Annotated in this window: 54 protein-coding genes, 6 tRNA genes and 1 pseudogene (2 of these 61 running past the window's edge); 29 read left to right on the forward strand and 32 right to left on the reverse strand. The window is 62.3% G+C overall.

The features are described 5' to 3' along the window. From folE to LOY26_RS06795, 4 genes are all read right to left on the reverse strand, one after another. On the reverse strand, window positions 1–360 hold the 5' portion of the coding sequence (gene folE, locus LOY26_RS06780) for a GTP cyclohydrolase I FolE (protein ID WP_033700657.1). 186 nt of this gene lie to the left of the window's left edge; 360 of the gene's 546 nt are visible here — the first part of the coding sequence; the start codon lies at window positions 358–360; its stop codon lies beyond the left edge, outside the window. 69 nt (window positions 361–429) lie between these two features. Then, complete coding sequence (locus LOY26_RS06785) at window positions 430–990, reverse strand: Smr/MutS family protein (RefSeq protein ID WP_033700655.1); 561 nt, start codon at window positions 988–990, stop codon at window positions 430–432. 96 nt (window positions 991–1,086) lie between these two features. Then, window positions 1,087–1,407, reverse strand: a complete 321-nt coding sequence (locus LOY26_RS06790; protein WP_186659350.1) for a hypothetical protein — start codon at window positions 1,405–1,407, stop codon at window positions 1,087–1,089. Window positions 1,408–1,497: 90 nt separating this feature from the next. Then, entirely contained in the window at window positions 1,498–2,088 is a 591-nt protein-coding gene (locus tag LOY26_RS06795; protein WP_186659352.1) for a cysteine hydrolase family protein, read from the reverse strand. A 179-nt stretch (window positions 2,089–2,267) separates the two neighbouring features. On the opposite strand from LOY26_RS06795, the gene prmB reads away from it, so the two are divergent. Further along, on the forward strand, window positions 2,268–3,176 hold the full coding sequence (gene prmB, locus LOY26_RS06800) for a 50S ribosomal protein L3 N(5)-glutamine methyltransferase (RefSeq protein ID WP_033700652.1): 909 nt from the start codon (window positions 2,268–2,270) through the stop codon (window positions 3,174–3,176). Window positions 3,177–3,197: 21 nt separating this feature from the next. Here prmB and LOY26_RS06805 read toward each other — a convergent pair whose 3' ends face one another. Both LOY26_RS06805 and LOY26_RS06810 read right to left on the reverse strand, forming a co-directional pair. Then, on the reverse strand, window positions 3,198–3,986 hold the full coding sequence (locus LOY26_RS06805; protein ID WP_258714510.1) for a hypothetical protein: 789 nt from the start codon (window positions 3,984–3,986) through the stop codon (window positions 3,198–3,200). 191 nt (window positions 3,987–4,177) lie between these two features. Continuing rightward, window positions 4,178–5,140 carry an alpha/beta hydrolase gene (locus tag LOY26_RS06810; protein ID WP_033700650.1) on the reverse strand — a complete coding sequence of 321 codons (963 nt, stop codon included), beginning with the start codon at window positions 5,138–5,140 and terminating at the stop codon, window positions 4,178–4,180. Window positions 5,141–5,280: 140 nt separating this feature from the next. Here LOY26_RS06810 and aroC point away from each other — a divergent pair, with 140 nt between their 5' ends. From aroC to LOY26_RS06825, 3 genes are all read left to right on the forward strand, one after another. Beyond that, window positions 5,281–6,372 (forward strand): chorismate synthase, encoded by a 1,092-nt coding sequence (aroC, locus tag LOY26_RS06815; protein ID WP_033700649.1) that lies wholly within the window; start codon window positions 5,281–5,283, stop codon window positions 6,370–6,372. 77 nt (window positions 6,373–6,449) lie between these two features. Beyond that, window positions 6,450–7,604 (forward strand): MFS transporter, encoded by a 1,155-nt coding sequence (locus LOY26_RS06820; RefSeq protein WP_186663032.1) that lies wholly within the window; start codon window positions 6,450–6,452, stop codon window positions 7,602–7,604. Then, on the forward strand, window positions 7,604–8,140 hold the full coding sequence (locus LOY26_RS06825; protein WP_258714511.1) for an oxidase: 537 nt from the start codon (window positions 7,604–7,606) through the stop codon (window positions 8,138–8,140). The genes LOY26_RS06820 and LOY26_RS06825 overlap by 1 nt, the downstream gene beginning before the upstream one ends. Before the next feature lie 59 nt (window positions 8,141–8,199). Here the strand turns inward: LOY26_RS06825 and LOY26_RS06830 are convergent, their stop codons facing one another. After that, entirely contained in the window at window positions 8,200–8,472 is a 273-nt protein-coding gene (locus tag LOY26_RS06830; protein WP_033700646.1) for a DUF3509 domain-containing protein, read from the reverse strand. A 266-nt stretch (window positions 8,473–8,738) separates the two neighbouring features. Here LOY26_RS06830 and LOY26_RS06835 point away from each other — a divergent pair, with 266 nt between their 5' ends. Beyond that, window positions 8,739–9,263, forward strand: a complete 525-nt coding sequence (locus LOY26_RS06835) for an ankyrin repeat domain-containing protein (protein WP_258714512.1) — start codon at window positions 8,739–8,741, stop codon at window positions 9,261–9,263. A 59-nt stretch (window positions 9,264–9,322) separates the two neighbouring features. Further along, window positions 9,323–9,853, forward strand: coding sequence for a hypothetical protein (locus LOY26_RS06840; RefSeq protein WP_186659362.1), 531 nt, complete (start codon window positions 9,323–9,325; stop codon window positions 9,851–9,853). A 26-nt stretch (window positions 9,854–9,879) separates the two neighbouring features. Here LOY26_RS06840 and LOY26_RS06845 read toward each other — a convergent pair whose 3' ends face one another. Then, on the reverse strand, window positions 9,880–10,818 hold the full coding sequence (locus tag LOY26_RS06845) for a ZIP family metal transporter (protein WP_033700643.1): 939 nt from the start codon (window positions 10,816–10,818) through the stop codon (window positions 9,880–9,882). A gap of 127 nt (window positions 10,819–10,945) precedes the next feature. Between LOY26_RS06845 and LOY26_RS06850 the strand changes: the two genes are divergently transcribed. From LOY26_RS06850 to LOY26_RS06865, 4 genes are all read left to right on the forward strand, one after another. Continuing rightward, complete coding sequence (locus LOY26_RS06850) at window positions 10,946–11,137, forward strand: PLDc N-terminal domain-containing protein (protein WP_033700642.1); 192 nt, start codon at window positions 10,946–10,948, stop codon at window positions 11,135–11,137. Window positions 11,138–11,409: 272 nt separating this feature from the next. Continuing rightward, a complete protein-coding gene (locus LOY26_RS06855) occupies window positions 11,410–13,482 on the forward strand; it encodes an LTA synthase family protein (protein ID WP_186659364.1) in 2,073 nt (690 codons plus the stop codon). Window positions 13,483–13,640: 158 nt separating this feature from the next. Beyond that, a complete protein-coding gene (locus LOY26_RS06860) occupies window positions 13,641–13,877 on the forward strand; it encodes a hypothetical protein (protein ID WP_186659366.1) in 237 nt (78 codons plus the stop codon). 182 nt (window positions 13,878–14,059) lie between these two features. After that, the gene (locus tag LOY26_RS06865) at window positions 14,060–14,392 is read left to right on the forward strand and encodes a ribonuclease E inhibitor RraB (protein WP_186659368.1); all 333 of its coding nucleotides are present in this window, start codon (window positions 14,060–14,062) and stop codon (window positions 14,390–14,392) included. A 38-nt stretch (window positions 14,393–14,430) separates the two neighbouring features. Here LOY26_RS06865 and LOY26_RS06870 read toward each other — a convergent pair whose 3' ends face one another. Continuing rightward, entirely contained in the window at window positions 14,431–15,231 is an 801-nt protein-coding gene (locus tag LOY26_RS06870; protein WP_258714513.1) for a c-type cytochrome, read from the reverse strand. Window positions 15,232–15,759: 528 nt separating this feature from the next. Between LOY26_RS06870 and LOY26_RS06875 the strand changes: the two genes are divergently transcribed. Then, window positions 15,760–16,491: an amidotransferase gene (locus tag LOY26_RS06875; RefSeq protein ID WP_186659372.1), complete on the forward strand. Its 732-nt coding sequence runs from the start codon at window positions 15,760–15,762 to the stop codon at window positions 16,489–16,491. A 32-nt stretch (window positions 16,492–16,523) separates the two neighbouring features. On the opposite strand, the gene LOY26_RS06880 is transcribed toward LOY26_RS06875, so the two are convergent. The 3 genes from LOY26_RS06880 to LOY26_RS06890 all read right to left on the reverse strand — a co-directional run bounded on the left by LOY26_RS06880 (window position 16,524) and on the right by LOY26_RS06890 (window position 19,048). Further along, window positions 16,524–17,495 (reverse strand): magnesium and cobalt transport protein CorA, encoded by a 972-nt coding sequence (locus LOY26_RS06880; RefSeq protein WP_033700634.1) that lies wholly within the window; start codon window positions 17,493–17,495, stop codon window positions 16,524–16,526. Window positions 17,496–17,558: 63 nt separating this feature from the next. Then, window positions 17,559–18,278, reverse strand: a complete 720-nt coding sequence (locus tag LOY26_RS06885; protein ID WP_033700632.1) for a 1-acyl-sn-glycerol-3-phosphate acyltransferase — start codon at window positions 18,276–18,278, stop codon at window positions 17,559–17,561. Between the two features lie 80 nt (window positions 18,279–18,358). After that, entirely contained in the window at window positions 18,359–19,048 is a 690-nt protein-coding gene (locus tag LOY26_RS06890) for a crotonase/enoyl-CoA hydratase family protein (RefSeq protein ID WP_186659374.1), read from the reverse strand. A gap of 289 nt (window positions 19,049–19,337) precedes the next feature. Between LOY26_RS06890 and LOY26_RS06895 the strand changes: the two genes are divergently transcribed. After that, window positions 19,338–19,427: transfer RNA gene (locus LOY26_RS06895), tRNA-Ser, on the forward strand. Between the two features lie 126 nt (window positions 19,428–19,553). On the opposite strand, the gene LOY26_RS06900 is transcribed toward LOY26_RS06895, so the two are convergent. The 4 genes from LOY26_RS06900 to LOY26_RS06915 all read right to left on the reverse strand — a co-directional run bounded on the left by LOY26_RS06900 (window position 19,554) and on the right by LOY26_RS06915 (window position 24,279). Next, window positions 19,554–21,695, reverse strand: coding sequence for a TonB-dependent siderophore receptor (locus LOY26_RS06900; RefSeq protein ID WP_258714514.1), 2,142 nt, complete (start codon window positions 21,693–21,695; stop codon window positions 19,554–19,556). An 89-nt stretch (window positions 21,696–21,784) separates the two neighbouring features. Continuing rightward, a complete protein-coding gene (locus LOY26_RS06905) occupies window positions 21,785–22,165 on the reverse strand; it encodes a hypothetical protein (protein ID WP_033700629.1) in 381 nt (126 codons plus the stop codon). Window positions 22,166–22,226: 61 nt separating this feature from the next. Then, the gene (locus LOY26_RS06910) at window positions 22,227–23,438 is read right to left on the reverse strand and encodes an MFS transporter (protein WP_186659378.1); all 1,212 of its coding nucleotides are present in this window, start codon (window positions 23,436–23,438) and stop codon (window positions 22,227–22,229) included. Window positions 23,439–23,529: 91 nt separating this feature from the next. Continuing rightward, entirely contained in the window at window positions 23,530–24,279 is a 750-nt protein-coding gene (locus LOY26_RS06915; protein ID WP_033700627.1) for a 3-oxoacyl-ACP reductase family protein, read from the reverse strand. Between the two features lie 118 nt (window positions 24,280–24,397). Here LOY26_RS06915 and LOY26_RS06920 point away from each other — a divergent pair, with 118 nt between their 5' ends. Beyond that, on the forward strand, window positions 24,398–25,336 hold the full coding sequence (locus LOY26_RS06920; protein WP_258714515.1) for a LysR family transcriptional regulator: 939 nt from the start codon (window positions 24,398–24,400) through the stop codon (window positions 25,334–25,336). A gap of 120 nt (window positions 25,337–25,456) precedes the next feature. Here LOY26_RS06920 and LOY26_RS06925 read toward each other — a convergent pair whose 3' ends face one another. Continuing rightward, the gene (locus LOY26_RS06925; protein ID WP_258714516.1) at window positions 25,457–25,927 is read right to left on the reverse strand and encodes a GreA/GreB family elongation factor; all 471 of its coding nucleotides are present in this window, start codon (window positions 25,925–25,927) and stop codon (window positions 25,457–25,459) included. Between the two features lie 2 nt (window positions 25,928–25,929). Continuing rightward, window positions 25,930–26,313, reverse strand: coding sequence for a hypothetical protein (locus LOY26_RS06930; RefSeq protein ID WP_033700624.1), 384 nt, complete (start codon window positions 26,311–26,313; stop codon window positions 25,930–25,932). A 131-nt stretch (window positions 26,314–26,444) separates the two neighbouring features. On the opposite strand from LOY26_RS06930, the gene earP reads away from it, so the two are divergent. Together earP and LOY26_RS06940 are read left to right on the forward strand one after the other, a co-directional pair. Then, window positions 26,445–27,578, forward strand: coding sequence for an elongation factor P maturation arginine rhamnosyltransferase EarP (gene earP / locus LOY26_RS06935; RefSeq protein ID WP_258714517.1), 1,134 nt, complete (start codon window positions 26,445–26,447; stop codon window positions 27,576–27,578). Window positions 27,579–27,626: 48 nt separating this feature from the next. Beyond that, window positions 27,627–28,199 (forward strand): elongation factor P, encoded by a 573-nt coding sequence (locus LOY26_RS06940; protein ID WP_033700622.1) that lies wholly within the window; start codon window positions 27,627–27,629, stop codon window positions 28,197–28,199. Window positions 28,200–28,256: 57 nt separating this feature from the next. On the opposite strand, the gene LOY26_RS06945 is transcribed toward LOY26_RS06940, so the two are convergent. From LOY26_RS06945 to LOY26_RS06955, 3 genes are all read right to left on the reverse strand, one after another. Then, window positions 28,257–28,685 carry an organic hydroperoxide resistance protein gene (locus tag LOY26_RS06945; RefSeq protein ID WP_033700621.1) on the reverse strand — a complete coding sequence of 143 codons (429 nt, stop codon included), beginning with the start codon at window positions 28,683–28,685 and terminating at the stop codon, window positions 28,257–28,259. Between the two features lie 141 nt (window positions 28,686–28,826). Then, on the reverse strand, window positions 28,827–29,282 hold the full coding sequence (locus LOY26_RS06950; RefSeq protein WP_033700620.1) for a MarR family winged helix-turn-helix transcriptional regulator: 456 nt from the start codon (window positions 29,280–29,282) through the stop codon (window positions 28,827–28,829). Window positions 29,283–29,336: 54 nt separating this feature from the next. Further along, complete coding sequence (locus LOY26_RS06955) at window positions 29,337–30,293, reverse strand: LysR family transcriptional regulator (RefSeq protein ID WP_033700619.1); 957 nt, start codon at window positions 30,291–30,293, stop codon at window positions 29,337–29,339. Between the two features lie 113 nt (window positions 30,294–30,406). Here LOY26_RS06955 and LOY26_RS06960 point away from each other — a divergent pair, with 113 nt between their 5' ends. Beyond that, complete coding sequence (locus LOY26_RS06960; protein WP_258714518.1) at window positions 30,407–31,156, forward strand: sulfite exporter TauE/SafE family protein; 750 nt, start codon at window positions 30,407–30,409, stop codon at window positions 31,154–31,156. An 87-nt stretch (window positions 31,157–31,243) separates the two neighbouring features. Here LOY26_RS06960 and LOY26_RS06965 read toward each other — a convergent pair whose 3' ends face one another. After that, window positions 31,244–32,095: a LysR substrate-binding domain-containing protein gene (locus tag LOY26_RS06965; RefSeq protein ID WP_186659394.1), complete on the reverse strand. Its 852-nt coding sequence runs from the start codon at window positions 32,093–32,095 to the stop codon at window positions 31,244–31,246. Window positions 32,096–32,191: 96 nt separating this feature from the next. Here LOY26_RS06965 and LOY26_RS06970 point away from each other — a divergent pair, with 96 nt between their 5' ends. Further along, on the forward strand, window positions 32,192–32,410 hold the full coding sequence (locus tag LOY26_RS06970; protein WP_033700617.1) for a DUF1127 domain-containing protein: 219 nt from the start codon (window positions 32,192–32,194) through the stop codon (window positions 32,408–32,410). A gap of 13 nt (window positions 32,411–32,423) precedes the next feature. On the opposite strand, the gene LOY26_RS06975 is transcribed toward LOY26_RS06970, so the two are convergent. Beyond that, complete coding sequence (locus tag LOY26_RS06975; protein ID WP_033700615.1) at window positions 32,424–33,770, reverse strand: class II 3-deoxy-7-phosphoheptulonate synthase; 1,347 nt, start codon at window positions 33,768–33,770, stop codon at window positions 32,424–32,426. A gap of 116 nt (window positions 33,771–33,886) precedes the next feature. Here LOY26_RS06975 and LOY26_RS06980 point away from each other — a divergent pair, with 116 nt between their 5' ends. After that, window positions 33,887–34,642 carry a spermidine synthase gene (locus LOY26_RS06980; protein ID WP_186659396.1) on the forward strand — a complete coding sequence of 252 codons (756 nt, stop codon included), beginning with the start codon at window positions 33,887–33,889 and terminating at the stop codon, window positions 34,640–34,642. A 298-nt stretch (window positions 34,643–34,940) separates the two neighbouring features. Further along, window positions 34,941–36,657: pseudogene (locus LOY26_RS06985) on the forward strand (DEAD/DEAH box helicase). Window positions 36,658–36,810: 153 nt separating this feature from the next. Here LOY26_RS06985 and LOY26_RS06990 read toward each other — a convergent pair. Then, window positions 36,811–37,578, reverse strand: a complete 768-nt coding sequence (locus LOY26_RS06990) for a class III extradiol ring-cleavage dioxygenase (RefSeq protein ID WP_186663041.1) — start codon at window positions 37,576–37,578, stop codon at window positions 36,811–36,813. 111 nt (window positions 37,579–37,689) lie between these two features. Between LOY26_RS06990 and LOY26_RS06995 the strand changes: the two genes are divergently transcribed. Further along, window positions 37,690–38,340 (forward strand): thiopurine S-methyltransferase, encoded by a 651-nt coding sequence (locus LOY26_RS06995; protein WP_186663042.1) that lies wholly within the window; start codon window positions 37,690–37,692, stop codon window positions 38,338–38,340. Between the two features lie 59 nt (window positions 38,341–38,399). Here the strand turns inward: LOY26_RS06995 and htpX are convergent, their stop codons facing one another. Beyond that, the gene (gene htpX, locus LOY26_RS07000) at window positions 38,400–39,287 is read right to left on the reverse strand and encodes a protease HtpX (RefSeq protein ID WP_016715101.1); all 888 of its coding nucleotides are present in this window, start codon (window positions 39,285–39,287) and stop codon (window positions 38,400–38,402) included. A 308-nt stretch (window positions 39,288–39,595) separates the two neighbouring features. Next, window positions 39,596–40,807, reverse strand: coding sequence for a pyridoxal phosphate-dependent aminotransferase (locus LOY26_RS07005; RefSeq protein WP_033700608.1), 1,212 nt, complete (start codon window positions 40,805–40,807; stop codon window positions 39,596–39,598). Between the two features lie 167 nt (window positions 40,808–40,974). Here LOY26_RS07005 and msrB point away from each other — a divergent pair, with 167 nt between their 5' ends. Both msrB and LOY26_RS07015 read left to right on the forward strand, forming a co-directional pair. Then, a complete protein-coding gene (msrB, locus tag LOY26_RS07010; RefSeq protein WP_033700607.1) occupies window positions 40,975–41,370 on the forward strand; it encodes a peptide-methionine (R)-S-oxide reductase MsrB in 396 nt (131 codons plus the stop codon). A gap of 13 nt (window positions 41,371–41,383) precedes the next feature. Then, window positions 41,384–41,872 (forward strand): glutathione peroxidase, encoded by a 489-nt coding sequence (locus LOY26_RS07015; protein ID WP_186659397.1) that lies wholly within the window; start codon window positions 41,384–41,386, stop codon window positions 41,870–41,872. On the opposite strand, the gene LOY26_RS07020 is transcribed toward LOY26_RS07015, so the two are convergent. Further along, on the reverse strand, window positions 41,862–44,219 hold the full coding sequence (locus LOY26_RS07020; protein WP_258714519.1) for a response regulator: 2,358 nt from the start codon (window positions 44,217–44,219) through the stop codon (window positions 41,862–41,864). The genes LOY26_RS07015 and LOY26_RS07020 overlap by 11 nt on opposite strands. A 63-nt stretch (window positions 44,220–44,282) precedes the next feature. Here LOY26_RS07020 and LOY26_RS07025 point away from each other — a divergent pair, with 63 nt between their 5' ends. Both LOY26_RS07025 and LOY26_RS07030 read left to right on the forward strand, forming a co-directional pair. Next, on the forward strand, window positions 44,283–45,170 hold the full coding sequence (locus LOY26_RS07025) for an ATP-binding protein (RefSeq protein ID WP_033700604.1): 888 nt from the start codon (window positions 44,283–44,285) through the stop codon (window positions 45,168–45,170). Beyond that, complete coding sequence (locus LOY26_RS07030; protein WP_186663044.1) at window positions 45,171–45,653, forward strand: GAF domain-containing protein; 483 nt, start codon at window positions 45,171–45,173, stop codon at window positions 45,651–45,653. It begins immediately after the preceding gene. A 49-nt stretch (window positions 45,654–45,702) separates the two neighbouring features. Here the strand turns inward: LOY26_RS07030 and LOY26_RS07035 are convergent, their stop codons facing one another. Next, window positions 45,703–46,470 carry a hypothetical protein gene (locus LOY26_RS07035; RefSeq protein ID WP_033700600.1) on the reverse strand — a complete coding sequence of 256 codons (768 nt, stop codon included), beginning with the start codon at window positions 46,468–46,470 and terminating at the stop codon, window positions 45,703–45,705. A gap of 354 nt (window positions 46,471–46,824) precedes the next feature. Between LOY26_RS07035 and LOY26_RS07040 the strand changes: the two genes are divergently transcribed. From LOY26_RS07040 to LOY26_RS07060, 5 genes are all read left to right on the forward strand, one after another. Then, a tRNA-Glu gene (locus LOY26_RS07040) sits at window positions 46,825–46,900 on the forward strand. A 3-nt stretch (window positions 46,901–46,903) separates the two neighbouring features. Then, window positions 46,904–46,979: transfer RNA gene (locus LOY26_RS07045), tRNA-Gly, on the forward strand. A gap of 92 nt (window positions 46,980–47,071) precedes the next feature. Beyond that, a tRNA-Glu gene (locus LOY26_RS07050) sits at window positions 47,072–47,147 on the forward strand. Window positions 47,148–47,150: 3 nt separating this feature from the next. Continuing rightward, a tRNA-Gly gene (locus LOY26_RS07055) sits at window positions 47,151–47,226 on the forward strand. Between the two features lie 84 nt (window positions 47,227–47,310). Then, window positions 47,311–47,386 (forward strand) — tRNA-Gly (locus LOY26_RS07060). Between the two features lie 54 nt (window positions 47,387–47,440). Here LOY26_RS07060 and LOY26_RS07065 read toward each other — a convergent pair. The 4 genes from LOY26_RS07065 to LOY26_RS07080 form a co-directional block, all read right to left on the reverse strand. Beyond that, window positions 47,441–48,943 carry a hypothetical protein gene (locus LOY26_RS07065; RefSeq protein ID WP_186653696.1) on the reverse strand — a complete coding sequence of 501 codons (1,503 nt, stop codon included), beginning with the start codon at window positions 48,941–48,943 and terminating at the stop codon, window positions 47,441–47,443. A gap of 71 nt (window positions 48,944–49,014) precedes the next feature. Further along, window positions 49,015–51,210: an autotransporter outer membrane beta-barrel domain-containing protein gene (locus LOY26_RS07070; protein ID WP_186653706.1), complete on the reverse strand. Its 2,196-nt coding sequence runs from the start codon at window positions 51,208–51,210 to the stop codon at window positions 49,015–49,017. A gap of 193 nt (window positions 51,211–51,403) precedes the next feature. After that, window positions 51,404–53,272, reverse strand: coding sequence for a hypothetical protein (locus tag LOY26_RS07075; RefSeq protein WP_258714520.1), 1,869 nt, complete (start codon window positions 53,270–53,272; stop codon window positions 51,404–51,406). 184 nt (window positions 53,273–53,456) lie between these two features. Continuing rightward, window positions 53,457–54,816, reverse strand: partial view of an RHS repeat domain-containing protein gene (locus LOY26_RS07080; protein ID WP_258714521.1) — the 3' end only. Its footprint extends 3,425 nt past the window's final position; 1,360 of the gene's 4,785 nt are visible here — the last part of the coding sequence; its start codon lies off the right edge, out of view; the stop codon is at window positions 53,457–53,459.

The following is a 54,816-nucleotide window of genomic DNA, read 5'->3' on the forward strand; positions in this document are numbered from 1 at the left end:
CTGGCGGCTGAGGTTTTCCTGAATCTGCAGGCGACGGGCGTACATGTCGACGATGCGGGCAACTTTCGACAGGCCCAGAACCTTGCCCTTGGGCAGGTAGGCAACGTGAGCCTTGCCGATGAAAGGCAGCATGTGGTGCTCGCACATCGAGTACAGCTCGATGTCCCGGACCAGCACCATCTCGCTGTTATCGGAGGTGAACAGCGCGCCGTTGGTGACTTCTTCCAGCGTCTGCTCATAACCGCGGCAAAGGTACTTCATGGCCTTTGCAGCCCGCTTGGGCGTGTCGAGCAGGCCCTCACGGGAGACGTCCTCGCCGATCTGGCTGAGAATCTCGGTGTAGTTCTGTTCCAGGGACATGTATCTACCTGTGGGAAAAATCGCAAAAACGAAGGGTACGGCGGCAAGGGCGGCGCTGCAAGCGCGGCGTTACTCGTCGCGTCCTTCAAGCATGGTTCGTTTGAGCATCACGTAGACTGCGCCGGTGCCCCCATGGCGCGCATTGCACGAGGCAAAACCGAGCACTTGCGGGTGCTGGCGCAGCCAGGTGTTGACGTGACTCTTGATCATCGGGCGCTTGCCGTCGAGGCGTGCGGCCTTGCCGTGGGTGACGCGCACGCAGCGCACTTCCAGCTTGGTGGCCTCGGCGATGAAGTCCCAGAGGGTCTCACGGGCTTTCTCGACGGTCATGCCGTGCAGGTCGAGGCTGCCCTCGAAGGCGATCTGGCCGAGCTTGAGTTTGCGCAGCTGGGTTTCCTGCACGCCGTCACGGCGCCACATCAACTCGTCCTCGGCGCCGACGTCGATGACGAACTGGTCGGACATGCCATCGATCACCAGTGCCTTGTCGCTGCGCACGGTGGCCGCCTGCCGCAGGCCGGCCAGTTGCTTGCGGTCGGCCTTGGGTTTGCCGACCTCGGCACGGTCGTGCTTGATCGGCTTGACGCCGCGCACTTCGGCATGGAACAGGGAAAAGTCGTTGTCTTGCATGATGCCTCCACGTGGGCGGCGTAGTTTACGCGACTGTGGGCGGCTGTGCAGCCATGTGTAGTCTGCGCGGGCTTCTTCGCGGCATCAGTGGAAACGTCAGTCGTGCTTTTTCATCAAGTGCGGCGACAGGTTCAGCTCACGCCCACGGCGCAGGCGAATGCGGCTACGCCGCCAAAACCTCACGCCCAGCCACAGCAATAACAACCCCCCTGCCGTGAAGGTGGCCGACAGCGGCCGGTTGGCATTGAGTTCGGCCAGGGCCGGGTAATTGCCCAGCAGGCCGGCGATGCCGGCCATGGCCAGCAGTACACCCAGCGTTGCCAGCAGGGCCGACAGGCCGGCGGCCAGGCGAGCGCCCCAGTTGCGTGGTTCGCGCGGGCGCAGGCGCTTGGCGTCGAAACTGCCTTTGAGCTTCATTCCGATTTCCTCTGTGGATATCCGGAATTCGACCTGCGCTCGCCCGTTGGGTTCCGCCCGGCTGCCGGGCGGTAATTACCGGCCATTGGATCAGATCAGGCTGGTGGTAGGGGCGACACAGGCGAAGTTATCGGCCATCACGGCCATTTCACACTGGTGGATCTGCGCGGCCGGGATCACCCCGTCCTTGAACGCCAAGTCGCGGGTCGCCGAGGCGTCTTCCACCAGGGTGCACCGATAACCATAGTCCTTGGCGCGGCGCACGGTGGTGCTGACGCTGGAATGGCTCATGAAACCGCAGACGATCAGGTCCAGGTGGCCAAGCTCCTGCAAAGTGTCGTGCAGCTTGGTGTTCTTGAACGCGTTGGGCATGCGCTTTTCAATGACGATTTCGCCATCGTGCGGCTCCAGCCCGGGGATGAACTGGCCGCCGCTGCCTTGTGGGTCGAAGCGGCCACCGACAGTGCCCAAGTGGCGGACGTGGATGATCGGGCGGCCGCTCTTGCGCGCAGCGTCGAGCAACCGGGCGATGTTGGCCACGGCCTCGTCCATGCCCGACAGCGCCAGGGGACCACTCAGGTACTCCTTCTGCGCATCGATGATGATCAGGCTGGCGTGGCTCAACTTGGCCGGCGGGTAGTCGCGGCCAGTGAGGCGGAACATCGTGGTTGGAACGGACATCAAGGGCTCCTTGGAAGGGCTTTTGTATACCTATTGTCCCTTGCCTTGGCGTCAATGGGAATGGTTGACATCACAAGCGGCGTAGTTACTGGCCTGTGGCTAGCCTTTGGGCAACCCGAAGGAACATTTGTGCGGGTTGGGCTGTTAGACTTTTGTACGGTCTGAATTAGGAGTACCCCGTGATCACATCCCGTCTGCGCACGCTGCGCGACTACATCCGCTGGGCGGTCAGCCGCTTCCACGAGCGCGAGCTGTTCTTCGGCCACGGTGCCGACAACGCCTGGGACGAAGCCCGTTTGCTGGTGCTGGGCGCCGTGCACCTGCCATGGGAGGTGGCCGACAGCTACCTGGACTGCATGCTCGAGGACGACGAGCGCGTGCGCCTGCAGCACCTGTTGAAGCGGCGCATCGAAGAGCGTGTGCCCACCGCCTACTTGTTGGGCGAGGCGTGGTTCTGCGGCATGTCGTTCATCGTCGACGAGCGGGTGCTGGTGCCCCGTTCGCCCATTGGCGAGCTGATTGAAAAACGTTTCGAGCCGTGGCTGGCGTCAGAGCCTGCGCGCATTCTCGACCTGTGCACAGGCTCCGGTTGCATCGGCATCGTGGCGGCCGAAGTGTTCCCCGAGGCCGAAGTGGTGCTGGGTGACCTGTCGTTCGATGCCCTTGAGGTGGCGAACCAGAACATCGAACGGCACGGCCTGGACATGCGCGTCTACACCGTGCAGGGCGACGGCTTCGATGGCCTGCCAGGGCAGCGTTTCGACCTGATCCTGTCCAACCCGCCGTACGTCGACGCCGAAGACTTCGACGACATGCCGGCCGAGTATCACCACGAGCCCGAGCTGGGCCTGGCCTGCGGTAACGATGGCCTGGACCTGGTGCGGCGCATGCTTGCCGAGGCGGCAGACCACCTCAACGACAAGGGTTTGCTGATCGTCGAAGTGGGTAACAGCCAGGTGCACGTCGAGTCGCTGTACCCCGAGGTGGATTTTGCCTGGCTGGAGTTCGAGCGTGGCGGGCATGGGGTGTTCATGCTGACGGCCGAGCAGTGCCGCCAGCATCAGGAGCTGTTCAAAGCCCGCGTTTGACTTGGGGCCGCAGCCACCCTTTCAGCGGGTTGCAATCCAGATCAGCAACCCGGCCTGAAATACCGCAAAGGCCACCAGGCAGGTGATGGTAAAGCGCAACCCGCCGTCTTCGCGCCGGTACTTGGCCACCCGCTCATCCCGCTCACGCAGTTGGCCTTCCTTCTCTTGCAACTGCTGGTCGGCCTGCTGCAGCAGGTTGGCCGCGTCGAGAATCTCGACCCGCTGCAGCCGCTCGTTGCTCCAGGCGGCCTTGAGCTGGCCCACCGTGATTTCCACGGTGCGGCCTTTCAGGTGCTGAGGGTCTTCATATTCGACCTTGATGCCAACCCCATGCAGGAACTGGTCGCGGCGCAGGCGTGAATCCTCGCTCAGGGCATCCTTGTTCGGCAGTGCCATGCCTTCGACCTGGTAATGCGACCACTTGCGCTGCAACCATTGCACGGCCTGGGCCAGCATGAAGCGGCCGATGCCGCGGTTCAGCGGTTCCAGTTGCAGGCCCTGTTCACTGCCAATGCGCACCCGGCGCTCGGCGTGGTCGACGCGGATATCCAGGTGGTTCTGCTCCTTGCGCACTTTTTGCCCAGGCAGCTGGATTTCCATACGCAGCAGGCTGTGCGCCTTGTCGTGGCGCTCGGCATAGCCGAACTGCACGAACCGTAGCGGGCGGGCGCCCGTGGCGCGGTCGGTGGGCAGGGGCGCCAGGCGCAACAGCTGGAAGTGTTCGACGGCAAGGTCTGCCCAAGGCAGCGTGGCGCCGTCCTCGGGTTGTGGCTGTTCGGCCGGTTCTACGGCGGTAGGGGCAATGGTCATCAGGGCTGTCCTTATGTACGTGCTGGCAGCCTGAGGGGGCACTGCGTGCCCCTTTCGCGACCCAAGGCCACCCCTACAGGGCATCGCGTGCTTTTTTGTAGGAGCGGCCTTGCGTCGCGAAAGGGTTGCGCAGCGGCCCCGGATTCTCGCCACCACCCACGTTATCGGCAGCGGCGTTCAAGACCTGAGGGTCAGGCCGATGGCAAATGCTGGATGAACGTCACGATTCGCTCTCCCAGTTCGCGAGCCAGAGGCAGCTCTGGGTTGAGGTAGCTGTCACGTTGCTGGCTCATGCCCTTGGGGCTGATGCGCAGCATGTGGTTCATGCCATCGATCAAGACCAGTTGCGCATCAGGTTTAGCTGCCTTCAGGCGCTCGGCATCGGTCACGTCTACCTGCACGTCATTACGGCCCTGGACAATCAGCGCCGGCATCGGCAGTTGCGCGAACGCCGCCGCCGGGTTCTGCCGGAACAGCGAAATCAGGTAGGGCTGCACGCTGGGGCGGAACACCTGGCGCAGCGGAGCGGGTACGTCCAGACTGGTCTGCCCAGCCTGCAGGCGGTCGAGCAAGGCACTGCCACGGGCCAGTTGGGCGGGCGGCAGGCGCTGGGCCAGCTGTTCGCGCAGCACCTCAGCCAGCGGCCGGCCGCTGCCGGCCAGGGTGATCACCGCGCTGGCGCCGGCCTGCTCGGCAGCCAGGCTGGCGATCAGCGCGCCTTCGCTGTGGCCGACCAGAATCAGTGGGCCGAAACGCGGGTCGGCCTTGAGCTTGCGGCTCCAGGCCACCACATCGGCGACATAGCGCTCGACGCTGAGGTCACGTTCATCGGGCGTGGCCGGTTGGCTGGCGGCCACGCCACGTTTGTCGAAGCGCACGCTGGCAATGTGGTCGCCAGCCAGCAACAGGGCCAGCCGCTTGAGGTTGTCGATACGCCCCGAGGCCGGGTTGTTGCCGTCGCGGTCCGTCGGGCCGGAACCAGCGATGATCAACACCACGGGGGGTGGGGTGGCCTGCTGCGGCAACAGCAGGCTGCCGTGCAGCACCCCCTGGCCGGTGTCCAGGTCGATGGGGCGTTGCAGGACGGTGGGGGAGGCGGCCTGGGCGAGGCTGGCGCAGAGCATGAAAAGCAAGGCGACGAGGCGCGGCATCATGGGGTACTACGGTGGGGAGGTGATGAATATGACCTAATGTTTGCGTGAAGGTTCGCAAGGCCAGTACAGACGACCATTCCTGTTGAAATTTTCCGTATACTGCCGCTTTCGTTCATCTCAGGCAGACTCGCGGAGCGTCCATGTCCGGCAATACCTACGGCAAGCTGTTCACTGTCACCACCGCTGGCGAAAGCCATGGCCCGGCGTTGGTCGCCATTGTCGATGGATGCCCACCGGGCCTGGAGATCTCCCTGGCCGACCTGCAGCATGACCTCGACCGGCGCAAGCCCGGCACCAGCCGGCACACCACCCAGCGCCAAGAGCCGGACGAGGTGGAAATCCTCTCCGGCGTGTTCGAAGGGCGCACCACGGGCTGCTCGATCGGCCTGCTGATCCGTAACACCGACCAGAAGTCCAAGGACTATTCGGCGATCAAGGACCTGTTCCGCCCGGCGCACGCCGATTACACCTACCACCACAAGTACGGTGAACGTGATTACCGCGGCGGCGGGCGCAGCTCGGCCCGCGAAACCGCCATGCGCGTGGCGGCGGGGGCCATCGCCAAGAAGTACCTGGCCACCCAGGGCATCACCGTGCGCGGCTACATGAGCCAGCTCGGCCCGATCGAGATCCCGTTCAAGACCTGGGCATCGGTAGAGCAGAACGCCTTCTTCAGCCCCGACCCGGACAAGGTGCCGGAGCTCGAGGCCTACATGGACCAGCTGCGCCGCGACCAGGATTCGGTTGGGGCCAAGATCACCGTGGTCGCCGAAGGGGTGATGCCGGGCCTGGGCGAGCCCATCTTCGACCGCCTCGACGCGGAACTTGCCCATGCGCTGATGAGCATCAACGCGGTCAAGGGTGTGGAAATCGGCGCGGGCTTTGCCAGTGTCGCCCAGCGCGGTACCGAACACCGTGATGAAATGACCCCGGAAGGTTTCCTCAGCAACAACGCTGGCGGTATTCTTGGCGGTATTTCCTCGGGGCAGCCTATCGTTGCGCACCTGGCGCTGAAACCGACGTCGAGCATCACGGTGCCGGGCCGCTCGATCGATGTGAATGGTAATCCGGTCGAAGTGATCACCAAGGGGCGTCATGACCCGTGTGTCGGCATCCGCGCCACGCCGATCGCCGAGGCGATGATGGCCATTGCGCTGATGGACCACCTGCTGCGTCACCGCGCGCAGAATGCCGAGGTCAAGGTCAGTACTCCGGTGCTGGGCCAGCTCTGATTCGTCGGTACCAGCCTCTTCGCGGGTGTAGCCGCGAGGAGGCCGGTACCGGCAACAACAAAACTGGCTGAGCCACCATGCCCCCGATTCCCTACTGGCGCCTGTCCAGCTTCTACCTTTTCTACTTCGCCCTGCTGGGCTCCACCGCCCCCTTCCTGGCGTTGTACTTCGACCACCTGGGTTTCTCCCCGGCGCGCATCGGCGAGCTGGTGGCCATCCCCATGCTGATGCGCTGCATCGCGCCCAACCTGTGGGGCTGGCTGGGCGACCGCACCGGCCAGCGCCTGCTGATCGTGCGCCTGGGGGCGTTGTCCACCTTGGCCAGCTTCGCCCTGATCTTCTTCGGCAAGAGCTACGCCTGGCTGGCGCTGGTCATGGCCTTGCATGCGTTTTTCTGGCACGCGGTGCTGCCGCAGTTCGAGGTCATCACCCTGGCCCACCTGCACGGGCAGACGTCCCGCTACAGCCAGGTACGCCTGTGGGGCTCGATCGGTTTCATCCTGACCGTGGTCGGCTTGGGCCGGTTGTTCGAGTGGCTGAGCCTGGACATCTACCCGGTAGCCCTCGTCACGATCATGGCCGGTATCGTCGCCGCCAGCCTTTGGGTGCCCAATGCCCAGCCGGTGGAGCAGGGCGAGCGCAGCGGCGCGGGGGGCTTCGTGCAGCAGCTACGGGCGCCTGGGGTTATCGCGTTCTATGTGTGCGTGGCGCTGATGCAGCTCAGTCACGGGCCGTACTACACCTTCCTCACCCTGCACCTGGAGCACCTGGGCTACAGCCGTGGCGCCATCGGCCTGTTGTGGGCGCTGGGGGTGGTGGCCGAGGTGCTGGTGTTCATGGCCATGAGCCGGGTCTTCGCGCGGTTTTCCGTGCAGCGGGTGCTGCTGGCCAGCTTCCTGTTGGCCGCCGTGCGCTGGCTGTTGCTTGGCACCCTGGCGGATGACCCGGCAGTGCTCGTGCTGGCCCAGGTGATGCACGCGGCTACTTTCGGTTGCTTTCATGCCGCTTGCATTGCGTTCGTCCAGGCCAGCTTCGGCGCGCGCCAGCAAGGCCAGGGCCAGGCGTTGTACGCGGCACTGTCGGGCACCGGCGGTGCGCTCGGCGCCTTGTACTCGGGCTACAGCTGGAACCTGCTGGGGCCAGCCTTCACCTTTGGTATGGCCAGTGCCGCAGCCTTGGCCGCAGCCGTTATCATTGCCCTTTGTTCGCAATCGACCAGGACCCGCCACTGATGAGTATCCTCAGCGTTTTCCACCCGTCCAGCCCGGAGCTGCCGAACAAGCTGCTGACCCACCACGACGATATACAGGCCACGCTGGCCGAGCAGGGCGTGCGTTTCGTCCACCGCCCGCTTGAGCTACGGGTTCGCCCCGGCAGCGCCGCAGACGAGGTCATGGCCGCGTGCGGCGACTATCTCGATGAACTGATGACCGGCCATGGCAGTACGGTCTTCGCGGTACTCAACCGTGACGTCGCGGACCCGCTGCAGGCCGATGTGCGTGATGAACACGTGCATGACGCCGAAGAGGTGTTTGCGGTCGTCAGCGGGCGGGCGCAGGTGGGCTTGCGCCTGGGTGGGTTCGTGTATTCGGTGCTGTGCGAGAAGGGTGACCAGTTGGTGGTCCCGGCCGGCACGCGGCGCTGGGTAGAGCTGGGGGAGACGCCATTCTGTGTGGCGTTGCGGTTGTTTGGCAGTGAGCAGGGGATGCAGGCGAGGTTTACCGGGGACGAGACTGCCCGAGCGTTCTTGGGCATCGACGAGCTGTGAGACGTGTACCGGTTTCTTCGCGGAGCAAGTCTGCCCCGCGAAGAAAGCGGTAAAAAGAATCAGCGATAGGTCGGCAATGCAAACCGTTGCTGGCTCTGCAGCATGGTAATGACGGGCAGTTCGCTCGCCTGTTCGGCCAGGTCACGGCGAATGGCGCTGATCGCCCAGGACAGCTGCTCGGCGCTGTGCAGTTGCCCGTAGGTCAACACGCGGCGGGTAACCTTGCCATCAGCGGCACGCAGGGTCAGCAAGACACCACCATCGGGGCGGGGCTGGGTAGCGACCTGGTAGGCCGAAAACACCGAGACGAACTTTTCCTGGATGAGGTCCATATCAACTCCTGACTGTTGTGTGGCAGACGTGAGTTGATGGTTGCAGCGACCGTGCCAAAAAACTTTCTATCTAAAAGTTCTTTAAAATCAATGGGTTGAGCTTATTTTTACAAGGCTGCCTCGTGCAACCTGCATGGTCGTGCATTTTGCACAGTGCATTTTGCACGAGCCCTGAGTTAGCTATCGGCTCGATAGAATCTGAACCTTTGACCCGCCGGGCTTGCCTGACAAAAAATTAGGCAATCATTTCTGCCAGGAGGTTCAACATGTCCACCCAACCCGCGCCCGCCGCCATGACCGATGACGAAACAGCGGCCTTTGCCGAGCAGGTCTTCGAGCGTGCCCGCCAAGGCGATGCCGACATGCTCGGGCGCTTGCTTACCAGCGGTCTGCCGGCCAACCTGCGCAATCACAAGGGTGACACCCTGCTGATGTTGGCCAGCTATCACGGCCACCACGACGCGGTTCGCGTGCTGCTGGAGCACAACGCCGACCCGCTGCTTGCCAATGACAATGGGCAACTGCCGATTGCCGGCGCTGCGTTCAAAGGCGACCTGGCGATGATCCGCCTGCTGCTGGAGCACGGCGTGCCGGTGGATGCCGCCGCCCAGGACGGGCGTACCGCGCTGATGCTGGCGGCCATGTTCAACCGCCGCGAGATCATCGACTACTTACTGGCCCAAGGTGCCGACCCGGCGCGCCAGGATGCCCGTGGCGCCACCGCGCTGATGGCCGCGCAAACCATGGGCGCAGTCGATGCGGTAGCGCGCTTGCAAACGCTGGCCGGCTAACCCTGAGGGGGCGTTTGCGGCTATCCTTGGCGACTTTTCACCCGCCGCAGGCCCCCTACATGAAAAACCAGTTGCTCGAACTCATCACCCTCATTGGCGCCGGTTGCATGCGCGAGGAAGACATCGAGCGCATCGCCGACGAGGCCGCCCAGGCCTACGCCGACCCAGCCGCCTTCCTGGCGGCCAATCCGGACATCAACTATGACGACAGCTTCCCCATTGCCTTGGGTGAATGGGTCGTGCTCGGCAGCCTGCCGGACACCGTGTTGTTCCAAGCAGACAGCTACCAAGAGCTGTTCCAGAACATCACCGATTCGTTCGACAAGAGCGTGCCATTCACCCTCAAAGCCAAGCAGCTGGCGCGCACCGAGCCGTTGACCGCACTCAATCGTATCCAGGTGCAGATGGGGGCCTTGAACAAGGAGGCTGGTGGTTATGTGCTGCTCAATTTCAGCCAGTTGCTGGATGATGAGTTGCAGATGGTGATGGTGGGTCAGCACGACCTGGCGCGGGTGCTGGAGCTGGGTGCCGACGTCGGGATCAAGGTTGAGCCGGCTTTGGAAGCCCTGAAGGTCGCGGTTCACGTTTGACCTGATCGGTTGCTGCACTGGCCTCTTTAGCCCAGCGCGGTATCCAGGAACATCATCACCCCGAACCCGCCCATCAACCCCAGGGTCGCCGCCGTCTGGTGGCCGTTGCGGTGGGTTTCTGGAATCACCTCGTGGGACACCACGAAGATCATCGCCCCCGCCGCCAACCCCATGCTAATCGGGTAGGCCAAGGCGAAGCCGGTGGAAATGCCCAGGCCGATGACTGCGCCCAGCGGCTCCATCAAGCCCGAACCGATCGCCACCAGCGCCGCCTTCATGTTCGACAGCCCCGTGGCACGCAGCGCCAACGCCACGGCCAGGCCTTCTGGGATGTCCTGGATGGCGATTGCGCTGGTCAGCGGCAGGCCGATGTTCATGTCGCCATTGGCGAAGCTCACACCAATTGCCATGCCTTCTGGCAGGTTGTGCAGGGTAATCGCCAGCACGAACAGCCACACCCGGTTGATGCGTTCTGCCTCTGGGCCGCATCGGCCGGTGCTTTCATGTTCGTGCGGGGTGAAGCGGTCCAGGCCCAGCATCAGCAGCACGCCCAGGCCCATGCCCAGTACCACGGTGAAGGCCGCCGCCGGGCCGTTGCCGGTGATCTCGCGGGCGGCGTCCAGGCCCGGCAGAATCAGCGAGAATGAACTGGCTGCCAGCATCATGCCCGCAGCAAAACCGAGCATCACATCCTGGGTGCGCGCGCTGACATCGCGCAGCACCACGGCCAGGACTGCCCCCAGGGCGGTGGCAGCAAAACCGGACAGGCCGCCCAGCAACGCCAGGTGCAGGTTGTCGGCATGGTCACCGCTGACCGCGTTCCACAGGCTCGCCGCCAGCAGCACGACGACCGCTAGCAGGCTCAAGCCCAGGCCGGCGCTGAGCCAGGGGGTGTTCACCACCTGTTGTCGCCAGGCGCTCAGCAACGAAGGGGAAGTGGCCGTTTCGGTATGGGCGGGTGGCATGCGAACCTCGAATCAGTGAATACAGGCAGTCTAAGCAAGGACCCGCGCAATCGGCCAAGGATTCCCTTCTATCGACGTGATAGCTGGCTATGCTGTGCTGCAACGTCTTTGCAGGGGAGTAACGGGCATGGGGTCCACATTCAATGGCCTGGTTGGGCTGATCATTCTGGCGCTGGATATCTGGGCGATCCTCAATGTGATCAAGAGCGGCAGCGAAGTGGGGGTCAAGGTGCTGTGGATTTTACTGATCGCGCTGCTGCCGGTGATCGGGCTGGTGATCTGGGCGATTGCCGGGCCCAGGGGCAATATCCGCATCTGACGCCCTGTGTGTAGGAGCGGCCTTGCGTCGCGAACAGGCTGCGCAGCGGCCCCAGGTTCTGTGGCGCAGCAAAAATCGCCGGGGCCGCTGCGCAGCCCGTTCGCGACGCAAGGCCGCTCCTACACACACAGGCAACGGTTGTGAAATAAGCAGAAATGCGGCCGTGACAAAATTTTCACATTGGTTTAAACAGAATCCGCACCCGCACAATGCTGCGTTGGTATAAGCCAGCGCCATCTCCGCAAACCCGCAATCCTAGGACCTTCCCATTCATGGCTAACACGGATGCCTTGAGACAGGGCGCGCGAGCGTCGTTCGCGCCGACCCTGAAATCCCACCTGGCCTACACGCTGCTCAGCGCCCTGGTCATCATGCTGATGCTCAGCCTCGTGCGCCTGGCGCTGTTGGTCTACAACAGCGACATGATCGGCGATACGCCCTATGCGACCGTCGCCGAAGGCTTCCTCAACGGGTTGCGCTTCGACCTGCGGGTGGTGGTGTACATCAGCATTCCGCTGCTGCTGGCCATTCTCAGCCCCTGGGCCATGGCCCGCCGTGGCGTGTTCCGGCTGTGGCTGACCATCGCCTCGAGCGTGGTGATGTTCCTCGGCCTGATGGAGCTGGACTTCTACCGCGAGTTCCACCAGCGCCTCAACGGGCTGGTGTTCCAGTACATCAAGGAAGACCCCAAGACCGTCATGAGCATGCTCTGGTACGGCTTCCCGGTGGTCCGCTACCTGCTGGCCTGGCTCGTTGGTACCTGGCTGCTGAGCCTGCTGTTCAAGGGCGTCGACCGCATGACCCGTGGCGGCCAGTCGGCCGGCGCTACCCTGCAGCGCCCTGCAGCAAAGTGGTACAACCGCCTGGCGGTGTTCATGGTGATCCTGCTGGTGGCCGTGGTTGCTGCCCGTGGCACCCTGCGCCAGGGCCCGCCGATGCGTTGGGGTGATGCCTTTACCACCGACTCCAACTTCGTCAACCAGCTTGGCCTGAACGGCACCCTGACCCTGATCGACGCAGCCAAGAGCCGCTTCGGCGAAGACCGCGCCAATATCTGGAAGCCTGTGCTGGACCAGCCGCTGGCCACGCAGACCGTGCGCGAGCAACTGCTGACCGCCCACGATACCCTGGTCGACGCCGACGAGGCTGCGATCCGCCGTGACTTCGTACCGCCAGCCGAGCGCACCCTGCCGATCAAGAACGTCGTGGTGATCCTCATGGAGAGCTTCGCCGGCCACTCGGTAGGCGCCCTGGGCAGCCCCAACAACATCACCCCGTACTTTGACAAGCTGGCCAAAGAAGGGTTGTTGTTCGACCGCTTCTTCTCCAACGGCACCCATACCCACCAGGGCATGTTCGCCACCATGGCTTGCTTCCCCAACCTGCCAGGCTTCGAATACCTGATGCAGACCCCGGAAGGCGGCCACAAGCTGTCTGGCCTGCCGGCACTGCTCAGCGCCCGTGACTACGACGATGTGTACGTCTACAACGGTGACTTCGCCTGGGACAACCAGTCCGGTTTCTTCGGCAACCAGGGCATGACCACCTTCATTGGCCGTAACGACTTCGTCAACCCGGTGTTCTCCGACCCGACCTGGGGTGTGTCCGACCAGGACATGTTCGACCGTGGCGCCGAAGAACTGGCCAAGCACGACGGCAAGAAGCCGATCTATGCGCTGCTGCAGACCCTGTCCAACCACACCCCGTACGCGCTGCCCAAGGACCTGCCGGTAGAGCCGGTCACCGGCCAGGGCCGCCTGGACGAGCACCTGACCGCCATGCGTTACTCCGACTGGGCCCTGGGCCAGTTCTTCGAGAAGGCGCGCAAACAGCCGTACTTCAAGGAGACGCTGTTCGTCATCGTCGGTGACCACGGCTTCGGCAACCACCAGCAGGTCACCGAACTGGACCTAGGCCGCTTCAACGTGCCGCTGCTGCTGATTGCCCCGGGCATCCAGGAGAAGTTCGGTGCGGTCGACCACACGGTCGGTACCCAGGTCGACATCGTGCCGACCATCATGGGCCGCCTGGGTGGCCAGACCCGCCATCAGTGCTGGGGCCGCGACCTGCTCAACCTGCCTGAGGGCGACCAGGGCGTTGGCATGATCAAGCCGTCGGGCAGCGAGCAGATCGTTGGCCTGGTGCAGGGTGACCGCATCCTCATCGAGTCCAAGGACATGAGCCCGCGCATGTACCGCTACCAGCTGGGCAGCGAGTTCAAGGCCGAGCTGATCGAAAGCCCGGACCAGCCGGAAATGCTGAAAAAGCTGGAAGCGTACATCCAGACCGCAACCAAGAGCCTGTTGGACAACACCGCAGGTGTCGTGCACGGCACACCGAAGTAACGCTGCAACAGGGGCCGCCGTGCGGCCCCTCGTCGGCCAGTGTGGAAGCGGCCCGAACGCCACCACAGAATCCTGCCAACTGAACAATTGCCCCCGCCCAAGGTCAAGCTATACAGACGTCACACACCCGGCGTTGTTTGATTGAGAGGGCTCGTCCAATGAAAGAGTGGGAAGTCATCTTTGCCGACCAGAAAGGCGAACCGACGTCATTGAAGCTGCGGGCCGAGCAGTGCCCCAGCGAAGAAGACGCGGCCCGTGCTATTCGCTCGCAGCTGTTTCCGGTCATGGATGAGCTGGACCTCAACGACTTCCAGGACCGCGCAGTATCCCCCACGGCACGCTGGCTCAAAGAGCAAACTGGCGTGACCATCACCGATATTCACGAAGCGCCCTGATCCGTGCGTTGACGTGGTGCCTGCCCAGGCACTACGCTGGAGCCAGGTGTCAGCCTTTTCTGCGGGCCGGCACCTTTCAATTCGTGTCTTGCATCAGCTCTATACAACTCGATCTGCCCGGCACCGCCGGCAGGTACGTAGTGCCCGGAAAGTCTATCCATTGCTTTGCAGGAGGACGATTCATGAGCAGCCAGAACGACGATATCAGCAGCAATGTCCTGCGCCAGATGAAAGCTGGCGGTTTCGATTTCACCCGTATCCATCCCATCGAGTTCTACGCAGTATTCCCAGACGAAGCCGGCGCACGTCGTGCAGCCGGGCAATTTCGTGGCGAGTCCCTCAACGCCCAGGTGCGCGAAATGAAAGACGGCGCCTGGCACCTTGAACTGAGCAAGGTCATGTATGCCACTTATGGAGGGATTGGCGACTTCGAAGATACGTTCGAGCAGCTCGTGTCACCCTACGGCGGCGAAGTCGAAGGGTGGGGTGTCAAGCACGAGCGGTTGTGCGCCTGACACTCATGGACCGGGGGCTGCCAAGCAGCCCCAGCATCTCAGGGCTTGCGCCCAGCCATATGCCCCAGATAAGCCAATAGCGCATCCAGCTCCTGGTCGCTCAGCACACCCTCTGTAAACCCCGGCATCTTCGCCTGTGGCCAGCGCCGCAGGCTCTGTGGGTCACGTATCAGCTGGCGCAGAAACGCCGGTTGGAAGTACTCGGTAGGGTTGTGCGGCAGGTTCAGGTCCGGCCCCAGCTGGGCGTCACCTGCACCATTGAGGCGGTGGCAGGCCAGGCAATTTTGCTGAAACAGCGCAAAGCCCTGGCGCACCGGGTGCTCGGCTGGCAGCTTCGGGTCTGGCAATAGCGCGGGGAAACGCTGTTCGACCGAGGCCAGGCGGCGGATGGTGGCGATCTGAAACGGCCACTGTTCCGGGCGTATGCCACTGGCTTGCGGTGCCGTCCATACCAGGTAGAACGGCCCGGCACTCGGTTTGCCTTTGCCTAGCCCTGGCCACGGTTTGGCGGGGTCTTCGATCGCCAGCCAGGCACGTGCCGGCCCTTCCTGCAGCAGCGGGGCTGCGGGCATTTCGGCAGCAAAACCATCCAAGGCCACGGCTTGCAGGTGGTCCCTGGCAGCTACCCCCTGCAGCAGCGCAGACAGGGGGACGGCCCGATAGTGCATGGGGCGCTTATAGGAAACGTCCTGCTCGATGCGGATGTCCTGGGCCTGCGGGTGGCCAAGCAGTTCAGCGCTGCTCCACTGGCGCGAGTGTGCACCCAGCTCCAGGTGCAGCTGCGCCGCCGACAGTGGCAGGCTGAGTAGCAAGGCGAGTAGGGCAAGGCATTGGCGCATGGTTAATCTCCGACCATCAAGGCCGGCAGGTTACCTGTGCGTTGCCTGTTGGCGCCACAGCCGCCGTCAGCCGAACAAACGTGTCAGGTTCGGCAGGATCAGCAGTAAAGTCGTGGCAAAGACAATGAGCCCCGCTTGGCGTATTTTTGATTGTCTGAACATGGCGGACCGCCTTCTTGTTGTTATTCCTGAATACCCGTTGGCTTCCTTGTCGCGTCTCGGGTCGATCACAGTGGCGTCTGTTGTCGCCTGGTCTGCTTGCCTCTTGAACGTGCATATACAACCAACAGTAGGGTGTGTGGCATCCATGTTTGAGAACCCTTTGTTCTAATTGTAAGGTCAGTTAATTTCATTGCGTTATGAGGCCAATTGCCAGCTGGCTGGCATGCTCTCACTAGACCGCTGCGTTGGCGCCAACGATACGCCGGCAAAATATGACCGTTCGTCAGTGCGGCCTACTTGCTTGTACGTGCCTTTCGCGGCAGTCTCTACAGCAGATTCCCACCCATGTCGTTCAGGACTATCCCTATGTCGTTACGCATCTGCATCCTGGAAACCGATGTCCTGCGACCGGAGTTGACGGCGCAGTACCACGGCTATGGCAGGATGTTCGAGCAGTTGTTCTCGCGTCAGTCGATCGCCGCCGAGTTTCGTGTGTACAACGTGATGAACGGCGACTACCCCGCCGACGATGAAGTGTTCGATGCCTATCTGGTGACCGGCAGCAAGGCCGATTCGTTCGGTGCCGATCCGTGGATCCAGCAACTCAAGGCCTACCTGTTGAAGCTTTACGCACGCGGCGAGAAGCTGCTGGGCGTCTGTTTCGGCCATCAACTGCTGGCCCTGACCCTGGGTGGCAAGGCTGAACGGGCGGAGCAGGGCTGGGGGGTGGGTATCCACCGTTACTCACTGGCGGCACATGCGCCGTGGATGGACCCGCAGGTGTCCGAGCTGACCTTGCTGATCAGCCACCAGGACCAGGTGACCGAGTTGCCGGAAGGCGCTACCGTAATTGCCTCCAGCGACTTCTGCCCGAACGCCGCCTACCACATTGGTGACCAGGTGCTGTGCTTCCAGGGGCATCCGGAGTTCGTGCACGACTACTCCAAAGCGTTACTGGATGCGCGCCAGGCGTATCTGGGTGATGAGGTTTACCACAAGGCCGTGGCCAGCCTGGCCACCGAGCATCAGGGCGACCTGGTGGGGGAGTGGATGTTGCGGTTTATTGAGCAGCCGGTGAACAAGGGTAATCTGGCGTGAGGGTTTGGGGTCGCCAAGCGGCCCCGGCAATCTCACAACCAACCCGATTTCTTGAAGCTGGCATACAACCCCGTGCAGCCCAGCCCAATCACCCCCAGCACGCCAAAATACCCGTACTGCCACCCCAGTTCCGGCATGTTCTGAAAGTTCATCCCATAGATCCCGGCAATCGCCGTAGGGAAGGCCAGTATCGCTGCCCAGGCCGCGAACTTGCGCTGCACGATGCTCTGGCGCGACGACTCCAGCAACATGCCGATCTCGATGGTCTGGCTGGCGATATCGCGAATGCCGGCCAAGTCTTCCATCTGTCGCGTAACGTGAATCTGTACGTCGCGAAAGTACGGGCGCATGTTCTTGTCGATGAACGGGAAGCTCAAACGCTGCAGTTCCTCGCTCACCTCCACCATCGGCGCCACGTAGCGGCGTAAGCGCAGAATATCGCGGCGCAGGCTGTGCAGGCGGCGGATGTCATCCTCTTGCAGCGAGCCACCGAGCACGCTCTGCTCCAGCTCCTCGATCTCGCCATGAATGGCTTCGCTGACCGGTTGGTAGTTCTCGGTCACAAAATCCAATAGCGCGTACAGCACGAAGTCCTCGCCGTGTTCCAGCAGCAAAGGCCGCGCCTCGCAGCGTTGGCGCACCAGTGCATAGGATTTGGAGTGGCCGTTGCGGCAGGTGATGATGTAGCCATTGCCGGCGAAGATATGGGTTTCGATGAACTCCAGCTTGCCCTCATGACGCACCGGCGAATAAGTGACGATGAACAGCGCGTCGCCAAAAGTTTCAAGCTTGGGCCGGCTGTGTTTTTCCAGGGCATCTTCGATGGCCAGCTCGTGCAGGTTGAACTGGCGCTGCAGGGTGGCCAACTCCTCGGCGTTGGGCTCCTCCAGGCCGATCCAGACGAAGTGGCCAGGCTTGCACGCCCATTCGCTGCCTTCGTCGATGCTGATATTGGTGACTTTTCTGCCGGCGCTGTACACCGCCGATGCCACGACTCGACCCATGGTTGTCCACTTATTCGGTTGAACACGGTTTACAGCTTGGGCTGTAAGGCGCTTGAGGGCAACCTAGTGGCTCGCCAGTTCAGCTTCCATGCGGTCGATGCACTGCTGCATCTGGCTGCGGCACTGCTCGATCAGTGCGGGGATGTCCCGCTGGCTCAAGCCTGCCGTGGCAATCGGTGGCAGCGAGCGCACGATCACCGTTCGCCGCCGCCAGCTGTTCAGGCTCAGGCGCCGGGCATAACGGCTGACGCACACTGGCACGATCGGCACGCCGGCTTCGATGGCCATGTGGAAGGCGCCTTTCTTGAAGGCCAGCAGGTGTTCGTCCGGGTTGCGGGTGCCCTCCGGGAAGATCCAGATCGAGGTGTCGTTGTGCAGAACGTGGGTGGTCTTTTGCAGTGCCTTGCGCGCCTGGTAGGGGTTCTTGCGGTCGACCAGTACGTTGCCGCCCAGCCAGAACAGTTGGCCGAACAACGGGATCCAGCCCAGGCTCTTCTTGCCGATGGCCACGGTGCGCTTCGGCACCACCTGGCCAATGACGAACAGGTCGAAATTGGACTGGTGGTTGGCGACGATGACGCACCCGGGAGGGTGATCGAACAGCGGGCCGACTTCGGCCTTTAGCCGGATACGCATCAGCCAAGTGGCCGGCACGCTATAGAGCCGGGCAAAGAGCCGGCTGTTGTCGGGGTTGAAGGGGCGGCACAGGCCGATCACCAGGCCTATGCCGCCCACCAGCAGAAAATGCAGGCCTAACAGGAGCATGCGCAACGAATAAAGCATGACGAGACTCACACCAGACAGTCGAATTCCAGTGTACGACTGTACACTGGAAGAGGCAAATGTCGGGGTGGGTCTTTGGCTTAACCCATCGGGTTCTGGTCCAGCTCGATGGCTTTATCCAGGGCATCGAGCAGGCCCTTGCGCACCTTGAGCTTGGTGTTCTTGTGCGCCAGCATGTTCAGCTTCTTCAATTCACGGGCAGCGGCCAGCGCCGCTTCGTGCAGTTGCTCGGCCGGCACCACCTTGTCGAGGAAGCCGGCGTCCAGCGCCCCTTGCGGGTCGAAGATCTCGGCATTGATCACCGAGCGGTGGAAGGCCGAGCGGCGCAGGCGGTCACGGGCCAGCTCGATGCCGGCATGGTGCATGGTCATGCCGATCTGCACTTCGTTCAGGCACACCTTGTACGGCCCTTCGACGCCGATGCGGTAGTCGGCCGACAGCAGCAGGAAGGCACCTTTGGCCACGGCATTGCCAGGGCAGGCGACGATCACCGGGAACGGGTGCGACAACAGGCGGCGGGCGAGGGTGGAGCCGGCGGTGACCAGGCTGATCGCTTCTTTGGGGCCGGCGGTCATGACCTTGAGGTCGTAGCCCCCAGAGAGTATGCCCGGCTGCCCGGTGATGATGACCACTGCACGTTCCTGCTCTGCGCGGTCGAGGGCGGCGTTGAAGGCGATGATGACATCCGGCGAGATGGCGTTGACCTTGCCGTTGCTCAGGGTCAGGGTGGCGATGCCGTCTTCGGCGTGGTAGGTAATCAGCTCGCTCATGGCAGAGTCCTTTGGGTGGCGTGCTTGCGACGTTACCCAGCACTGCCTGCCAGGTAAAGCAGCAAGGCTGACTGGCCGGTCAGCGTTTGCCCGGCATGCCTTGGCGCGCCGGGGCAGGGCCTGTGCAGGCGGTAAAAGCGCAGGCGAGAATGGCAGCATTGCCCTGGCGACCTCGGGTTTTCAGTGAATTTGCATAAACGCATGAAATTTCTGAAAAAAATGCTTGCCAAAGAAAAGCTCTTCCACTAAATTAGCGCGCCTCGACAGGCTGAAAGGCTTGAAGAGAAACGGTGAAGTGTCCGAGTGGTCGAAGGAGCACGCCTGGAAAGTGTGTATACGAGAAATCGTATCAAGGGTTCAAATCCCTTCTTCACCGCCACATTCTACAAAAAGCCCCCGCGCTGAAAAGCGCGGGGGCTTTTTGTTTTCACAGCGCTAATGGCGCTGCTGCGTGGCCCCTTGCCACATTGTGGGGGCGAGTAACCCCGCCCCCACAGACGGTTGATCAGAAGCTCACGGATGCCGACAAGCGTGCCGTGCGCGGCGCGCCCTGGAACAGGTAGTTGTCCCCCAGGTAATCCCCCACATCGCGCCAGTAGCGTTTGTCGAACACGTTATCCACAGTCAACCGCAGCACCGTGTCATACCCCCCGATGCGCGTGCGGTAACGGCTACCCACATCAAAGACGGTATAACCTCCCACCTCGACATTGCCCGCCTGGCTGGCATATTTGCTGGCGCTGTAGCGCGCACCTCCGAGTAACGCCAGGCCCGGTACCGGCAGGCTGTATTCGGCCTGCAGGGCCGCACGCAGCTTGGGCACGTTGATGGCCTGGTGGCCTTCGTAAGCATCGGTCCCGCTGTTTTTTACCCGCGCGCGGATGGCGGCGGCGCTGGCCTGAACCTGCAGGTTCGAGGTCACCCAGCCGCTGGCACCCAGCTCCAGGCCGGTGTTCTTCTGTTGGCCTTGCTGGACGTAGGTGAAGTTACCCTCGCCATCCGGGCGTGCGTATTGGTACGCCTGGCGGATCTGGAACAGCGCGGCAGTGAAGCTTAAGCCTTGCCAGTCACGCTTGATGCCCAGCTCCAGTTGGCGAGACAAGGTCGGGGCGAGGATTTCGGCAGCGTTGCTGGCAAACCAGGGGGCGGTGCCACCGGCCGACAAGCCTTTTGAGTAGCTTGCGTACAGCGTGGTGTCCGGGCCTGGTTTGTAGATGAGCGCAGCGTTAGGAAGCAATTGATACTGTTGAGTATGTCGCCCGGCTTCACCGTCCTCCTTCCATGTTTTCTCGTCGAGGCGTACCTCACGGGCGCCAATCACGGTTTGCCAATGTTCGTTGAGCGTGATGCGGTCGCTGATGAACAGGCCATACTGGCGACTGTCGAGGCGACGCTCGCTTGAGCCAATCGGTTTGTCTGATGGCGGTTGAGCTGGCGACCCGCTGTAGATATTTCCAGGATGTTCCAGCAACTCGTTGTAGTAACTGCGTTGATCGAGTGTCCGTCGTTGCGCGCTGGTTCCCAGTGTCAGCTCATTACTAACCCCCATGGTGTCGAAACGACCATTGAGCGTGGCCTGTGCCTCATCTATGCGGCGCGTATCGTCGGGGCTGCGGAAGTCGTAGATGTCGTAATCACCCTCTGGGCTGAAGTGTGACTGCCAGCCATCTTCGCTGCCCCACGCAAACGCGCTGTAATCGTCGATCACCACCTTGCTGCGCGACGCGCTCAACGTCCCGGTCCATGCCTCGCTGAAGCGGTATTCGAAGCGCCCGCCCAGGTTCAGCGAATCGTTCTGCACCGGCTTGGCCCACTGTTGGTAGGCCAGGCGATCATCCGGGTCGATACCGTGGGGCACCTGCGTACCGCCGAGCAACTGGTAACCGGGAACCGAGCGCTGCTCACGGTGCTGGTACTCGGCGTCCAGCTGCAAGGTAGCATCCGGGTTGATCTGCCAGTCAAAGGCCAGCGAGGCGAAGTCGCGCTTGCCGTCGGCATGGTCGACATAGCTGCGGATGTCCTCATGGGCCAGGTTGGCGCGCAGGCCGAACTGCCGCTCACTGCCGAACCAGCCGCCCAGGTCGGTGGCCAGGTAGCGCTCGCCCTGTTCGTTGGTCGACACCGTCACGCTACGCACGTCTTCGGCGCGCTTGGTCACGTAGTTGATCAGCCCGCCAGGCTCCGAAACGCCACTCTGCAGGCCGGACAAGCCCTTGAGCAGCTCCACTTGCTGCTTGTTTTCCAGGGCCACGTTCTGCTCGCCAGCGAGGGTCTGGCCATTGATCCGGTAGCTGCTGGCGGCATTGAGCGCGAAGCCACGTACGTTGAAGTTTTCGTAATAGCCGATGGGCGCGTAGCTTTCACCCACCGAGGCATCGCTTTGCAGCACTTCGCTGAGCTTGCGCACCTGGCGGTCCTCCAGCAGTTGCTGGCTGAACACGCTGACCGAGGCCGGGGTGTCGAGCAGTGGCGCGGCCTGCAAGCCTGCTACCGACGCTTCGCGTACCTGGTAGCCGTCGTCGCCATAGCGGTCGGAAACCCGCAGTGGCTCCAGCATGACGCTGTCTTCGGCAAGACCATGAGGGCAATGCAAGGCTAGGCCCAGGCTGAGCAAGCTCAGGGGCAGGCGGGGGCGAAGCGGGGGCATGCGGGGCTCCTGAAGGCCGGTACGGGCCGTGAAAAAGGCGGCATCTTAACAGCCGCCTTCACCCTGAAACGATCAGGGCCTCGCGATATTCAGTGGTTGCTGGCCGGGCGCTTGTGCTGGCGCCAACTGTCGTCGATCTTCGACCAGGTCTTGCCATCGGTGACGGCCAACAGTTTGCGCCCATCCTTGAAGGTGGCAAGGAAGGTGGCTTCTTGCTCCTTGCCGCCCAGCCAGAGCCCGGCCAGCAACCCCACCGGGCCGGCCACCAGGGCGCCTGCCACACCCCAGCCGAGGGCAGTGCCCAGGCTGCGGCTGGACTCCAGGCTGGCCAACCTGAGGTCGCTGATGCGCGTGAGGGAGATCCGCTCGCCCGGCGAAGGGCTGCGCGGGGTCTTGAGTGTGAGCGATCCGTTGCGATACTCGCCTTCACCTTGCAAGAAATCGCCGGATTGCACCGTGAGTCTTGTCATTGGGTCTTCCTGTCAGAAGGGCATTGTCCAGCGCCTACTGAGCGCTGCCCGCCCTGGCAAGTCAACGGCCAAGCGACGGAGGGTAGTGCGTTGCAGTGTCGCGGCCCAAGCGCTTGCGCTCGGCCAGCGCCCAGGCCAGCAGCGCCACTGTACCGATCACCAGCCCGGCAACGACGATGCCGATCCAGCCTTGGCGCTGGAACAGTTGCGTGCCCAGCAGCGACCCCAGCGCACCGCCGATGAAGTAACAGGTGATGTAGCCGGCATTGAGCCGCGTGCGTGCCTCAGGCCGCAGCGCGATCACCGCATTCTGGTTGCTGACGTGCACCAGTTGCACTGCCAGGTCGAGCATCAGCACCCCCAGCAGCAGGGCCGGCAGCGAGTATTCGGCAAAGCCCAGCGGCACCCACGACAGCAGCAGTACCACCAACCCCACCGTGGTGCCCAGCGAGCCCTTGCCGCGGTCAGCCAGGCGCCCGGCCCAGTTGGCCGACAGTGCCCCCGCCGCGCCGGCCAGGCCGAACAGGCCGATTACCGCATCCGAGTAAAAGTAAGGCTCTTGTGCCAGCAAAAATGCCAGCGGTGTCCAGAACAGCGCGAACAGGCTGAACGCCAACAGGCCGAGCAACGCCCGCAGGCGCAGCACCGGTTCTTCGAAGAACAGGCGGAATACCGAGCCGATCAGCGCCGGGTATTTCAGCCCGGCAGGGTTGTGATGCTGCGGCAAGCTGCGGTACAGGGCAAAGGCAGTGATGGCCATCAGCACGGCGGCCAGTACGTAGATACTGCGCCAGCCCCCCAGTTCAGCCATGAAGCCGGCCGCCGTGCGGGCCAGCAGGATACCCAGCAACAAGCCGCTCATCAGGGTGCCGATCGCGCGCCCGCGCTGATGCGGCTCACTCAAGGTCGCGGCCATGGGTACCAGGATCTGCGCCACCACCGAGAACAGGCCGGTCAGCGCGGTGCCTAGCAGCAACCACGGCAGGTTCGGCGCGCAGGCGCTGATGACCAGGCCGAGGGTGGCGATGGCGGTCATCACAGTGATCAGGCGGCGCTGTTCGAACAGGTCGCCCAGCGGTGCCAGCAACAGCAGGCCGGCGCCGTAGCTGAGCTGGGCGGCGATGACGATGCTGCCGGCGCTGGCGGTACTCAGCCCGAATTGCTGGGCGATGCTGTGCAGCAACGGCTGGGCATAGTAGTTGCTGGCCACGGCCAGGCCGGTGGCGGTGGCCATCAGCAGAATCAGGGCGCGACTGAGGGTTGGGGTGTTCATGGGGATCTCGAGGGCAGGGGGCTTTATTCTAGGGCCGGTAGGGGTAGGGCAGTTGAGTTTTAGTGCCCTGCACCCCGCCGCCTTCACCACATCAAGCCGCAAAGCCACCATCGGCCGTCAAACTGGCCCCGGTGATATACCCCGCCTCCGGCCCCGCCAGGTAAGCCACAAAACTGGCAATCTCATCCACCTGCCCATAACGCCCGATCGCCATCAGCGGTATCAGGCTTTCGGCAAACTCGCCGCTGGCCGGGTTCATGTCGGTGTCCACCGGGCCGGGCTGCACGTTGTTGACGGTGATGCCCTGCGGGCCAAGGTCGCGGGCCATGCCCCGGGTCAGCCCCACCAGTGCCGACTTGCTCATGGCATAGGGTGCGCCACCGGCAAACGGCATCCGCTCGGCGTTGGTGCTACCGATATTGATGATGCGCCCACCCTGGCCCATGTAGCGCACGGCTGCCTGGCTGGCGACGAACACACTGCGCACGTTCACCGCCAGCATGCGGTCGAAATCGGCCAGGTCGAACTCGGCAATCGGGGCCACGGTCAGCACACCGGCGTTGTTGACCAGGATGTCGAGCCCACCGAAGGCCTTGGCGGTGTCATCCACCGCCAACTGCACGGCTGCCGCGTCGGCGCTGTCGGCCCGCAGGGCCAGGGCCTGGCCGCCGTTGCCGATGATTTCCTGGGCCAGCTGTTCGGCCGGGCCGGCCGAGCTCACGTAGGTGAAGGCAACCCGTGCGCCTTCGCGGGCCAGGCGGCGGACGATGGCCGCGCCAATGCCACGGGAACCGCCTTGGACCAGGGCAACTTTACCGTCGAGGGGAAGTTGTTTGGACATGCTGATCTCCTGCTGGGAAGCAAGGCCGAATGCCTTGGATGGGCGCAGTATCGGTGGCTAATTACCTGCTGATAAGATGGCAATCACTATCAGCAGAGTAAACCTTTGGTTGTGAATCATGGCCATGGAGTCTTTCAACGCCCTCGAGTGCTTTATCCGTAGCGCCGAGGTTGGCAGTTTTGCCGAGGCTGCCCGCCGTCTGAGCCTCACGCCTGCCGCAGTCGGCAAGCATGTGGCCCAGCTGGAGGCCCGGTTGGGCGTGCGCCTGTTCCAGCGTAGTACCCGCAAGCTGACCCTGACCGAAGCGGGCCAGCGCTTTCTGGGGGAGGTGAGTGACAGCTTTCGCACCATCCAGTATGCCGTGGCCAACCTAGCCAGTGCCGAAGGCCAGCCGGCCGGGTTGCTGCGGGTGAGCATGGGCACGGTGTTCGGGCGGCTCTATGTGTTGCCGCTGCTGGGGGAGTTTTTGCGTCGTTACCCCGCTATCACCCCAGACTGGCATTTCGACAATCGCCAGGTCGATTTGATCGGCCAGGGTTTCGATGCGGCCATTGGGGGTGGTTTCGAGCTGCCACTGGGCGTGGTGGCGCGCAAGTTGACACCCGCCCATCGGGTGCTGGTGGCGGCGCCTGGCTATCTGGACCAGCGCCCACCCATCGATGGCCCGCAGGCGTTGCAGCGCCATGACGGAATCCTGATTCGCTCACCCCAGACCGGACGGGTGCGCTCCTGGCCGCTGACCAGCCGCTGGCACGAGCAGCAGCCGTTGCTGCTGCGTCAGGCGATGACCATGAGTGATTCGGATGCGGCTTGTGCGGTTGCGCAGCAGGGTTTGGGCATCGCATTGGTCAGTCTGCCGTTTGCGGTACCTTACCTGCAGGCAGGGCGACTGCAGCGGGTGTTGCCGGACTGGTATGTGGACGATGGGCATATCAGCTTGTATTACGCCGAGCACAAACTGTTGCCGAGGAAGACGCGGGCGTTCATCGATTTTGTCGTGGAGCAGTTTGCGCAGCAGGGGTTGGCGGGGCAATTCGATGCGTTGCAGCGCCTTTAGATGAATGTTGCCTAGCCCGGCCTTTTCGCGGGGCAAGCCCGCGCCCACAGGTACCGCACAAGTCTTGGGTTAAGTGAAGATGATCTTGTGGGAGCGGGCTTGCCCCGCGAAGAGGCCAGCTCAGACGACCTCACTAATGAACAGTACCTGTGCCCCCAGGCTCACCTCATCATCGACCCGCTTGCCCATCAGCTGTTGCCCCAGCGGCGAGCGTGGTGTAATCACCGTCACCAGCTCGTCGCCGTCGCCAATCTTCAACCCCGCCGCCTCGGGCCCGAGAAACAGCCGGCGCTGCTGGCCATCCTCATCCTCAAGGGTCACCAGATTGCTCACTTGTATACCCCGCAGCGGGTCGTAGTCGCTCAGTAGCAGTTGCTGGTAGATCTGCAGCGCCTGGCGGATCTCGGCCGTGCGGCGCGCCTGGCCGGTGGCGAGGTACGAGGCTTCCAGGCCTAGCGTGTCGTACTTGTTCTCGGCGATGTTCTCTTCGGCGGTGGCAGCTTCGTACGCGGTCTGCGCCGCGCGGCTCAGCACGTCCACGTCATGTTCGAGGGTCGCGACGATGCGCGTGAGAAGCAGGGGCTTGTCCATCTTCAGTAACAGAACTCCAGCACATTGGCCTGGCTTTTATCGGTAGGTGCGGTGCGGTTCTGCTGCAGCCAGAACTGGCACTTGGGGCTGTTGAGGTTGCGCGGGTTACCCTGGGCGGCCTCGGCGGCCTGTTGCCGTTCCTGTTGTTGCAGGATGCCCTTGTAGCGCTCGAACATCTCACCCTGCGCATCCACCGGGGGCGCGGCGGGTTGGCCGAGGGCAGGGGCCAGGGCCTGGGCAACCGGCTGCACCTGCTCGGGCCACAGTTGCACTGCCAGCCATAGGCTCACGGCAATGGCCACGGCGCCCAGCCACAGGCCAATGGCCACGCACAGGGTCAGCTGCAAAGGCTTGAGGGTGATCTTCAGTTCGCGGTGGCGGGGCATGGCGGCCTCCTGGCAGGGTGGGGCGGCGTGCATTGTCGCACGCTGCTGGCGAATTTTACCCGCAGGTGCTTTTGTCGACGACAATTTATCCGCAGAATCCGCGGTTTTCCGCACCATGAGGGGGAGGGCACATGAAGGCCACCTGGGACATCTTTTGCACCGTCGTCGACAATTATGGCGATATCGGCGTGACCTGGCGCCTGGCGCGGCAACTGGTGGACGAGCACGAAATCGCAGTGCGCCTGTGGGTGGACGACCTGAATGCCTTCGTGCCGATGTGCCCCGGGGCCGATGCCGCAGCGTTGCAGCAGTGGCAGCAGGGCGTCGATGTGCGCCAGTGGCCGGCCGAATGGGTGCCGATTGAGCCCGCAGATGTGGTGATCGGCGCCTTCGCCTGCCAGTTGCCGGCGCACTATGTCGAGGCCATGCGCGCCCGGGCGAAGCCGCCGCTGTGGCTGAACCTCGAATACCTCAGCGCCGAGCACTGGGTGGAAGGCTGCCACGGCTTGCCGTCCCCCCAGGCCAACGGCTTGCGCAAGGTGTTCTTCTTCCCCGGCTTTACCGAGAAGACCGGCGGCCTGTTGCGCGAGGCCACGCTGCTGGCGCGGCGCCAGGCCTTCGAACAGTCCGCCGAGGCCCGCCAGGCGTTCTTGCAACGGCTTGGTGTGTACCCCGAGGTGCAGGCGCGGCTGATCTCGCTGTTCGCCTATGAAAACACCCAGCTGGGCAATTGGCTGGATGCGTTGGCGGCAGATAGCCAGCCGACCCACCTGCTGGTGCCGCAAGGGCGCATTCTGGCTGACGTCGGCAGCTGGTTGGGCCTGGTCCGGCTGGAGGTGGGCGATGTGCGCGTCCGTGGGGCGCTGACCGTGCAGATTTTGCCGTTCGTCAGCCAGGACGATTATGATCGGTTGCTGTGGAGCTGCGATTTCAATGCCGTGCGCGGCGAAGACTCGTTCGTGCGCGCGCAATGGGCCGGGCGCCCGATGCTGTGGCACATCTACGTGCAGGACGAGAACGCCCATTGGGAAAAGCTCGAAGCGTTCCTTGAGCATTATCGACACGGCCTGTCAGCCGATGCCTCTGCCGCCCTGGTGGCATTGTGGCGTGCCTGGAACATGGACCGTGACGTCGGCCAGGCGTGGCAAGCGGCCCAGCAACACTGGCCAGAACTGCAACAGCATGCCCGTGATTGGGCGGCCCGTCAGGCCACTCGGCCAGACCTTGCCATGGCGCTGGTACAGTTTTACCGAAATTGGCTATGATATGCGGCCTCGATTTTTATAAATCCATCCAGATTCGGATACTTCGCAATGAAAACTGGTAAAGAACTGAAACCCGGTACCGTACTGCGGATCGACAACGACCCGTGGCTGGTGCAAAAAGCTGAGTTCACCAAATCGGGCCGTAACAGCGCGATCATGAAGACCAAGCTGAAGAACCTGCTGACCGGCTACAAGACCGAAACCGTATACGGTGCGGACGACAAGCTGGACGATGTGATCCTGGATCGCAAAGAAGCGACCCTGTCGTTCATCAGCGGTGACACGTACACCTTCATGGACACCACCGACTATTCCATGTACGAGCTGAACGCCGAGGATATCGAAGCCGTTCTGCCGTTCATCGAAGAAGGCATGGAAGACATCTGCGAAGCCGTCTTCTTCGAAGGCCGCCTGGTGTCGGTAGAACTGCCGACCACCATCGTGCGCCAGGTTGACTACACCGAAGGTTCCGCTCGCGGCGACACTTCGGGCAAGGTCATGAAACCTGCCAAGCTGAAGAACGGTACTGAGCTCAGCGTTGCTGACTTCATCGAAATCGGCGACCTGATCGAGATCGATACCCGCGAAGGCGGTTCGTACAAAGGCCGCGCCAAGAAGTAAGTGTTCTTGAGATGCAGCAAAAAACCCGGCCTCGGCCGGGTTTTTTTATACCTGTGTTCAGACCGTCACATGCAGCCTTACATCCACATTGCCGCGGGTGGCATTGGAGTAAGGGCAGACCTTGTGCGCCTTCTCCACCAGCCCTTCGGCATCGGCCTGGGCCAGGCCTGGCAGGTTGATGTGCAGGTCGATGTCCAGGCCGAAACCACCCTCAATCTGGCCAATGCCCACCTTGGCAGTGATCGAGGCATCTGCTGGCAGGGCTTTCTTCTCTTGCCCGGCAACAAACTTCAGGGCACCGATGAAGCAGGCCGAGTAGCCGGCAGCGAACATCTGCTCTGGGTTGGTGCCTTCACCCCCCGCGCCGCCCAATTCCTTGGGGGTGCTCAGCTTGACCTCCAGCTTGCCGTCGCTGGAGCGGGATTTGCCGTCGCGCCCGCCGGTGGAGGTGGCTTCGGCGATGTACAGCGGAGTGACCTTTTGCATCTTGAGCCTCGCTAACGTGCTGTGCGCGACCTGGGGTGAGGTGGCGCTGGGTGGGTGTGGGATTTAAATTAGCGCGCAATTAGTTTGCGCGCAAGATAAATATTCACCGCTCATCCGAACGGCCATCTCACAGCATAGCGCTCAGAGGTTTTTCTGCAGGTTTTCGCGCAGGTCCAGCAGGTCGGCTTGCAGCTGTTGCAGGCGCTGCAAGCTGCGCCCGCTGGCCTTGAGGATGCACGGTGGCACCTGTTTGGCCTGTTGCTGCAGGTCGCGGCCCTTGTCGGTCAACTGCACCAATACCACCCGTTCGTCCTCGCGGCTGCGGGTGCGCTTGAGCAGGCCTTCGCTTTCCAGGCGCTTGAGCAGCGGGGTCAGCGAGCCAGGGTCGGTGAGCAGGTGCTGGCTGATCTCGCCCACGGTCAGGCCGTCCCGCTCCCATAGCACCAGCATCGCCAAGTATTGCGGGTAGGTCAGGCCCAGCGCCTGCAGCAGCGGTTTGTAGACCTTGGTCATCAGCAACGAGGTTGAATGCAGGGCGAAGCAGACCTGGTTGTCCAGCAGCAGCTCGTCACAGGAGGCTTGGGTGTCGGCGTTCATGCAGGTCCTTGGAATCATCAATGGGAAAATCTAGCACGCTGATCATCAGTGCGTTCACTGCCAGCGCAGTTCACTGCGCAGCGCCAGGTCCCAGGGTGGAATGGGGCTGAAACGGCTCTTGAGAAATTCGAGCAGCAAACGGCTGCGAGAGTTCGTTTCATGTGCAAGGCGCAGCGCATAAATACCGCTGCTCTCGGCTGCCGGCAGGCCGCCGTCGCAGAACAGCGCAATCAGTTCGCCGCGCAGCAGGTATTCGCTGATCAGCCAGGTGGGCAGGTGGGCGACGCCTAAACCGGCCAAGGCGCCAAACAGCAAGGTTTCGGCGTTGTTGGCGGCCATGCGCATGCGTGTTGGCCGATACAGTCGGGCCTGGCCCGCCACGTTGAAGCGCCAGGCGAAAGGCGGTGCCAGGCCGTCCCAGTCCAGGCCGTCATGTTCAGGCAGTTCGCTGGGGCACGCCGGTACGCCACGGCTGGCCAAGTAGGCTGGGCTGGCGCAGGCGATGCGCACCATGTACGCCAGCGGCGTGGCCACCAGGCGGGTGTCGGCCAGGGGACCTGCGCGCAACACCAGGTCGACCTCGCCCAGGTGGCTGCCGTGCAGGTCGACGAAGCTGTCGATCAGGCGCAGGTGCACGTCCAGCCCCGGGTACGCCACCAGAAAGTCGGCGATGGCCGGGGCCAGGTGGCGGCGGCCGAACGCGGCGGGGGCGTCGATGCGGATCAAGCCTTCCGGGGCGCTGCTCAATGACACGGCTTCGGCGCGGGCCAGGCGTAGTTCCTCGATGATACGCCGTGCGCGCTCGGCAAAGGCATTGCCTGCCGGTGTGGCACGCACCGCGTGAGTGCTGCGGGTGAACAGGCGGCTGCCCACCGCGTTTTCCAGGTTGTCGATGCGCCGGGCCACGGCCGAGGGCGTCAGCGGGTGGCGCCGAGCGGCGGCGGAAAAACTGCCGGTTTCCAGCACATCGAGGAACAGGCTGAGTTGGTCGGTAAGGATGTCAGGGCTCATGGCGGCTCGGCTTTGCAGAAAACGCACAGCCATTGTGCGCTGCTGTGCGTTTCCCCACCAGCCCCGACTCGGTAGCATGCGCCCATTGCTAAAGAACGGCACAAGAGGCCCTGATGATCGAGTGGTTGTTGTATAGCGTGCTGGGCGCAGCCCTGGGCACCATGGGCGGTTTGTTCGGCATCGGCGGTGGGCTGATTGCCATCCCGGCGCTGGGCGTGTTGTTCGGGCTGGACCAACAACTGGCGCAGGGCACTGCGTTGGTCATGGTGGTACCGAATGTGTTGCTGGCGCTGTGGCGCTACCACCAGCGCAATCGCATCGAACTGCGCCATGCGCTGCCGTTGGCGTTGTGCAGTTTGCTGTTCGCCTGGCTGGGTTCGATCTGGGCGGTGGGCATCGATGCCCAGGCCATGCGCCTGGGGTTTGTCGGTTTTCTGGTGGCGCTGGCCATCTGGAACGTGGCGCGGTTGTTCTTGAGGGTTGCGCCGCCAAGCCCTGAAATGCGCTATGCCTGGCCATGGCTGGGGGTGCTGGGCAGCTTTGCCGGAACCATGGGTGGGCTGTTCGGGGTGGGGGGCGCGGTGGTTGCGACGCCGATACTGACCAGTGTGTTCGGCACCACGCAGGTGGTGGCGCAAGGGCTCTCGCTGGCATTGGCGGCGCCCAGTACGGCGGTGACTCTGCTGACGTATGGCGTGCACCAGAGTGTCGATTGGGCGGTGGGAATACCCTTGGCGGTGGGTGGGTTGCTCAGCATCAGCTGGGGCGTGAGGTTGGCGCATGCCTTGCCAGAGAAAGTGTTGCGGGCGATGTTTTGTGTGTTTCTGGTGGTGTGTGCGGTGATGCTGGGGTTTGAGCTTTGAGCTTTGAGCTTTGAGCTTTGAGCTTTGAGCTTTGAGCTTTGAGCTTTGGGGGCCGCGGTGCGGCCCTTTCGCGACGCAAGGCCGCTCCTACTTGAAGCCTTCGACGATGTAGTCGGCCATGCAATCGGTGATCGGCGAAGGGTTCTGCGTACTGCGCACCAACATCACATTGGCCACCGGTAACTGCGGCAACCCATCGTTATCGCCGAGAATCCGGATATTGCCGCCCACCAGGCTCTGCAACTGCGCCGTTACTGCCAGCCCGGCCGTGACGATGGCAAAGATCGCCGCCAGGCTGGGGCTGGTATAGGCAATGCGGTAGTCGATGCCCTGTGCCTCCAGCGCATTGCAGGTCCAGGCGCGGCAAAAGCAGTCGGTATTGAACAGCGCCACCGGCATGGGCCGTTGCTCCTGTGGGCAAAACCCTTCGGCCGCAGCCCACACCAGGCGCTCCTGGCGCAGCAACTGGCCAACTTCGTTGCCCGGCTCGCGGGTGACGATGGTCAGGTCCAGGTCCTGGCGCAGCATCAACTGCTTCGACGAGTCGCAATGCACCTCCACCTGCACCAGCGGGTAGGCCTGGGCAAAACTCGACAGGATGGTCGGCAGAAAGCGCATGGCGTAGTCGTCCGGCGTGCCGATGCGCACTACCCCGACCATGTGCGGCATGCGCAAGGTATTGAACACTTCCCCGTGCAGCTTGAGGATGCGCCTGGCGTAGCCGAGCAGTACCTGCCCCTCGGCGGTAAGGCGCACCTGGCGACCATCGCGCTCGAACAGCTGGCGCTGCAGGATATCTTCCTCCAGGCGTTTCATCTGCATGCTCACCGCCGACTGGGTGCGGTTGACCACCTCGCCGGCGCGCGTGAAGCCGCCTTGTTCGGCAATGGCGACGAAAGTGCGCAACACGTCGGCATCGAGGCTTTGATACTGGGACATAGCATCAATCTCCGAGATGCATGGCATCAGAAACATTCGTTGGATTGATCTTAAGCCCGGCGTGAGACTGGAGCCATCAACACGGAGGGCTTCACGATGAAAGGTCATGTCAGCAGCATTCAGCAACCGGTCGTCTCACTGAACCACCTGTGGCATGCAGCGCTGCAGCGCCCGGCGCGCTGGCTCGAGCTGTACCGTCAGCGTCGGGAACTGGCCCGGCTCAGCGATGCGACATTGCACGATCTGGGGTTGAGCCGGGCGGATATCCAGCAAGAGGCCGAACGGCATTTCTGGGATGATCCGCTGCGTAAATGACGGCGCCCGAACCTCAGCGCCGAACCTGCTTGAGGGTTTCGGCAATCAGAAACGCCAATTCCAACGACTGGTCGGCGTTCATCCGCGGATCGCAATGGGTATGGTAGCGGTCCGACAAGCCATCCTCGGTAATCGGCCGGGCACCACCGATGCACTCGGTGACGTTCTGCCCGGTCATTTCGATATGGATACCGCCGGCATGGCTGCCTTCGGCCTGGTGCACCTGGAAGAACTGCTTCACCTCATCGAGAATCTGCGCAAAGTCGCGAGTCTTGTAGCCGCTGCTGGCCTTGATGGTGTTGCCGTGCATCGGGTCGGAGCTCCACAGCACCTTGCGGCCTTCGCGCTCGACGGTGCGGATCAGCCCTGGCAGATGGTCGCCAACCTTGTTGGCCCCCATGCGCACGATCAGGTTCAGGCGGCCAGGGTCATTGCTTGGGTTGAGGGTGTCGATCAGGCGGATCAACTCCTCGGGGTTCATGCTTGGGCCAACCTTGACCCCGATCGGGTTATGCACGCCACGCAGGAACTCCACATGGGCGCCATCGAGCTGGCGCGTGCGGTCGCCGATCCACAGCATGTGCGCCGAGCAGTCGTAGTAGTCGCCGGTCAGGCTGTCCTGACGCACGAACGCTTCCTCATAATTGAGCAGCAACGCTTCGTGGGCGGTGAAGAAGCTGGTCTCGCGCAGTTGCGGCGCGCTGTCCAGCCCGCAGGCCCGCATGAAGGCCAGGGTCTCGTCGATGCGGTTGGCCAGCTGATGGTACTTGTCGGCCAGCGCCGAGTTGGCGATGAAGTCCAGGTTCCATTTGTGCACCTGGTGCAGGTCGGCAAAGCCGCCCTGGGCAAAGGCGCGTAACAGGTTGAGGCTGGCGGTGGCCTGGTGGTAGGCCTGCAGCAGGCGGTCCGGGTCGGGGATGCGGCTTTTTTCGTCGAAACCGATGCCGTTGACGATGTCGCCACGATAGGCGGGCAGGGTGACGTTGCCAATGGTTTCGTCGCCCGAGGAGCGTGGCTTGGCAAATTGCCCGGCCATGCGCCCGACCTTGACCACCGGGCAGCCGGCAGCAAAGGTCATGACAATGGCCATCTGCAGCAGCACCTTGAAGGTGTCGCGGATCTTCGCCGCCGAAAACTCGGCAAAGCTCTCGGCGCAGTCGCCGCCCTGCAGCAGGAAGGCGCGGCCTTCGGTCACCTCGGCGAACTGCCGGCGCAGCTCGCGGGCCTCGCCTGCGAACACCAGTGGCGGGTAGCTGGCCAGGGTCTGCTCGACCTTGAGCAAGTGCGCGGCGTCGGGGTAGGTCGGTTGCTGCTGGATCGGCAGGGCACGCCAGCTGTCAGGGCTCCACGGTGCGTTCATCTCGGGCTCGATGTTGTCGGTTATAGGCTTTTGGCCATGGTAACAGCTGCCGTCGTGCTTGTTGCATCGGGGGTGTTGGCGGACAATGCGCGTTTTTGCACGGGCGAGTGGCGAACATGACGGCGGAACGGGAAGAGCGGCTACTGGCACGGGTCGAAGATGCCTTTGGCGTCATCAGCGTGTACGAGGTGGACGACTACCGTTTTCTCGAATTCGGCGATGCCATCGAGCAGAGCTGCGTGTTCACCGCCGACCCGAGCTGGCTGGAATATGACTACACCCGCGCCATGCTGGTCGGTGCGCTGTGCCACGAGCAGCCAGAGAGTGCGCTGTTTCTGGGCCTTGGCGCGGGTACGCTGACGCAGGCGTGCATGAAGTTCCTGCCGTTGGAGGACATCGAGGCCATCGAGCTGCGCGCGGACGTGCCGCGCCTGGCTATGGAATACCTGGGCCTGGACGATGACCCGCGCCTTTACGTGCGGGTGGGAGATGCCCTCGAACTGCTGCCCAGCGCCGAAAAGGCCGACCTGGTTTTCGTCGATCTCTATACCGACCACGGCCCGGGTGTCGGGCACTTGGCCTGGACATTCCTGGAAAACTGCCAGAAGCAGCTCAACCCAGGCGGTTGGCTGGTGATCAACCAATGGGCCAGCGATGACGGCAAGCCGCTGGGCGCGGCGCTGTTGCGCGGGTTGTACCACCGCCATTACTGGGAGCTGCCGGTGAAGGAGGGTAATGTGATCCTGCTGGTGCCGGCGGACTTGGAACAGATGCTGGACCTGGACGGTTTGCGGGCGCGGGCCGAGGCGCTGGCGCCGCAGTTGGGCTATAGCCTGGCCAGCCTGATCCGTGAGATCCGGCCGGCGACCTGAGGGCCGGTAGCGTAGGGTAGGCGGGAATCGATTCAGCCTGCGGTTGGCTGATGGCGCGATACTGGCCCTTGCCCCCGAAAATTTTCCTCACGTAACCCGTTAATTCGGGTATAGTACGCGCCGGTCTTTTAGCGGACCTCAAAATCAGGTGGTGCAAATCCTCCGAGTCCAGCTTCGGCTGTTCGTCCGCTAGGCGGACCTTCCCAAGTTTTTCTTTTTCAATCGTTTTCGCAAATCCCCGCCGCCAAAGCTGCCTGGGTGACCTTCTGGTCTTTCAAGGCATGTGCAGCTTTGGAGCATGGGTCTTTGCGGATGCACCTAGAGGCAGACCCATGACCCAGGAAACCGGCGGATTCGCCGCTCTCGAACTCAATCCGAATATTGTTGCTGCTGTGCTGGCTACCGGCTATGAAGAGCCGTCCGCCATCCAGCATCAGTCGATCCCGATCATCCTCGCCGGTCACGACATGATCGGCCAGGCGCAGACTGGCACCGGCAAGACCGCTGCCTTCGCCCTGCCGATCCTCAACAAGATCGACGTGAGCAAGCGCGAACCGCAAGCCCTGATCCTGGCGCCAACCCGTGAGTTGGCGCTGCAAGTTGCTACCGCTTTCGAAACCTACGCCAAGCAGATGCCGGGCGTTAACGTGGTCGCTGTTTACGGTGGTGCCCCGATGGGCCCACAGCTGCGTGCCATCCGTAACGGCGCACAAATCGTCGTTGCTACCCCGGGCCGTCTGTGCGACCACCTGCGTCGTGACGAAAAAGTCCTGTCGACCGTACAGTACCTGGTACTGGACGAAGCCGACGAGATGCTCAAGCTGGGCTTCATGGACGACCTCGAAGTGATCTTCGATGCCATCCCGGCCAGCCGTCAGACCGTACTGTTCTCCGCAACCCTGCCGTCGTCGATCCGTTCGATCGCCGAGCGTCACCTGCGTGAACCCAAGCACGTCAAGATCCAGAGCAAGACCCAGACCGTTACCGCGATCGACCAGGCTCACCTGATGGTGCATGCCGATCAGAAGATCCCGGCTGTGCTGCGTCTGCTGGAAGTCGAAGAGTTCGACGCGCTGATCGCCTTCGTGCGTACCAAGCAAGCCACCCTGGACCTGGCCGCCGCGCTGGAAGCCAAAGGCTACAAGGCTGCTGCGCTGAACGGTGACATCGCCCAGAACCAGCGTGAGCGCGTCATCGACTCGCTCAAGGATGGCCGCCTGGACATCGTCGTCGCTACCGACGTTGCTGCCCGTGGCCTGGACGTACCGCGCATCACTCACGTGTTCAACGTTGACATGCCGTACGACCCAGAGTCCTACGTACACCGTATCGGCCGTACTGGCCGTGCCGGTCGCGAAGGCCGTGCGCTGCTGCTGGTAACCCCGCGTGAGCGCCGCATGCTGCAGGTGATCGAGCGTGTTACCGGGCAGAAGGTTGCCGAAGCTCGCCTGCCCAATGGCCAGGCCGTTCTGGATGCACGCATCAAGAAGCTGACCTCGAGCCTGGCGCCGCTGGTGGCCGAATCGGAAGCCACTCATGGCGACCTGCTCGACCGTCTGACCGCCGACCTGGGTTGCAGCCCGCGTGCCCTGGCTTCGGCCTTGCTGCGCAAAGCAACCAATGGTCAGGCGCTGGACCTGGCTGCGGTAGAGCGTGAACAGCCGCTGGTACCGGGCGTTGGTGCTCCGCGTGAGCGTACCGGTGAACGTGCCGAGCGCAGTGACCGTGGTGACCGCGGTGACCGTGAGCGTCGCGCGCCAATGCCGCTGGCCGAAGGCCGCGTGCGTTGCCGTACTGCCCTGGGTGCCCGTGACGGCATCGCTGCCAAGAACCTGTTGGGTGCGATCCTCAACGAAGGCGGCCTGGCCCGTGACGCTATCGGCCGTATCCAGGTACGCGACAGCTTCAGCCTGGTCGAGCTGCCGGAAGACGGCCTGGAGCGTTTGCTGACCAAGCTCAAGGATACCCGTGTGGCTGGCAAGCAGCTGAAGCTGCGTCGCTACCGCGAGGATTGATCCTGGCGTAATAAAAAAATCCCCGGCATGCGCTGGGGATTTTTTTTGCCTGTGCCGGCTGCTTCGCGGGGCAAGCCCGCTCCCACAGGTATGGCATTGGGCTTGAAAGCACTATCCATCTGTGGGTGCGGGCTTGTCCCGCGAAGAGGCTCGTCAGTCGAACCGATAGATATCCATCCCCAGTGCGCCCAAGGTGAACCCCTGGTGCACCACGCCGAACCCGCCCCCAGCCCCCAGCGCAAAAAACAGCGGCAACAAATGCTCATCGCTGGGGTGGTTACGCACTGCAAACGGCGCCTGGCGTCGGTAATCCAGTAACGCCGCACGGTCATCCTCGGCCAGCCGCTGCACTACCCAATCCCGAAACGCCAACGCCCAAGGCTCGATCGCGTCCGGCCCGGCATGCCAGTCCAACTCGCCGAGGTTGTGAGTGATACTGCCCGAACCAATCAGCAGCACGCCCTGCTGGCGCATCTCGGCCAGCGCCTGGCCGACCTGTAACTGCAAGGCAGGCCCCTGTTGGCTGGGCAGCGAAACCTGAATCACTGGGATGTTGGCGCTCGGGTACATCAAGCTCAGCGGTACCCAGGCGCCATGGTCGAAGAGGCGGTGCGTATCGGTACGTGCTGGCAGGCCAGCAGCGCCCAGTAACGCACACACCTGTTCGGCCAGTGCAGGCTCGCCGGGTGCTGGGTACTGCACGGCGTACAGCGCCGGGGGGAAGCCGTGGAAGTCGTGCCAGGTCTCGGGCTGCTTGCTGCCGGTCACCACCAGCTCGCGGCTTTCCCAGTGCGCCGACACCACCACGATTGCCTTGGGCTGCGCCAAGGCATTGGCCAGCCCGGTCAGCGCCGGCCCGCTGGCGCCCGGGTGCAGGGCCAGCATGGGGGAACCATGGGAAATGAACAGGCTGGGCAGCATGGTGAGGTCCTGAGGGTTAAGATGCTGTCATCTTCGATCAGTTACCGATCGAAATCCAAACCAAGTTTTCTGCGCTTTCTATCGAAGCGCTCGATCAGTATAGGAGCAGTCATGGAGCCAGCGTTCTGGCACAAGCGGTGGGCCGACAACCAGATCGGCTTCCATCAAGCGCAGGTCAATCCCTACTTGCAGGCGCACTGGCCAGCGCTGGCGTTGGCGCCTGGCAGCCAAGTGCTGGTGCCGTTGTGCGGTAAGAGCCTGGACCTGGCCTGGTTGGCAGGGCAGGGCTATCGCGTGCTGGGCGTGGAGCTGTCGCGGCGGGCGGTAGAGGGCTTTTTCCGTGAGCACAGGCTTGAGCCCGAGGTGCTGCACAGGGGCGACTTCGAGGTTTGGCGCAGTGGCGGGGTAGAAGTGTGGTGCGGCGATTTCTTTGCCTTGCAGGTGCAGGACCTGGCCGATTGCGCGGGGTTCTATGACCGCGCGGCGTTGATTGCCTTGCCGCCCGAGATGCGCTTGCGGTACATGCAGTTGCTGGCTGAAGGGTTGCCGTCGGGTAGTCAAGGGCTGTTGGTGACGCTGGGTTATGACCAGGCGCTGTTGCCCGGCCCGCCGTTTTCAGTGGCGGACGCTGAGGTTCGGCAGGGGTTTGCGTGTGGCGAGGTGCAGGCGCTGGAAGCCGTGGAAATTATCGAGCAGAGCGAAAAGTTCGTTCAGGCGGGTGCGACGAGCCTGCTTGAGCGGGTGTATCGCATACAGCTCTGATGGGGTAGCCGTGTAAAAAAAAGGGCGACCGAAGTCGCCCTTTGTTTTTAGCGGGTGGCTCAACCGCGGCGACGCAGCGCCTCGATGCGGTCTTCCAGTGGCGGGTGGCTCATCAGCAGGCCTGCCAGGCCGTGCTTGAGGCCGCCATTGATGCCAAAGGCCTTCATGGTGTCCGGCATGTGCACCGGCAGGCCTTGCTCCACGCGCAAGCGCTGCAGGGCGCCGATCATCGCGGCCGTGCCGGCCAGTTGCGCACCGGCTTCGTCGGCGCGGTACTCGCGGCGGCGCGAGAACCACATGACGATCATGCTGGCCAGGATGCCCAGGATCAATTCGGCAACGATGGTCGCCACGTAGTAGGCGATGCCCTGGCCTTCTTCGTTCTTGAAGATGACCTTGTCGACGAAGTTGCCGATGATGCGGGCGAAGAACATCACGAAGGTGTTCACCACGCCCTGCACCAGTGCCAGGGTGACCATGTCACCGTTGGCCACGTGGCCGATTTCGTGGGCCAGCACCGCACGCACCTCATCGGGCGAGAAGCGCTCGAGCAGGCCCTGGGACACGGCCACTAGGGCGTCGTTACGGTTCCAGCCGGTGGCAAAGGCATTGGCCTCGTACGCGGGGAAGATACCCACCTCGGGCATCTTGATGCCGGCCTCGCGCGACAGCTCTTCGACCGTTTGCAACAGCCACTGCTCGTGGCGGGTGCGCGGCTGGGAGATGATCTGGGTACCGGTGCTCATCTTCGCCATCCACTTGGAGATGAACAGCGAGACGAGGGAGCCGGCAAAACCGAACACGGCGCAGAACACCAGCAGGCTGCTGAGGTTGAGGTCGACCCCGTTGGCGGCCATGAACCCGTTGAAACCGAACAGGCTCAGGGTAATGCTTGCAACCAGCACCACCGCGAGGTTGGTGGCTACAAACAACAGAATGCGCATCATGGTTGTTACGTTCTCCTGACGGATGAGTGTGTTGCTTACTGCGGGGTATATAAGGGGCAAGCCGTGCCGATTCAATCGGGCGACTATTTCAAACTGTGTACGGCGGAGTATGGCAGAGGAAAAGGCTAGGGCTGTGAGGCAGAGCGTTGCAGGATGTAAGAGACATCATATGGGATTGCGGGGGCTGCTTTGCAGCCCATTCGCGGGGCAAGTCGGATCGCCGCACCGCCGCTCCCACAGTAATTCCACAACCCTCAGGTACGGGGTTGCATCTGTGGGAGCGTGCTTGCCCCGGAACGCGCCGGAATTTACTGCGAATAACCCTTTAGGAAGTTCCCGATCCGCCCGATTGCCTGCTCCAGGTCATCTACCCGTGGCAAGGTCACCACACGGAAGTGGTCCGGCCACGGCCAGTTGAACGCCGTGCCCTGTACGATCAGCAGCTTCTCTGACAGCAGCAGGTCGAGCACGAACTTCTCGTCGTTGTGAATCGGGCACACTTTCGGGTCGATCTTCGGGAACGCATACAGCGCGCCCATCGGCTTCACGCAGCTCACGCCGGGGATCGAATTGAGCAGCTCGTAAGTGCGGTTGCGCTGCTCCAGCAGGCGGCCTTGTGGCAGAACCAGGTCATTGATGCTCTGGTAGCCGCCCAGGGCGGTCTGGATGGCGTGCTGGGCCGGCACGTTGGCGCACAGGCGCATGTTGGCCAGCATGTCGATGCCTTCGATGTAGCTCTGGGCGTGGTGTTTAGGCCCGGAAATGATCAGCCAGCCGGAGCGGAAGCCCGCCACCCGGTACGACTTGGACAGACCGTTGAAGGTCAGGCACAGCAGGTCTGGCGCCAGCGAGGCGGTGCTGATGTGCACGGCTTCGTCGTAGAGGATCTTGTCGTAGATCTCGTCGGAGAACACCACCAGGTTGTGCTGGCGTGCCAGCTCCAGCATGCCCAGCAGCAGCTCTTTGGAGTAAACCGCGCCGGTCGGGTTGTTCGGGTTGATGATCACCAGGGCCTTGGTGTTCGGCGTGATCTTGGCCTTGATGTCCTCAAGGTCAGGGAACCAGTCGGCCTGCTCGTCGCACAGGTAGTGCACCGGCTTGCCGCCAGCCAGGCTCACCGCAGCGGTCCACAGTGGGTAGTCCGGGGCCGGAATCAGCACTTCGTCGCCGTTATTGAGCAGTGCCTGCATCGACATGACGATCAGCTCGGACACACCGTTGCCCAGGTAGATGTCCTCGATGGTGACGCCTTCGATTTCTTTTTGCTGGCAGTACTGCATCACCGCCTTGCGCGCGCTGAACAACCCCTTGGAGTCGCTGTAGCCCTGCGCGGTGGGCAGGTTGCGGATCACATCCTGAAGGATTTCGTCCGGCGCCTCGAAGCCAAACGGCGCCGGGTTGCCGATGTTCAGCTTGAGGATGCGGTGGCCTTCCTCCTCCAGGCGTTTGGCGTGCTTGAGCACTGGGCCGCGAATGTCGTAGCAGACATTGGCGAGCTTGTTCGATTTGCTGAACTGCATGATGGGGTCCCGGTTGAGAATACGCGCAACGCCCCGTCGAAAGGTTTGAAAGGGCAGGGCGCGGGTGCCAGACTGAACGCCTGGCACACGAAGCCAACTAATATACGTGCCACCCGCGTTACGGAAAAGACGGCGCGGGGTGAAATTAAGCCTGCCGAGGTCCCTACATGCAAAAGATCGACAAGACACTTGAACAATGGCAGTCGATGCTCGACCCCGAGCAGTACCAGGTGTGCCGCCTGAAAGGTACCGAGCGCCCGTTCAGTGGCAAGTACAACAGCGAGCGCCGCGACGGCATCTACCACTGCATCTGCTGCAACCTGCCGCTGTTCGATGCCCAGACCAAGTTCGATTCCGGCTGCGGCTGGCCGAGCTTCTACGCGCCGATCGAAGACCGCGCGATGATCGAAATCCGCGACACTACCCACGGCATGATCCGCACCGAAGTCACCTGCGCCCGCTGTGATGCCCACCTGGGCCACGTGTTCCCCGACGGCCCACCGCCGACCGGCCTGCGTTACTGCATCAACTCGGTGTGCATCGACCTGCAACCGCGCGACTGACCGGAGCCCGAACATGGCTGGATCGATGCTGGATATCCCCTGCGTGACATTGAGCGGCGAGTACAAGAAACTCGGTGACTTCCCAGGCAAGGCCCTGCTGGTGGTCAACACCGCCAGCCAGTGCGGCTTCACCCCTCAATACAAGGGCCTGGAGCAGCTGTGGCAGCACTATCGCGAGCGTGGCCTGGTGGTACTGGGCTTTCCCTGCAACCAGTTCGGCAAGCAGGAGCCGGGCGAAGCGAGGGAAATCGCGCAGTTCTGCGAGCGCAATTTTGGCGTGAGCTTCCCGTTGTTTCGCAAGGTCGAGGTCAACGGGCCCGGTGCGCACCCGCTGTTCGTCGAGCTCAAGCAACGTGCCCCGGGCCTGCTGGGCAGCCAGAAGATCAAGTGGAACTTCACCAAGTTCCTGCTCGACCCGGCCAGCGGCCAGGTCACGCGCTATGCGCCGACCACCAAGCCGCAGGCCCTGGAAGCGGATATCGAGCGCCTGCTCAGCCGCTGACGGGCACCCAGTGATCGACCAGTGCCAGTAGCTCTTCGCGGCGAAACGGCTTGGCCAGGTAGTCGTTCATGCCTGCGGCGCGGCAGCGCTCACGCTCCTCGGGCATGGCATTGGCGGTCAGCGCGACGATCGGCAGCTCAGGCCAGCGGCCGCTCTGGCGAATGCGTCGGCTGGCTTCGTAGCCATCCATCACCGGCATGTTGCAATCCATCAGCACCAGGTCGAACTCGTCCTGCTCCAGGCATTCCAAGGCCTCGGCACCCTGGCTGGCCACTTGCACCTGGCAGCCGAGCTTGGCCAGCATGCCCTTGGCCACCAGCTGGTTCACCGGGTTGTCCTCCACCAGCAGAATCCGCGCGCGGCCTTGTTCCACAGCCGTGCTCGGGTTTGCCAGCGGGTGCTCGGGCTCATGGCCTTGAAGGGTGCGCCGCAGGGTCTGGTACAGGGCGTTGCGGGCCAGTGGCCGGGCCAGTTGATGCAAAGGCGCCAGGCTGACGGACTGCTCGCTGGAGAGGAAATTACCATAGGCGGTCACCAGCAGGAGCGGCGTTTTCATCGCCGGGCGCAGCTCGAACAGATGCTCCAGGTCATCGGTGATCAGCAGGTCGATCTGCGTGGCATCCAGGCCTGCGTTGCTGTCATGGCGCTGGTACGCCAGGCCCCAGGCGGGTAACAGGTCTTGCAACAGTTCATGCAGCCCGCTTCCAGCATTGCTCAAGGCCACCACACGCCCCTGCAGCGGCGCGGGCGGGATAGCCTCGGTGTGGGCGGTCAGCGGCAACTCTGCGCTGAACCGGCTGCCAAAGCCCGGCTCGGACTGAATATGCAGATGGCCGTGCATGGCCTTGCACAGGTTGCGCGTCAGGGCCAGGCCCAGGCCGGTGCCGCCGTACTGGCGGGTAATGCCGGCGCCTGCCTGGGTGAACGGCTGAAAGATCCGCGCCTGGGCCTCTTCCGGGATGCCTATGCCTGTATCGCGCACCTCCAGGCGCACACCGCCGACGATCTTTGCCAAACGTATGTCGACGCGGCCGAAACGGGTGAACTTGAGCGCGTTGGACAACAAGTTGCTGACCACCTGGCGCACCCGTGTCGGGTCGCCGAGCACGCTGCTGGGGAAGTCGCGGGCGATCAGGCAGGTCAGTTCGACGCTTTGTGCGGTGTTCTGTGACAGCAGGTTGGCGGTGTCCTCGACCATCGAGCCCATGTCGAAGGCGATACGCTCCAGTTCCAGCTGGCCGGCATCGAACTTGGACAGGTCGAGAATATCGTTGAGCAGCTCCACCAGCACCTTGCCTGAGTCGTGGGCGATGGTCATCTGCTGGCGCTGCTCGTTGGGCAGCGGGCTGTCCAGGGCCAGTGCGATCATGCCGAGCATGCCGTTGAGCGGGGTGCGGATCTCATGGCTCATGTTGGCCAGGAAGGCCGCCCGCGCCTGGGCCATGTCGAGGGCGCGACGGCGGGCTTCTTCGAGCTCTTGATTGGACTGGCTCAGGCTGCTGTTGCTGGCCTTGAGCTGGTCGGTGCGCGCCGAAACGATGTCTTCCAGCTCGTTGAGGTACTGGGTCAGGCGGTTCTCGGCGGTGCGCCGCTGCTCGATCTCGGTGGCCATGCTGACGAACTGCTGGTTGGCGACCTTGACCAGCACGCCGATTTCATCGTGCTCGTGGCCGTGGGGGCATTCCAGCCGGGTTTGCCGTGGCTTGCGCGGGTCGCTGGCGCTGAGCGCACCGATCACGTTCACCAGCGGCTTGGTCAGCATCATGTAGAACAGCGCCAGCAGAATGCCGGTCAGCACCAGGCTGCGGGCAAAACCGGTGAGCAGGGTGACGCCGGCGCGGTCGAGGAAGCGGCTGCCGAAGGCATAAGTGTCGACATCCAGGTACAGGGTGCCAAGGTATTCTTCGGGCATGTGGGCAAGGAACAGGCGGTCCTGCAGCTGGCGCTGTTCGCCGAACAGAAAGTCGCTCAGCGGCCGGTAGCGGTCTTCCAGGCGCGAGCGCTCGACGTCGGCCAGCACGGTGTCGTTGTTGTCGATCAGCCGCGCGCGGACCACCGCCGGCGATTGCAGCAGGCCGCGGGTCAGCTCCAGGGCCAGTTCCGCATCGATGTTGTAGGCGATGCGTGAAGCCGGGTTGTGGCTGATTTGCAGCAGTGCACGCACTTCGCGGTTGATGGACGCGTCTTCGCTGGCATAATCGATGCCGATCTGGATGAGACTGAGCAATGTTCCCAGGATGAAGCCGACCAGGACTGTCAACCGGGCTTGCTTGTATGACAGGCGATTGGTGAACTTTATATCCATGAGTCCCGAGCCGGTTTCTCGTCCCTTGCGCTGCGCAAGCATAGCCGATCAACCCCGGCTGCTGGCGGCTATTGCCGCCCCGAATCTGAATGTGTAGGAGTCGTCATGGACGCCCGCTTGATTGCTTTCCTGGACCGCGCCGAATCGGTATTGGCGCGCCTCGAACCCCTGTTGCCGGCACTGCGCCCGGACATCGACTGGCACACCACTCTGGCCGCCCGCTGGCAGCGCGATGGCCGCAGCGGTTACCTGATGCCGCTGGAAGTCAGCCTGGACATTCGCCTGTCCGACCTGATTGGTGTCGACCAGCAGCGTGACCAGTTGGGCCGTAACACCCACCAGTTCATCAACGGCCTGCCGGCCAACCACGCGCTGCTGTGGGGCTCGCGCGGCACCGGCAAGTCGTCGCTGGTGCGCGCCCTGCTGGCCGAGCACGCAGGTGCCGGCCTGCGCCTGATCGAAATCGAACGTGACCATTTGGCCGACCTGCCGCGGGTAGTCGAGCAACTGCAGAAACTGCCGCAACGCTTCATCCTGTTCTGCGACGACCTGTCGTTCGAAGCCGGTGAGGGCGACTACCGGGTGCTCAAGAGCGTGCTCGACGGCTCGCTGGAGCAGGCTCCGGACAATGTCCTGTTGTACGCCACCTCCAACCGCCGCCACCTGGTGCCCGAGAAAGAGAGCGACAACGAGAACTGGAAGCGGGTCGATGGCGAGCTCCACCCCAGCGAGGCGGTGGAAGACAAGATCGCCTTGTCTGACCGTTTTGGCCTGTGGCTGTCGTTCTACCCCTTCACCCAAGACCACTTCCTCAACGTGGTCGAACACTGGATCGGCCAGTTGGCGCGCCCTGCCGGGCTGAGTTGGCAGCGTGACGAAGCCTTGGACATCCTCGCCGTGCGTTGGGCCACCGGCCGCGGCAACCGTAATGGCCGTTGTGCCTATCAGTTCGCCCGCTACTGGGTCGGGCTGCAATTGCTGGAGCAGAAATAAATGATCGACCTCAATGCCAGTGGTACCGGCCTTGACGGCTACCGCCTGCTGGCTGCGCAAGTGCAGGCGCTGTTTGCCGACGAGCGTGACTTCATCGCCAACGCCGCGCAGTTTTCGGCGTTCTTGTATAACCAGGTGGATGACCTGAACTGGGCGGGGTTCTACCTCAACCGTAACGATGAGCTGGTGCTCGGGCCGTTCCAGGGGCAGGTGGCCTGTGTGCGGATTCCGTTCGGCAAGGGTGTGTGCGGTGCAGCGGCGGCTACGCGGCAAACCCAGCGGATCGAGGATGTGCACGCGTTCCCGGGGCACATTGCCTGTGACAGTGCGTCCAACAGCGAGCTGGTGATCCCGTTGGTGAAAGAGGGGCGGTTGATTGGCGTGCTGGACCTGGACAGCCCGAAGCTTGGGCGTTTCAGTGAGGGTGATCAGCAAGGTGTGGAGCGCCTGGTGGCGATCTTCCTGGAATTGACCGACTGCTGAGTGTGTTTGCCTGTACCGGCCCCTGTGGGAGCGGTACAGGATTACCGAATCAGTCGTACATTGCTTTTTTCTTCCAGGTCTCTTCCTCATCGGTCTTGAGACCTTCATTCAATTCATTTTGCTCGTTCTGTGCCGGCTCCATCTGGTCCAGCACCTGCGCATTGGCGCGGGCCAGCAGTTTCTCCAGGTAGGTCAACTGCTCTTCATACACTTTCGGCTCCGGCTGCTTGCGCAGGTACTGCACACCACGCTCGAAAGCCAGGCGCGCCTGGCCCGGCTGGCCCTTCTGCAGGGCCTGCTGGCCAAGGTTGTTGAAGAACTCGATGTGCAACAGCACCAGGATATGACGGACTTCCTTGACCCATTGCTTGGCCTCGCTGGCGGGCAGGAAGCCTTCCTGGGCGGCGCGGGCTACCTGGTTGTGCAACGCTTCAAGCAGAAAACGCACGTCCTTGGCCTTGGCCTCGGCCTGGATCGGGTTGGGGGGGTTGTTCACCGGGATCTTTTCGCCCAGGGCAATCAGGCCTTCGAGTTCGGCAATTCGCGCCTTGAGCTCGGCGTTGTGCTTGTCCACCGCCAGCTGACGCTGGTTGAGGTTCAGCTCCAGGCGGGTCAGCAGCAGTTTGAGCGCCGGGGTCATGAACTGGCCGGGAAAGGTCTCGGTGATTTCGCCACAGCGACGCAAGCGATCGGCCAGCTCGACTTTCAGCCGCGCGCGTTCGAGCTTGCTGTTTTCGACTACATTGTTGAGGTAGCCGATCACGATCAGTAACGCGATACCCGCCACGATGAGCAGGGTGATCAGAAGTGGTGTCACCGTTAATGCCTCATGAAGAAGTTATGCATCAGTGTAGGAGCAGGCTTGCCCGCGAGAGGCCCTGGCAGGCAAATCTCTTTTTATATCGGCCACGTGCCCTATAACTACAATAGCGCTACCGGATGCCGGCACATTGATACCGAGCTTGCCGAGGTGCCGTCAGAAAATCAACGCCAAACCTCGGGTACTCCTTGGCAGGGGCACTCAGATGGACCGAAGTCATTGATTTAAATAAATTTCTACAAAGGGGTTGACGGCTCCCCGTCGCATCCATAGAATGCGCGCCACTTGCAGCGTAAAGCACACAGCGGAACGCGGCAGGAAGTGAAAGCAGCATGTAAATGCTTGCAGCGTGTCCCCTTCGTCTAGTGGCCTAGGACACCGCCCTTTCACGGCGGTAACAGGGGTTCGAGTCCCCTAGGGGACGCCATTTGCGGGAATAGCTCAGTTGGTAGAGCACGACCTTGCCAAGGTCGGGGTCGCGAGTTCGAGTCTCGTTTCCCGCTCCAGTTTCTCCGGCAACGCTTAACGGCGGGGCAGGAAAAGAAAGCCCAGGCTGAATCGTGAGGTTCAATACCTGGCGCACTGAAAAGTGTTGTGTGTCCCCTTCGTCTAGTGGCCTAGGACACCGCCCTTTCACGGCGGTAACAGGGGTTCGAGTCCCCTAGGGGACGCCATTTGCGGGAATAGCTCAGTTGGTAGAGCACGACCTTGCCAAGGTCGGGGTCGCGAGTTCGAGTCTCGTTTCCCGCTCCAGTTTAAATACTGTGGCGTCTATGCGGTACAGTGGTGGTGAAGGTCTTCAGGGCGTTCACGCCGGTAGCGGTAAAGCTTCACAATGCGGGAATAGCTCAGTTGGTAGAGCACGACCTTGCCAAGGTCGGGGTCGCGAGTTCGAGTCTCGTTTCCCGCTCCAAACATGAAAAACGCCACTCTTTTGAGTGGCGTTTTTTTTTGTCCCGTTCGGGGCTCAGGGCAATTGATCGACCAGGGTGGCGCTGATCAGTGGGAAAGGTATCCAGCTCTGCTTGTCGTCGAAGCTGACCTGTACCTTGACCACGAACTGGTAGCCGCGCTCCAGCCCCTGCAGGGCCGTTTTGCTCACCGACCCGACATCGATCACCGGTCGCTCATCGGGTACAGGCATTTCGGTGACTATTGGGAGGGTGACCCGCTCCCTGATATCGCCCAGTTTTACCCCTTCGAGCCACACCGTCACATACTGGGACGCCGCCATGAAGCGCCACGACTGCAGGGTGAACGTGGCGCTGTCGCCCAGGGTATCCAGCACCAGCAGGTTGCCGCGGATCTCCAGGCACTGGATGATCGGCAGCCCGGTCAGGGTGGTGATGCGCAAGCGGTGGGTCTGCGAGATGTGGTTTTCGCCTTTGTAGTCCTTCAAGGTGTAGTCCAAGGGGATTGTCTTGCCCATGCCATGGGCGACGTACTGCCACGGGATGTGATACGCCTGCACGTCTGGTTCGGCGGGTGTGCTGGTCTGGTATGCGCCGGGGGTGCCTGGTTCGCCCCAGTACACAGTCACTTCTTCGTCATCGCCAACGATCACGCTGCTTGGCAGCGTGAATGTCACATAGTCGAGTGTGTTGCGCGGCAACAAGGTGCTGGTGTGTGTTGCGCCATCGGCTTCGAGGATGCGCGGGGGTAGCAGAATGCGCTCGGCCGGCGTGGCAGTGGTCTGCAGGCTTTGCGCCAGTGAATACTGGATGGCAGTGCCAGCACGGTCTTGCACTTCGTAGCGCGCATAGCACACGCCGTTGCTGAATTGCCGAATGAAATCACCAGGGATAGCCAGCACCAGTGGGTTGTCCAGGTCCAGCAGTTCGCGGGCATCGACCTGCTCTCTGCCGTTGGGCGTGTCGCTCCAGTACCAATACAGCGTGTCGCCAACCTGCCTGTCCTGGTAGGCCGGCACCTCGCCCAGCAACTGATCGTCGTTTTCATGGAGGTAGCGGTCGGTGACGCCACCGAGCATGACCTCGTCCGGGAAGATGATCTCGTTGGCCTCAGGCAGTCGGGGCGGCTGGTTGTCGATGGTGATCGTCAAGGCAAGCGAAGGCGTGACGCTGCCATTGAATATCTGCACCTCGTAGTGCAGTTCATGGGTGCCATGGGTCATGTGCTGTACTGGCACCCTGATAAGCCGTTCATGAGGTTGCACCGGCTCGGTAAAGACGCTTTCAAGTATGCATTCGTTGTTCCAGTAGAACCTCAGGTACTCGGGGTCGTCTTCACTGGGCTCGGAAATGCCCCACATCTCGATCTCGACGTCGAGCGGCAAGGACGTGGCCGCAAAGGGCAGGAGGTTGCTGGGCATGCCGGGGGCATCAGGGAGCAATGCCGGCACCCTAGGCTCCAGGTAATACACAACCTCGGCCATGTCGGCGGGGGAGAGGCGTCGCGCGGTAGCCTGGGCCTTTTCCGCAGGCGTATTGGGTGTTTTCGCTTTGGGCATGGTCTGTTCTCCATTCGGTTACCGCGCTCGAACAAAAAAGGGAAGGCCTGCGCGGCCTTCCCTCATGTCTGTCACCAGTTGTATCGCACCCCTAAGTTGACGCCCCAGGGCTGCTCCAGTTTCTCGCCGTTGCTGTAGTCGAACTCGGCGTGCCCGCTCCACTTGTCGGTCCAGGCCGCTGCGACCCCGACGCCTACTTCACCGCGCGAGCCTGCCAGGTTGTTGTTGAACCGGTTGCCGTTGACCTTGACCTGGTTGTCGTCGGCAAATTCGTGCACGGCGGCGACGCGGGCATAGGGTTGAATCATGCCGCCGTCGGCCAGCTCGAACGTGCGACCGACCAGAGTGCCGACCTTGCCTTGCAGCGAGTGGGCAGCGCCGCCTTCGGCGCGCATGCCATTGTCGAGGGTGTAGTCTTTGCCCTGAACTACCAGCCCTGCGACCTGGGCGAAGGGTTCGATGAAGTAGCCGTCGGCCAGGCGCATGTGTCGGCCGACCTCGAGAGACGCGCCCACGCCCAGGTTCTGGTAGTCGCCCTCGGTTTTCTTACCGTCGCTAAGGCGAACGTCAGAGTCATTGTCGAAGCGGTTGATCCGCGCCACACCGTCGAAATACCAGCCGCTCTGCGGATCGAACCAGGTGGTGTAGGCGCCGACATGGTAGCTGTCGACCGTGGCCGAGGAGCCGCGCGCCAGATTCAGGTCGGACTTGCTGTAACCTGCGGTAACGCCGACCAGCCAGTTGCCGTCGCCGGCAGCCAATGGCGTATCGGCACCGAACGAAAAGCCTTGCTGGGTTTGCTGGTACGTCGCGCCAGAACCGTTCGCGACATTGAACTGGTTACCGTAGGTGCGTACCCAAGCTCCGGCTTTGGCGCCGTCGCGACGTACTTCGCCCATGCGCCCCCGCAGGGTGGTGAGCTCGCCATACCAGATGGTCGGCGCCGTGTTGAACAGCGCCATTACCGATTGCGTGCCCGGGCTCACAGCACGTGTAGCCAGGTCGAGGTACCAGTCGTTGCCCGCACCCTTTTGCACCAGGTCATAGGAGTAGGCACCCAGGTCCACCGGGCCACCTTCGAGCGAGAAGCGCGCATCGCCACTGGCGGCGTGCACCATGTGCAGGTCGCTTTCGCCGAGCACTTCATTGCCACTGGCGGTGATCAGCAGGTTGTGATCACCCGTGGCCTGGCCGCTGATTTCAAGGAAGTCAGCCTGGCCATTGGCGAAGTCCGCTTCCATGGCGAAGGTGCCGTTGCCTTGCAGGTTGTCCAGTTTCAGCGTGAGGAACTCACCCGGCGAGCCGAAGCGCACGGTGCCGCCGTTCATGGCCAGGTCGCCTACCTGCCCATTGCCAACCATCGTCCATTCGGCGCCGCTGTCGATGGCCAGGTTCGCGACATTCTCCAGGCGGCCGACCAGGGTGGCAGTGTTTTCCAGGGTGACGTTGGCAGCGCCGCCTTCGGCCACCACGATATCGCCGACCAGGTGGCTGTCGTTGACGCGCAGAGCGGCGCTGGCGGCATCGGCCACTTCCAGCAATACGCCGTTGCTGGCGCCGAGGCTGGAGCCGTTGAGCACGTCAATTTGTGCTGCTGCAACGCGTCCTTCGCCGCGCCCGACCCGGATCGCCGAGCCGTCGAGGCCCTCGACGCGGCTGTTGTCGAGGACCAGTGTGGCTTTGCCATCTGTCAGGCCCGAGCCATCGCGTACCCATACCCCATTCCTGCCACCGCTGACCACGCTCTGGTCGCGGGCGATCAGGGTGCCGTCGAACAGTTCGGCGCCAAACCCATTGGCCGCGATGCCGCGCAGTTGGCTGCGTTCGAGCTGCACTGTGGACTGGTTGATCTGCGCCCCGCGCAAACCGCCCACGAGGGTACTGTCGCTGATACTTGCGCGAGCGCCCTGGTTGGCAATCAAGGCGCGGCCGCTGCTGCTGACAAGGGAGCGCTGCACGATTGCATTGGCGTTACTGAGCGTGAGGCCAATCGAGCTTCGGCTGCCGGGCTCGACGCGGGAATCACTCATCACAAGTGAGCCGCCTGCCTCGACGTCAATATACAGCACGTGCGCGTTATTCGCGGTCAGGGTTGCGGGTGAGAAGACACGGTAGTTGTCCAGCGCGCTGCTCGCGTCGATCAGCGTATCGTCAACAATGTTTTGCTGGGCTACAACAGGAGTGGCTACCAGCCCTAAAGGGACGGCAACGGCTGTGTTAATAAATACCGTGAGTAACTTTAACTTGAACGTAGTGGGATTCGACATGGAATACCATCCTATAATTGTCTCAGCCTCGAAGGGTTGTGAAGTATGTGAGGCTTGGATGTTCAGCTTAAAGTTATAAGTTATCTTGATATGTAGGAATTATCCTACATGCCAAGGTAATAATTCTGAGTCTTGGGTGAAGTAAAAGCAGGGCCGCGTGGTACCCTGCTTTACAGGAGGTGTCGTTTTGCCGTCAAGGAATGCTACACGAGGAACCCCCTTCAGCAATGCTCATACGTTGTACCGCCCATTCTGAACTCAAGCCTGGGTCATCTTCCTTGTTATAGCGTACCCGGGCTCGAGCCCTGATTTGGTCGGGTGGGTTGAAGGTGGGTAGCAGATAATCTTTGTAGGGCTTAACTTCCCAGATGAAACCGCCGATGTGATCGACGTCTAGCGTAATGGTTTCGTTCCACTGGGCATCTATTACGGGATCGGAGCCGTCGGTCTCGCTCGCACCCCACCACGGTTCCCAATAAAGCGTGATTTTTTCACCTAGAGTGAAATGGCTACGCAGGTCCGGGATAGCAACCTTGAGCGAGAGTTCAGCTCCGCTATTGGCCAGTGAATCGCAGTTGATCCAGTTCTTGACCACACCCTGATACACAGGGAGCGGAAGAGTGATGATCACGGCATTGGCATTGACAAGTTGCACCTTCGACTGCTGTTCATTCAGCGCATCATCGGTTTTGCGTATGGTGTAATAGAGCTTCAGCTCGGAATTGTTGCTCGCCTCAAGAATATACTCCCACGGCAAAATTCTCTCCACCGTCGGTCCGTCGGAGGTGTCTACGGTGTAGCGTGCCTCAGTGACTAATATGCCCTCCCAATAAAAGTCGACGACTTCGCCATCCTGAGCATTGTCATAAAGTTCGAACAACAGTGTCGCATCGATGTTGGCATCCGAGTGATCAAGTTTGTTCAGTCCGCCGGAGCCACCACCAATGACTGAGGGAGGGGGCAGCAGTGGGTTGATTGGATCGGGCCAAGTGGGGTCGGGATCGGGACGAACCGGCCCGACGATGCTGAAGTCGACATCCACGCTGATTGGCTGCGAGGGGAAGGGGACTTCCCCCCGTAGAATTGCATACTTCACCGCCGTGGCTTGAGGTACGTCCGTAGCGGTGTACTGATCATGCAGAATAGGATTCGGCACATTGATATAGATTGGGAATGGCTTCGCTCCGACGGGCTCTATTACCAACGGTGCAGTACCCCAGGTGATGGCAATGTGGTCTGTTTCCCTGGCATTATCGTAGGTCTGGATGAGAACCGTTACGCCTTGGATGGCGTCCTTGAGATCGATCAGGTTATCGGCCTGCGCCAGAGGTACTTCAGGCAATTGCAGATTTTTTGGCAAGGCACCCAGTGTCACATTTAACGGGGTGGCAAGCGATATCCGGCTTTTGTTGTGAGCTTTGTCCGTTAGATAATAGGCGAGGTAGTATTTGCCATCCTTCGCCTCTTCGATGACGGCTCGTGGTATTAGTACTTGCGGAGCCGCAACGTCAACCGGCCCCCGGTGAACAGGCGTCGAGTAATCGTCATGCTCGCTAGGGAAATGATCGAAGTAGAAGACCTGATAGGTATCGCCCTCCCTGGCGGTATGATAGGTGGGAATCGAGGCCGTCAGGCCGTTGGGATGGTCCGCGAGGTAATCGTCGTCAATCACCGCGATGGGCAGTGAAAGTGCGTCCAGCTGGCCGTCAGGCAGAGTCGGATTGTAAGGTGCAGTGCGGTCACAGATAAGCGGTACAATGCTTGAAAATACGGTACTAGAATTAAAAGTTACAATCTTGTAACGCAGCCAAAGTCGTCCCTCGGCGAGCTGGTTCAGGGGCACGAACATTTCGAGGGGGAAGTCGCTGGGATCGGCTGGCCCAACCACCTCTTTGGATTCGCCGATATCTCTGAACGTAGAAGGTTCAAGGCCGACCGTGGAAATTTGGAGTTGAACCGTTTCGGTGTCATCTTCCTCGGGGAGAAACTTCCAGGCAGGAATCTGGATCAGAAGATCAGCACTTGCGGCCTCTCGGGAAAGTGTGCCATCTGTATGGATCAATGATCCCTGGGACGACGGGAGGGAGTTCAGTCAGTAATCGACTTAGATACGCTGTTCGCGCGAGTCGATAGGCGCGGCGATCCTGTTCTGCGATTTGACGTTTACTTGAAGAGTTAGCGGGCGTGTTCATGTGCATCTCCCAATGTGCGAAGTAAGTGTCGGCGAATACCGACGGTTTCTCGGGTCACAGGGTTGTTATCCAACTCATACTCCCGCCACGCGGTGTAAATAAGTCAGAGTCGAATGAAATCAGTGAATGTGCGCGCTGAGGCGGACGTGGCAACAGGGAGTGCCGCAGCAATTCAGTCTCGTAATCGGTGAGTCTCGCCGATCTGATAAATCGGTCAGTTCCGTCTATGTTCTTGCCCTGCACTGGCGTTCCTCTGAGCGAATAGGAACCCGACCTGAACGAACGCACGCTTGAAACCAGCGAACCGACGCTCTTGACAACCGCTGGCGCAAACGCCAAAGCCGTCGCCGCCAGCCCGAACCAGGTCGCCATTTCCCCTGACTTCTCATTACCGCTGATGGCGTTATCAAGCTGATACCCCGTCGCTACTACCGTGGCTGCAGTCGCAGCGACGTGTACTGCAGCAGTCGCGATCAGCTTGCCTGCGGCGAAGGCACCCACGACTTTCCAGGCGGCCGCTGCGGCAATCACGGCTTTGCCTGCGGTGACCACGGTGGCGATGGTCGCAACGATGGCGATGCCGACGAACAACCATTTGAGCCAACCGTGTTTTTGCTTGGGTTGTTCGCGTTCGGAATCGTAGGTGATGTCTTCGTCGGGGCGCCGTGGGCGTGACGACACATGGCCGGTGGGGTCCTGGAAGGTGATCGGGTTGCCTTGACAGTATCCGTAATAGTTGAGGCCCCCCGCACCGAACGGGCTGAGCGAGTCCGGGCTATAGAAGCGCATCAGTACCGGGCTGTAGGCGCGGTAGCCATTGCCCAGCAAGTAGCAGCCGCTGGCGGGGTCGAGCACTTCGCCATTGAAGCCTGCATGGGCTTGTGCGCTGTCGACGCTATGGGGCTGGCCGTAGGCGCTGTAGGCAATGCTGCGCTGCTGGTCGGCCTGGCTTTCGGCGATCACGCTGTGGCTGGCAGCGGTGTGCAGCAGCAAGGTCTGCTCAGGCGCGTCGGCCTGTTGCTGGCCAAGCGGCTGGTCGCCCAGGTTCAGGTAGTGCGTCTGGGTCGCACCCCGCACCGCCAGGCTCAGCCGGTTGCCTTGGTACAGCAGTAGGGTATCGTCCTGGCCCGTGCCCGAGGTGCCCAGCAGTTGATTGTGGCCGTCGTAGCGATAGCGCTCGATACGGCCATTATCTTCGCTCGACAGCAGCCGGTTCTGGCTGTCATAGGTCAGCTGGCGGCCGCGTTCATCCTGGGTGAGGTTACCGTTGCGGTCATAGCGGAACGTGGGGTTGGGGGTAGCCCGGGCCGGGGTATAGGTGATACCACGCAGCTGGCACGGGTCATCTGCGGCATAGCGGTACTGGGCGCGCTCCCTACCGCTACCGCCGGCGAACGTGCTGGTGCTTTCGACG

This window comes from Pseudomonas sp. B21-047 (assembly GCF_024748775.1).
GTDB lineage: Bacteria > Pseudomonadota > Gammaproteobacteria > Pseudomonadales > Pseudomonadaceae > Aquipseudomonas > Aquipseudomonas capeferrum.

Coding starts and splice junctions, on each gene's coding strand:
- LOY26_RS06785 (WP_033700655.1), bottom strand. CDS start 990: ATGCAAGACAACGACTTTTCCCTGTTCCATGCCGAAGTGCGCGGCGTC.
- LOY26_RS06790 (WP_186659350.1), bottom strand. CDS start 1,407: ATGAAGCTCAAAGGCAGTTTCGACGCCAAGCGCCTGCGCCCGCGCGAA.
- LOY26_RS06795 (WP_186659352.1), bottom strand. CDS start 2,088: ATGTCCGTTCCAACCACGATGTTCCGCCTCACTGGCCGCGACTACCCG.
- LOY26_RS06805 (WP_258714510.1), bottom strand. CDS start 3,986: ATGACCATTGCCCCTACCGCCGTAGAACCGGCCGAACAGCCACAACCC.
- LOY26_RS06810 (WP_033700650.1), bottom strand. CDS start 5,140: ATGATGCCGCGCCTCGTCGCCTTGCTTTTCATGCTCTGCGCCAGCCTC.
- aroC (WP_033700649.1), top strand. CDS start 5,281: ATGTCCGGCAATACCTACGGCAAGCTGTTCACTGTCACCACCGCTGGC.
- LOY26_RS06820 (WP_186663032.1), top strand. CDS start 6,450: ATGCCCCCGATTCCCTACTGGCGCCTGTCCAGCTTCTACCTTTTCTAC.
- LOY26_RS06825 (WP_258714511.1), top strand. CDS start 7,604: ATGAGTATCCTCAGCGTTTTCCACCCGTCCAGCCCGGAGCTGCCGAAC.
- LOY26_RS06830 (WP_033700646.1), bottom strand. CDS start 8,472: ATGGACCTCATCCAGGAAAAGTTCGTCTCGGTGTTTTCGGCCTACCAG.
- LOY26_RS06835 (WP_258714512.1), top strand. CDS start 8,739: ATGTCCACCCAACCCGCGCCCGCCGCCATGACCGATGACGAAACAGCG.
- LOY26_RS06840 (WP_186659362.1), top strand. CDS start 9,323: ATGAAAAACCAGTTGCTCGAACTCATCACCCTCATTGGCGCCGGTTGC.
- LOY26_RS06845 (WP_033700643.1), bottom strand. CDS start 10,818: ATGCCACCCGCCCATACCGAAACGGCCACTTCCCCTTCGTTGCTGAGC.
- LOY26_RS06850 (WP_033700642.1), top strand. CDS start 10,946: ATGGGGTCCACATTCAATGGCCTGGTTGGGCTGATCATTCTGGCGCTG.
- LOY26_RS06855 (WP_186659364.1), top strand. CDS start 11,410: ATGGCTAACACGGATGCCTTGAGACAGGGCGCGCGAGCGTCGTTCGCG.
- LOY26_RS06860 (WP_186659366.1), top strand. CDS start 13,641: ATGAAAGAGTGGGAAGTCATCTTTGCCGACCAGAAAGGCGAACCGACG.
- LOY26_RS06865 (WP_186659368.1), top strand. CDS start 14,060: ATGAGCAGCCAGAACGACGATATCAGCAGCAATGTCCTGCGCCAGATG.
- LOY26_RS06870 (WP_258714513.1), bottom strand. CDS start 15,231: ATGCGCCAATGCCTTGCCCTACTCGCCTTGCTACTCAGCCTGCCACTG.
- LOY26_RS06875 (WP_186659372.1), top strand. CDS start 15,760: ATGTCGTTACGCATCTGCATCCTGGAAACCGATGTCCTGCGACCGGAG.
- LOY26_RS06880 (WP_033700634.1), bottom strand. CDS start 17,495: ATGGGTCGAGTCGTGGCATCGGCGGTGTACAGCGCCGGCAGAAAAGTC.
- LOY26_RS06885 (WP_033700632.1), bottom strand. CDS start 18,278: ATGCTTTATTCGTTGCGCATGCTCCTGTTAGGCCTGCATTTTCTGCTG.
- LOY26_RS06890 (WP_186659374.1), bottom strand. CDS start 19,048: ATGAGCGAGCTGATTACCTACCACGCCGAAGACGGCATCGCCACCCTG.
- LOY26_RS06900 (WP_258714514.1), bottom strand. CDS start 21,695: ATGCCCCCGCTTCGCCCCCGCCTGCCCCTGAGCTTGCTCAGCCTGGGC.
- LOY26_RS06905 (WP_033700629.1), bottom strand. CDS start 22,165: ATGACAAGACTCACGGTGCAATCCGGCGATTTCTTGCAAGGTGAAGGC.
- LOY26_RS06910 (WP_186659378.1), bottom strand. CDS start 23,438: ATGAACACCCCAACCCTCAGTCGCGCCCTGATTCTGCTGATGGCCACC.
- LOY26_RS06915 (WP_033700627.1), bottom strand. CDS start 24,279: ATGTCCAAACAACTTCCCCTCGACGGTAAAGTTGCCCTGGTCCAAGGC.
- LOY26_RS06920 (WP_258714515.1), top strand. CDS start 24,398: ATGGCCATGGAGTCTTTCAACGCCCTCGAGTGCTTTATCCGTAGCGCC.
- LOY26_RS06925 (WP_258714516.1), bottom strand. CDS start 25,927: ATGGACAAGCCCCTGCTTCTCACGCGCATCGTCGCGACCCTCGAACAT.
- LOY26_RS06930 (WP_033700624.1), bottom strand. CDS start 26,313: ATGCCCCGCCACCGCGAACTGAAGATCACCCTCAAGCCTTTGCAGCTG.
- earP (WP_258714517.1), top strand. CDS start 26,445: ATGAAGGCCACCTGGGACATCTTTTGCACCGTCGTCGACAATTATGGC.
- LOY26_RS06940 (WP_033700622.1), top strand. CDS start 27,627: ATGAAAACTGGTAAAGAACTGAAACCCGGTACCGTACTGCGGATCGAC.
- LOY26_RS06945 (WP_033700621.1), bottom strand. CDS start 28,685: ATGCAAAAGGTCACTCCGCTGTACATCGCCGAAGCCACCTCCACCGGC.
- LOY26_RS06950 (WP_033700620.1), bottom strand. CDS start 29,282: ATGAACGCCGACACCCAAGCCTCCTGTGACGAGCTGCTGCTGGACAAC.
- LOY26_RS06955 (WP_033700619.1), bottom strand. CDS start 30,293: ATGAGCCCTGACATCCTTACCGACCAACTCAGCCTGTTCCTCGATGTG.
- LOY26_RS06960 (WP_258714518.1), top strand. CDS start 30,407: ATGATCGAGTGGTTGTTGTATAGCGTGCTGGGCGCAGCCCTGGGCACC.
- LOY26_RS06965 (WP_186659394.1), bottom strand. CDS start 32,095: ATGTCCCAGTATCAAAGCCTCGATGCCGACGTGTTGCGCACTTTCGTC.
- LOY26_RS06970 (WP_033700617.1), top strand. CDS start 32,192: ATGAAAGGTCATGTCAGCAGCATTCAGCAACCGGTCGTCTCACTGAAC.
- LOY26_RS06975 (WP_033700615.1), bottom strand. CDS start 33,770: ATGAACGCACCGTGGAGCCCTGACAGCTGGCGTGCCCTGCCGATCCAG.
- LOY26_RS06980 (WP_186659396.1), top strand. CDS start 33,887: ATGACGGCGGAACGGGAAGAGCGGCTACTGGCACGGGTCGAAGATGCC.
- LOY26_RS06990 (WP_186663041.1), bottom strand. CDS start 37,578: ATGCTGCCCAGCCTGTTCATTTCCCATGGTTCCCCCATGCTGGCCCTG.
- LOY26_RS06995 (WP_186663042.1), top strand. CDS start 37,690: ATGGAGCCAGCGTTCTGGCACAAGCGGTGGGCCGACAACCAGATCGGC.
- htpX (WP_016715101.1), bottom strand. CDS start 39,287: ATGATGCGCATTCTGTTGTTTGTAGCCACCAACCTCGCGGTGGTGCTG.
- LOY26_RS07005 (WP_033700608.1), bottom strand. CDS start 40,807: ATGCAGTTCAGCAAATCGAACAAGCTCGCCAATGTCTGCTACGACATT.
- msrB (WP_033700607.1), top strand. CDS start 40,975: ATGCAAAAGATCGACAAGACACTTGAACAATGGCAGTCGATGCTCGAC.
- LOY26_RS07015 (WP_186659397.1), top strand. CDS start 41,384: ATGGCTGGATCGATGCTGGATATCCCCTGCGTGACATTGAGCGGCGAG.
- LOY26_RS07020 (WP_258714519.1), bottom strand. CDS start 44,219: ATGCTTGCGCAGCGCAAGGGACGAGAAACCGGCTCGGGACTCATGGAT.
- LOY26_RS07025 (WP_033700604.1), top strand. CDS start 44,283: ATGGACGCCCGCTTGATTGCTTTCCTGGACCGCGCCGAATCGGTATTG.
- LOY26_RS07030 (WP_186663044.1), top strand. CDS start 45,171: ATGATCGACCTCAATGCCAGTGGTACCGGCCTTGACGGCTACCGCCTG.
- LOY26_RS07065 (WP_186653696.1), bottom strand. CDS start 48,943: ATGCCCAAAGCGAAAACACCCAATACGCCTGCGGAAAAGGCCCAGGCT.
- LOY26_RS07070 (WP_186653706.1), bottom strand. CDS start 51,210: ATGTCGAATCCCACTACGTTCAAGTTAAAGTTACTCACGGTATTTATT.